This is a genomic window from Barnesiella propionica (genome assembly GCF_025567045.1).
Taxonomy (GTDB): domain Bacteria; phylum Bacteroidota; class Bacteroidia; order Bacteroidales; family Barnesiellaceae; genus Barnesiella_B; species Barnesiella_B propionica.
Genome location: NZ_JAOQJK010000004.1, coordinates 115,343 through 173,013 on the forward strand (window position 1 = coordinate 115,343; position 57,671 = coordinate 173,013).

The following is a 57,671-nucleotide window of genomic DNA, read 5'->3' on the forward strand; positions in this document are numbered from 1 at the left end:
TTATTTCCTTTATGCACAGAGATTACTAAAATGTAGTAAATCATAATGGGACATACCATGATTTTGGTGATGTCTAGATTTTATTTGATTTTATTTATATAACCTTTTCCATTACATGCAGGACATTTGTCATGGCTGTGGGAGGCTGGAACGGTTCTGTCGCACTCGTGACATATGTATGATCCGGTTCCATAATTTGGAGTGCTACATCCTGCAATCCATCCTTTTCCTTTACACATAGAACAGGCTTGTTTATAGGTTGAAAAATTATTTGTTGTATTATCAGAATTGCTATCTATATAATATGGAGGAGGGGTCGAAGAGGATAAGTCAAATATATAAAGAAGGGAAGCTCCATCTAAATAAAGACAGAAACTATAATTTTTTTTAGATAAAAATATTGCATTTTTTTCTCCTGGATTTTGGTATAAGATTAGATCATTGCCATAATTGGGATTTTCTAGTTTAAAATTTAGTATACTACCCATCACATTTAATGAAATACCATTTTCAATAAACGATAATGTAGACATAGCTCCTGTTGCTCTTTCTTTGTACAAGTAGTTTTGGGCGGACAATAAATTCTGAGAAATATAATAAATTAAAAAAAAGAATAAAAATAAAGATTTTTTCATGTGAAAATTATAATTATGTATTTTATATTTACTTTTTATTTAAATATATATAATTAGTTTCATGCCTTCATAGACCTTTATGGATGATAGTTTATTCCATCTTAAAATGTCTAAGATTGTTGTTTTATAAAGTGCAGCAATTTTTGCCATAGTTTCTCCTTGTTCTACCGTGTGTTCGACTCTCATTGTTGACTCTTTTTTAGAAGATTGCTTTTGGGGAATAGATCGTTCTTGCTGATAATTTACAGCAAATTCTGAAGCTGTTTCAGGCTGTTGAATGTTTGTGCTTTCCATTTCATTATGTAAAAAATGTCTATTTTCTAAATGTTTACATTCTGAATTAATAAATAGAGGGGTTCCTTCTACTATGTATTTGTTTTGTCCAAAGAGATAACACGACCAGCTTTTATTATAAATCACTCCGTCTGTTAATGCTATAGCTCCGGGGTATTGTTCTATTGCATTATCAATTGCTTCTTTCATGTCTGGAATACCTGGAATAAATAGTACAGACCATTTTGAGTCTACTCCTTTTACTCTTTTTGTAGCTTTTTGAAAATTACCACCTTGATTCGTAATAGGTACATTTTTTGATGAGATAATGGTAAAGTCAATGATTCTTCGAGAACAACTTGATAGTATTATAATACTAATAAATAATACTCCTTGTAATAAATGCCTTTTCATTGCAGTTTTGATTTAATGTATAATTGAATATAAATATGTGTACTGTAATTTTGTTTTTAAAGCTCTTAATTCAAAGTTTTATTTGATTATTTAGACTATATTGTCTTTTACGTTTTTTAAAAGTTTAATGGAATTTTCCTATATAATCTGATTCAATAGTTGAAAGAACTAGTCATTGTGCTAAATATATGCTTGGTTTTGATAGTTATAATTTTATTTTTTAAATAATAAATTTTCTTTGTTTTTGGAATGAACGTACGTGATCAAGAATGTTTTTAATTGTTAAAAATTTAATATTATTGTTTGTGTATAATTCTTTGTATGTGTAAGTACCATCACTTGACCAACTAGATATAAAGTCTGTAATATCTAATATTTGAATAGAAGCTTGATTTAAGCTAATATTTTTGCTATAATGTTTATTGGCATTCTGATATAGGATATCCCTTCTAATTAATTTTAGTCTCTGTGATTAAATTGACGGAGCTCCATTCTGTTGACCATTCATTGCCTGTATCTGATTCATTGTTTTTGTTGCATGAGAAATAAGAGTGGATAGTATATGCTTGAAATAAAAAAATATATTGAAAGCTTTCATATTAAAGTGTTTTGTTTTATATATTTTTTGCTGTAAAATTCGTCAAAAGTATGGAATTTGTTAATGAAAAGATGTTGTAATATATTCTACAATATTGTAGAATTTTTTTCACATTCGTTGTATTCTTCGAGATAGTATTTAAAAAAATTATATTTTAGAATAATTGATATTCTTAACAGTTGTTCTGTGTCAATGCTTTGTCGTTTGAAAATAGAGTATACATTAGTCCTGTCGCAGTATAACTTATTTGCGAACCAAGTAACCGAGCGTTCTTGGTTGTGAAGTTCAGTTTCTATTAATTGACCAATGTGTATCATAGCAAAAAAGGCGGAACCCTTCGTGTCTTATTCTGTTCTGAGGTACCGCCAAGCACCGTAACGCGAATAAGCACGAATAGTTCACGCCCTATAGGACATGAACTCTCAGAAACTTATTCTCGCGTTTCTTCAATTTTGGCGGTTTTCAGAACAGAGAATAAGAGCTGAAAGCTCTAATATTTTTTAAATAAGTATGAGAATGGAATCGCTATTCCTAAAAATATTGTATTAAATAAAAATAGGAGAGGAGGACTAGAAGTCCACTCTCCTTTTATATAAGTAACATAAGTTACTTGCTTAAAGCTTGAGCAACGTCTACGGCGATAGCAACGGTAGCACCTACCATAGGATTGTTACCAATTCCCAGGAATCCCATCATTTCCACGTGAGCAGGAACTGAGGATGAACCTGCGAACTGAGCGTCACTGTGCATACGGCCCATAGTATCGGTCATACCGTAAGAGGCAGGGCCCGCTGCCATGTTATCGGGGTGCAGCGTACGTCCTGTACCACCGCCCGAAGCAACAGAGAAATATTTCTTACCTTGTTCGAGGCATTCTTTTTTATAAGTACCTGCAACCGGGTGTTGGAAGCGGGTAGGGTTGGTAGAGTTACCCGTAATAGATACGTCTACACCTTCTTTATGCATGATGGCTACACCTTCGCGTACGTCATCGGCACCGTAACATTTTACTTTTGCACGGGGACCGTTAGAATATGCTATTTCACGTACGACTTTGAGTTCGCTGGTGAAATAATCGAATTCAGTTTGAACGTATGTAAATCCATTGATACGGGAAATGATTTGAGCAGCGTCTTTACCCAGACCGTTGAGGATACAACGGAGGGGTTCTTTACGTACTTTGTCCGCTTTGGCAGCGATTTTGATCGCTCCTTCTGCAGCAGCGAACGATTCGTGGCCGGCCAGGAATGCGAAACATTTGGTCTCTTCACGGAGCAGACGGGCTGCGAGGTTACCATGTCCTAAACCTACTTTACGGTCTTCGGCAACAGAACCGGGGATGCAGAAAGCCTGTAAGCCGATACCGATAGCTTCGGCAGCGTCAGCGGCGTTTTTGCAACCCTTCTTGATAGCGATGGCTGCACCTACAACATAGGCCCATTTTGCGTTTTCGAAACATATTGGCTGAGTTTCTTCACACGTTTTATAAGGATCGATACCAATACTGTCGCAAATCGCTTTTGCTTCATCGATGTCTTTGATTCCGTTAGCGTTCAGAGCTGCATTGATCTTGTCGATACGACGATCATAACTTTCAAATAATGCCATATTGTTTTCCTCCTTATTTTTATTCGTGACGTGGATCAATGTGTTTTACTGCACCGGTTTCTTTGGTAAAGCGACCATAAGTACCGGTTACTTTTTTCAGCGCTTCGTTCGCGTCGGTTCCCTTTTTGATTTCGTCCATGAATTTACCCATGTGAACGAATTCATATCCGCATATCTCGTCGTTTTCATCGAGAGCGATAGTTTTGATATAGCCTTCGGCCATTTCAAGGTAACGGGGACCTTTAGCCAAGGTACCATAGAGAGTACCTACCTGGCTGCGGAGACCTTTTCCCAGATCTTCAAGACCAGCGCCGATAGGAAGACCGCCTTCAGAGAAAGCCGATTGAGTACGTCCGTAAACGATTTGCAGGAATAATTCGCGCATAGCGGTGTTGATGGCGTCGCATACCAAGTCGGTATTCAGCGCTTCGAGGATGGTTTTCCCCGGGAGTATTTCCGATGCCATTGCTGCCGAGTGAGTCATACCGGAGCAACCGATAGTCTCGACAAGAGCTTCCTGAATTACACCGTCTTTAACGTTGAGTGTCAATTTGCAGGCTCCCTGCTGTGGGGCGCACCAACCGATACCGTGAGTCAAGCCTGAAATATCAATCACTTCTTTGGCCTTTACCCATTTTCCCTCTTCGGGAATGGGAGCCGGACCGTGGTTCGGTCCTTTTTTTACAACACACATGTGTTCTACTTCGTGTGAATAAATCATAATTCGCTCTTTTTATTTTAGTGAATATTTAAGTCTTAAATAAGCGGGACAAAGGTATGATTTTTTCTCGGTTTTATCAATATATTTTTTAAGTGAAAAAAGCAGAAAAACGGTATATAATGCTTTGCGCCTGTACTCTTCGAATGAATTTTGTGTGTTTTGCAATGCGGATGTATCAAATTTAGGTTTTTCCTTTTAAAAAGATATGAATCTTCTTAATATTCAAGGGGATATTTTAACGGAGGTGTATCATGGTTTTTTTGCGTTACCTTTTTGAAGTCTGAAAAAAAATAACGAAATTTGCCAGCCTGAAAAATGACGATTAATAAAATAACCAAAAGTATTTACGATGAAGAAAAGTGCTTTGCAGACAGCTCGTGCTGCTTATCTTCCTAAACTTCCTGAGGCTATCAAAGCCGGGGTAAAGGTAGTGGAAGGTGCTCCCACTCAATCGGTTGCCGATCAAGCCGAAATTAAAGAATTGTTCCCCAATACCTATGGAATGCCTGTGCTTACTTTCGCAAAGAGCGATGAGAAGAAAAATTATCCTGCTATCAATGTAGGTGTTATACTTTCGGGGGGACAGGCTCCCGGCGGACATAATGTTATTTCGGGGCTTTTCGATGGAATTAAAGCTATGAATAAAGACAGCCGCTTGTTCGGTTTTCTTTTAGGTCCCGGCGGTCTTATCGATCATAAATATATAGAGCTTACCGCTGATATTATTGATGAATATCGTAATACGGGCGGTTTCGACATCATAGGTTCGGGCCGTACTAAACTTGAGAAAGAAGATCAGTTCGATAAAGGTCTCGAGATTATTAAAGAACTGGGAATTAAGGCAGTTGTTATTATCGGAGGTGACGACTCAAATACAAATGCTTGTGTGCTGGCTGAATATTACAAACAGAAGAACACAGGTGTACAGGTGATAGGTTGTCCTAAAACGATAGACGGTGACCTGAAGAATGAAATGATAGAATCTTCTTTCGGATTCGATACGGCTTGTAAAGTTTATTCCGAAGTAATCGGAAATATACAACGTGACTGTAATTCGGCTCAGAAATACTGGCACTTTATAAAGCTGATGGGACGTTCTGCCTCTCACATCGCTTTGGAATGTGCATTGCAGACACAACCGAATATTTGTCTTATCTCTGAAGAGATTGAAGAAAAACAGATGACTTTGGATGATGTTGTGAATTATATTGCCAATATCGTGGCTGCACGTGCCGAACAGGGTAATAATTTCGGTACGGTGCTAATACCCGAAGGTCTTATCGAGTTCATTCCTGCTATGAAAAGACTGATTGCCGAACTGAATGATTTCTTGGCTGAGAACGGTGCTGAATTTGCAATGATAAAGAAATCGGAGCAAATCAACTATATCATTAAACATCTTTCTCCTGAGAACTCTGCTATCTATGCAAGTCTTCCGGAAGGTGTTGCACGTCAGCTTACTTTGGACCGTGACCCTCATGGAAATGTTCAGGTTTCGCTTATCGAGACGGAAAAATTGCTGGGAGAAATGGTAGCCCGTCGTTTGGCTACTATGAAGGATGAAGGTAAATATGCAGGTAAATTTGCTACCCAGTACCACTTCTTCGGTTATGAGGGACGCTGTGCCGCGCCTTCCAACTTTGATGCCGATTATTGTTATTCATTGGGCTATACAGCTTCTCTGCTTATTGCCGAAGGTAAAACAGGCTATATGTCATCGGTACGTAACACGACGAAACCGGCCAGCCAGTGGGTTGCCGGAGGGGTACCTGTAACTATGATGATGAATATGGAACGTCGTCACGGTGAAATGAAACCGGTTATTCAGAAAGCATTGGTTCGCCTCGATGGAAAGCCTTTTAATTATTTTGTTTCTCAACGTGAGGAATGGGCTATGAATACCTGCTACGTATATCCGGGTCCTATCCAGTACTTTGGTCCTACTGAAGTTTGCGACCAGCCTACTATGACCTTGCAATTGGAACAGGAAGGTAAATAAAGTGACGTGTTCGTTCAAAAAATAGGAAAACGCCTTATCCGGAAGAGATAAGGCGTTTTTTCGTTCTAAAGGAATTATTGTGATAAGAAAAAACTCCTCTTGATAATATTTTTCGAGAGGAGTTTTTATGTTGTCCGAGACCGGTTAATCTACATTATGCAATTCATGTCCCATGCGCTCTTTTTTAGTATGCATGTAGAACTCGTTATACGGATTCGGTGCTATTTCGATGGGAATATTCTCTACGATCTGAATACCGTACCCTTCCAGCCCTATACGTTTTATGGGATTATTTGTCATAAGCCGTATTTTCCGGGCGCCTATTTCACGAAGAATACTGGCTCCTACACCGTAATCCCGTTCATCTGCCTTGAATCCCAAATGCAGGTTTGCGTCTACTGTATCTAATCCTCCTTCCTGGAGTTTATAGGCTTTCATTTTATTCATAAGTCCTATACCGCGTCCTTCCTGGTTCATATATACGATAGCTCCCTTACCTTCTTTTTCGATAGCTTTCATGGCTTCGTGCAACTGTTCACCGCATTCGCATCTCATGGAACCGAAGATGTCCCCGGTCATACAGGAAGAATGCACGCGTACCAGTACCGGTTCGTCCGGTTCCCATTCTCCTTTAATGAGGGCAATGTGTTCCAGCCCGTTGGATATTTGCCGGAAAGGGATGAGTTTAAAATGTCCGTACTGAGTAGGCATATCCACTTCGGGACCTCGTTCTACTACCGACTCTAGTTCCAGACGGTAGGCGATAAGGTCTTTTATTGTTATGATGCGTATTCCGAATTTTTCGGCGATTTCTTCCAATTGAGGCATGCGTGCCATGGTTCCGTCTTCGTTTATGATTTCTATGAGGGCTGCGGCTGGATATAAACCGGCCAGGCGTGCCAGGTCTACAGCAGCTTCGGTATGTCCCGAGCGCGCCAGTACGCCCCGGGAACGTGCACGAAGCGGATTGATATGTCCTGGTCTTCCAAAATCTTCGGGAGTCATGGATGTGTCCGCCAGAGACTTTATGGTTACAGCCCTGTCATGCATCGATACACCTGTCGTACAACCAGCTCCGAGGCGGTCTATCGTAATGGTAAAGGGAGTTTCATGAATAGAAGTGTTGGCTGCAACCTGCATATCCAGGTCCAGTTCTTTACAGCGTTCTTCGGTAATGGGGGCACAAAGGACACCACGCCCGTATTTAAGCATGAAGTTTACTTTTTCCGTCGTGATCTTTTCGGCGGCAATAATAAAATCTCCTTCATTCTCACGGTCTTCATCGTCGACAACTATTACGAATTTTCCTTCGCGGAAATCTTCGATCGCTTCTTCTATGGTCTTTAAAACACTGTTATCCATATTGTCGTAGTTTAATTATTGTATATCTTCTTTTTCTCCGGTTTGCTCTTTTTCTTCCTTTTCCAAAAGCAGCATTATTTCTTTACCGGTATGTAATATTACGCTTATCTCATGCCGCAAATGCTTCTGCTGGTAATTACCGACCAAATATACGGGTATGGCGACGGGAAACAATAGGAATGCGAATATATATCCCAGCCAGCGAATGTGGGTCGGACGATACAACAAGAGGTTCCGGAGTATCGGAAAATCCATTAGTTTGGATATGATCAACTGGTTTGTAGAGTTTTGCATATATGTTACGGCATCTTCCAACCGGTCGCTTATGCGGTGTAATAATTCCCTGTCATAACCTTTTGTCCAGTAAGAGAGATAATTCTGGTGTTTGTTTCCGTATAATTTTGTGAATTGCAAACATTCTTCGGAAAGATTATTTATTTTCTCCATCGCGACGGATGGTATCATGTCGTCTATCACCACTTCTTTAAGAACAATATTCCGGGTTTCTTGTTTACCGATGATTTTCTTGAAAAAATTTATGTAGGCGTCGGCATTAAATACGGCCGAGTCTTTTACCGCTTTGGATGTGAGGAATATTCCTAACGGCAGAAGTACCGCCGAACTTAGCCACATTCCTTCCCATACCTCCCAACGTCCGTCACGTGCCATTTTGTAACCGGTATTGTCTATAATATAATAGAAGATAAACATAAAAACCGAGACGACTACCGGCATACCCAGCCCTCCTTTTCTGATTATAGCTCCTAATGGTGCTCCGATGAAAAAGAAGATGAGGCAGGCGAAAGACAATGTGAATTTTTTATACATTTCTATTTCATGCCTGCGTATGACTTTAAGTTCGTCTTTAAGAGTATAACTACGATATTCATAATTCTGTTTGTAATTTTCGGCTTTGCTGATAGCCCGGTCGAGATACATTTGCCTGCGTTGATTTCCTGAAGACATGAACAGGGAATCCAGATTTATTTCGCTGGCCTGTCGGGTTATAACCTGTTTTTCCTCTTCTGTTGTCATTATCTGGGTATTGTTGCTTCCGTATAATGAAAAATACCCCGAATTTCTTAACAGGTTACCGTAAGAAATGCCTATGCTATCTACTTCGTACGACATGGAATCTATACTGGCCCGTAATGCATTCAGGTCTTTTCCTATGTATTGGTTTTGCATAAAACCGTCGTCCATCCGGTTGAAATTCGCATCGAAAGCGATCAGTATTTCTTTTAGCTGGAACGTTTCTCGCCGGTAAGGAACATTTCCTTGTGCAGTACGCTGGTTTTTCAGGTTCTCGAATGATTCTCCATTGTAAAGCGTGAGAAAAAGATGTTCTTTGTCGTCGGTAAGTTTTAATTTTCCGGAATCTGCCAATATGATCATGGCGTTGTCAAAACCTTCGGAAACATCATATATCATGACATCTCGCAGCATTCCTGTTTTATGGTCTTTCTGTTTTACGTATAAGTTATATCCGCTTATCTGGTCATAGAAAGCGCCTTCGGGTATATCCAGTTCGGGAGATTTTTGTCTCATGGAATAGAGCAGAGTCCACATTTTTACTTGTGCTTTCGGTAAAACATTGTTCTGGAAGAAAAAAGCTCCGATGGCAATGAACGCAATGACTACTGCAAGGGGGCGCATAATCTGTATAAGAGAAACTCCGGCTGCCTTGATGGCGAGGAGCTCCAACCTTTCACCAAGATTGCCGAATGTCATGAGGGATGCCAGTAATACCGCTAGCGGCAGAGCCATAGGGACCATTGTGACCGCTGCATAAAAGAAAAGTTCGGCCAGGACCGATAATTCTAATCCTTTTCCTACCATCTCGTCCACGTACTTCCACAGAAATTGCATAAGTACGATAAAAAGACAGATAAAAAAGGTCATCAGGAAAAGAGGCAGAAAACTCTTGAGTATAAACCTGTATAATCTTTTTACATAAAACATGCTGCTGCTTTTAGCTTGCAAAAGTAAAGTAAAAAAATGAAAATAGGGAATGCTTTGCCGATAATATTGTTTAAGCGGGCTGGAACAGTCAAACCGGTTTTATACACCTAATTTGCGCCGCAAAGAATCGACTTGATGGTCCCACAATTCTTTACTGTCTGAAATATCTTCGGCGGCGGCAAAATCGGTGATAGAAAGAACGGTATCGTTTGTAAGTTCGGATGCTGCGATACGTAGTTCGAAAAAAGTTTTTTCATTAGGATCATCTTCCATCCACCGGAACCTGATATAATTACCTGCCCGAATCGCCGTTTGCTGTGCTTGTTGGGGTGTTTTATTCCAGTAGAACGTGAATATTTTGCCATCGCTTTTTACATCGTCGGCAAACCAGTCCGCTAGTCCGTTTACCGTACCTATATAGGTCCATAAAAGAGGAAGTGATACGCTCTTCAAATTATATTCCACAACAAATTTTTCCTTTTTCATAGCTCCAAGATTTTTTACGTCCGGCAATGTTTTCTTTATGTTTTTTAAGGCTGTCGTAGCCTTTTCCGGATACGTCTTTCAGGAGACTAATATATGTATATTATTCCGACTGCCGGACGTATTTTAATTTATTTTTTGTTTTTCTTTATTTTAAGAAAATATTTACCTTAAATTGCTATCCCGATATTGCAATTTTTTGTAATTTTGCATTGTCATCTTAAAAGGACGACCTCGCAAATAATAAATTTTCTTGAAACATGGAGTTAATAAATGAACTTATAGCGCGTGCAAAAGCTAATAAACAGCGCATTGTTCTTCCTGAAGGTACAGAAGAACGTACGCTCAAGGCCGCGGACCGTTTGCTGGCCGATGAAGTGGCCGATCTTATCCTTATAGGCAATCCGGATGAGATTAAAGCATTGGCGAATGAATATGGTTTGAAACATATTAAAAAGGCCTGCATAGTAGATCCTAAAAATAATGAGAAGAAAGATACTTATGCTACTCTAATGTATGAGCTGCGTAAGAATAAAGGCGTGACTCTGGAAAAAGCTTATGAATTTGTTGAAGATCCTTTATTTCTGGGCTGCCTTATGATAAAGAACGGTGATGCGGACGGAGAGGTGGCCGGCGCGAGAAATACGACGGGTAATGTGCTGCGTTCGGCTTTTCAGATTGTTAAGACCGCTCCTGGCGTGAGTGTGGTTTCCGGAGCATTTTTGATGTTCCTGCCCAAGAAAGAATACGGGGATGACGGATTGATGATTTTTGCCGATTGTGCAGTGTTGCCTAATCCAAATGCACAGGAATTGGCACAGATAGCCGTGTCTACAGCCAAGACTGCGCGTGATATAGCCGGAATAGAACCTCGTATAGCGATGTTAAGTTTTTCGACTAAGGGAAGTGCCTCTCATGAAATGGTGGATAAGGTAAGAGAAGCTACCCGTATAGCAAAGGAGATGGAACCGGATTTGAAGATTGACGGTGAGATGCAGACCGATGCGGCTATTGTTCCTTTGGTCGGAGCCAGTAAAGCACCCGGAAGCGAGATAGCGGGACACGCCAATGTTTTGGTATTTCCGTCTTTGGAAGTTGGTAATATCGCTTATAAACTGGTACAAAGGCTGGCAGGTGCCGATGCCGTGGGGCCTATCTTACAAGGTATTGCAGCTCCTGTGAACGATTTGTCCCGTGGCTGCAGTGTTGATGATATTTATAAAATGGTTGCGATCACCTGTAACCAGTCAATCAGCCTTAAAAAATAATTATAACTAAGAAAATATAGACTAAATGAAAGTGCTTGTATTGAACTGCGGTTCATCTTCAATTAAATATAAACTTTTCGATACGGATACAAAAGCCGTTCTGGCGCAAGGTGGTATTGAAAAAATAGGATTGCAGGGTTCTTTTCTTAAAATTACTTTGCCTAACGGGGAAAAGGTGATATTGGAAAAGAATATACCGGAGCATACTGTAGGTATCCAGTTTATTTTGGAAACTTTAACAGGAAAAGAATATGGTTGTCTTACTTCGCTCAACGAGATAGATGCCGTAGGTCACAGGGTAGTGCACGGAGGCGAGAAATTTAATAGTTCCGTGCTTATTACGAAAGAGGTGAAAGATATGATTATAGAATGTTACGATATCGCGCCTTTGCATAATCCTGCTAATATGAAGGGAATTGAAGCTGTAGAAGCTATTCTTCCGGATATTCCTCAGGTAGGTGTTTTCGATACGGCTTTTCATCAGACAATGCCTAAGCATGCTTATATGTACGGTCTTCCTTATGAACTGTATGAGAAATATGCGATACGTCGTTACGGATTCCATGGAACCAGCCACCGTTATGTTTCCCGCAGGGCTTGTGAATTTTTAGGTTTACCTTATGAAAAACAACGTATTATTACTTGCCATATAGGTAACGGAGGTTCTATCACGGCGATAAAGGACGGTGTTTCGATCGATACGTCTATGGGACTGACTCCGGTCGAAGGATTGCTTATGGGTACGCGTTCGGGTGACGTAGATGCCGGTGCTCTTACATTTATTATGGAGAAGGAGGGCCTTAATGCTGAAGAGCTTTCTGTTATGTTAAACAAGAAAAGCGGCGTGTTGGGTGTTTCGGGTGTTTCGAGCGATATGCGAGAAATAGAATCTGCTGTTAAGTCTGGAAACGAACGGGCTAAAATGGCATTATCTATGTATAACTATCGTATTCTTAAATATGTGGGGGCTTATATCGCTGCACTCGGAGGCGTTGATATTGTCGTGTTTACGGGAGGTGTAGGAGAAAATCAGGCCGGTACACGTTCTTATGTTTGTGACGGCTTGTCCTATATGGGTGTCAAAATAGACCATGAGCTTAATGATAAAATACGTGGAGAAGAAGCCGAATTATCCACTCCCGAATCTAAAGTTCGAATTGTCGTTATTCCCACCGATGAAGAATTTATGATCGCCTCTGATACTGAGACTGTATTGATGGATCGTAAATAAGGAGCAGAATTTATTTATATTATTAGCCCTGTGAGATTTCGCAGGGCTATTTTTTAATTGGATAGGGGCTGACATTCCGGACAATAGTAAATACTTCCTCCCATATAATTTTCTTTGCGGATGTGCTCTCCGCAATTTTTGCAGGATGTTCCTGCTGTATCTTTTGAGAGAAAGGGTATATATTTTCCCTTTTGTCCGAATATGTCGGTTTCACAATTTCTTCCATTGGATATATAAATATCCTGTAATATTTTTTTAATGCAGAAGAACAGATATTTTTTTTGATCTTCGCCGAGTTCTTTTATTTTAGTTTTGGGATGTATACGGGCAATGTAAAGAATATCTTGCAATACTCCGTTCCCTAAGCCCGGTATGGTTTGTTCTGTTGCCAGAAATGCTTTCGCCGTTTTATTTTGGGCGCGGTCTTCGTTGATAAGTTTTAAAAAGTAGGATAAATCGAATGTTTCGGACATAACTTGAGGTTTAGCCCGTGCTGCCAGGTAATAGTTACTGAAATTACCTTCTAATTTGTTTCCTGTAAAACAGAACAATCCGCCATACATACGGACGGATACGATCAAGCAGCTTTCGTCGGAAAATCCGATGAGAAGCTGGTGCTTGCCGGGCAGTATTTCTCCCGGGGAATAATATCTCAGATTGGCTCCGTCGCAGAACAATAAAGTAGTATCGGGAGAAATATTTATTTCTACCATTCCACCGAATGCGGTACAGTTCCCTACAATCTTTCCTGTTAGTTTATCCGGATAACTTTCAGGACTGTCATGATACCAGGTGAATTTGTGCGGTGTTTGTGCAGCAATTACGTAGTTAATGGTTTTACCTCGGACGGTCTCATTTAATTGCATAGCTAAAATAAGGGCTTCAGGTGCTTCTATCATGATCGTATTTTATTATCGTTTCAGTAACCAATAGATATAACCTATGTATAATAAAATGAACAGAATTCCTTCTATCCGGTCTATCTGACGTTTTTTAAATGTGAATGCGGTTATAAAGAGTAATAATGAAGCTCCTATAAGTACCAGCATATCACTGGGTAAGATATTTCCCAGAGATAGCGGAGTGATAGATGCACTTATTCCCAGTATCAAGAATATATTAGCTATATTGGAACCTATGACATTTCCCAGGGCCATTTGCGGTTTCCCTCTTAAGGCGGCTACTATACAGGAGACCAGTTCGGGGAGTGAGGTTCCTCCTGCCATCAGGGTAATGGCGATGACCGATTCGCTTACTCCGAGTGTACGGGCTAGCATAGCAGCATGTTTTAAGAAAAGTTCGCCTCCGAATATCAATCCGGTCAGACCTCCGGCAATCATGGCGATGTTTAGCCATAAAGGTTTTTCTTTTTTTTTATCCGGAGAGGGTTCCGGACCGGGCTGGCCGGTTTTGGCAGATAGGATGGTATAAGCCATGAATATGCCGAAAAAGCAGAGAAGTAACCAACCTTCACTATGACTTATTACTCCATCGGCGCCGGATTCGAAAAGCATGTCGCAGGCACAAATTCCTAAGACTACGGCGGATAGCAGCCCGAAAGGAATATCTTTCTTTAATGTATTACTTTCTACGTTTAAGGGCATTATGAGTGAAGTGACCCCCAGTATGATAAGAATATTGAATAAATTAGATCCTAAAATATTGCCTATGGCAACATCTCCTTGCCCTTCAATTGCGGATAGTACGCTGACGATAAGTTCGGGTGCGGAGGTTCCCAGAGCTACAATAGTCAGACCTATCACGAATTCGGACAAGTGAAATCGCTTGGCGACAGCGGAGGCCCCGTCGGTAAGTATGTTTGCTCCGAATAACAGCAGAGCCAGGCCAATTATGATAAAGGTAATATTTAAGATCATCAGTTATCGGTTATTTACGGGTAAAGATAATATATTTTATATGAAATGCCCGTGTTTGCAAGGTGAAACAGTTGGCTTGCAGGGAATGTTTTATTAAAGTATCGAATTAACGGCAAAAGAAAAAGGGCTTTTCTTTTGTAAAAAATGATAGCCGTGTGTCGTAAATCTGTTTAACTTAATTTGGTTATTTTGTCTCTTGAATTAACAATTCTGTTTATCCTTTATTTGTATATTTGTCCGTTGTAAAATAGTAAGATATGGGAATTTATATTATATTTATTGCATTTGCTATCCTAAGCTTTGTTGTTCAAAAGATGCTTCAAAGCAAGTTTGAACATTATTCTCAAGTGGCTATTCCTTACGGTATGACAGGAAAGGATGTTGCTGAAAAAATGCTTCGTGATAACGGTATCAATAACGTACAGGTAACTCAGGTCGAGGGACATCTTACCGATCATTATAATCCGGCTAACCATACGGTAAATTTAAGTAAAGAGGTCTATTACGGTAATAATGTGGCTGCGGCTGCTGTAGCCGCCCATGAATGCGGCCATGCCGTGCAGCATGCAAAAGCTTATGCTTTTTTGAAGATGCGTTCTAATCTGGTTCCGGTAGTGAGTTTTGCATCGCACTGGATGCAGTGGATATTACTTATAGGTATTTTTACTGTACAGAGTTATCCCCAAATATTATTAGTCGGTATAGTTCTTTTCGCCTTGACGACATTATTCAGTTTTGTGACTTTGCCGGTCGAGATAAATGCCAGCAGCCGGGCTTTGGCGTGGCTGAGCCATGCAGGGATTACCGATGTGAATACGTACGGCAAAGCAAAAGATGCTCTTAAATGGGCTGCTTATACTTACGTGGTGGCTGCATTGAGTTCGCTGGCTACTCTGGTGTATTATATCCTGATATTTTTAGGGGGAAGAAGAAACGACTAAACTTTATATATTTTCTTTGAATAAAAGACAGCGGATTTTCAGTTTCGAAAATCCGCTTCTTTTTTATTTCATATAAACTCCGGGGGTGGGATAGCTTAGTTTTGATAGGGAGATTGCCAGAAGTAAGAAGGGTTGCTGGTTTGATATTGTCCCCGTAGTTTCTTGTCAGGAACAAAACCGGACGGGACAAGATCGATGTATATGCGTGCTTTTTTTCCTTCGTAGTTTGTTTCCGCATTATATTCGCTCGTTGTTATGCAACTAACATAATAGAGGTTTTTTGCCATATAAGAATCGAGATAAGATTCTTTTGTCTGTTTCTCTTTATTGTTCCAGTTAGCGTCTTCGTTCAGAACCAGAGGCAGATTCTTGCGTAAACGTTCCCGTACTTCTGCTATTCCCAGTAAATTACCGTTTTCGTCCATGACATAGGCGTTGTTTGTAGGATCCATCCATAGCCATTTATCGAGAGTATTGGAATAAACCGCATTTATTACGTGGCAATCATTTATATAAACTTTGGGGTTGCAAGTAACGTAACGGGACTTGAATCCCATAGCCAGATAACATTCATTTAGCATCTGGGCCAGCATGCGGCAGTTTACTCCTCTGTTTTCTGCTTTGCATAAGTTTACAATGGCTATCGTGTTCTTTTCTTTCGGGTTATATGAATTCCCGTCATGCGGTACAATATTGTGTACCCATAACAGAAGGTTCTTTATTTTTGATATTTCATCTCCGCATCCGGCAATACTGTCCAGGTTGAAGTATTCTCTTATACGTACCAGATTACTGTCGTTCGGATTCATATAGGTGAAAGCCGGAAGGGAGTCTGTGTTTTCTGAAGTATATTTCCCGGATTGTGACAATATATATGGATAGTCGTACATTTCCTTTAGTGACTGGATGAGCGACTGGAATTCTTTATTTTGTCTCATATTATCGAAATCGCTGTCTTTAAGTATCCAGTTGTAACCGGAACAGCCGTTGTAACCGGACCAGCCGGAATCAATCGCTTTACGTAATGTGGTGATGGCTTCTTTGTCTTTATTCAGCAGGGAATGAAGACAAGCCAGATTATAATATATATTGGCTTCGGTCCATTTATATTTGTTCTTTATGTCTTCGGGCAAGGAATTGTATTTTTTCAAAAGCCGGAACCATAGTTTTTCACCTTGTTTGTAGTTGCCTTGCTTTCGTGCATCGGCGACTTCTTTAAATGTTTGTTTGAACAGAACCGGGATGTCTTCTGATTTATTTTGTGCTATTCCGGAAATAAATAAAGAGACCAGGCAGATGATGATAAGTAGTCGTTTCATGTTTAATTGTTTTTGGGTATTTATATAATAGACGTTTCAAATCGAAAATTGTAACATAAAATCATTTTTTTATATTCCTAACGTACAGACGGGAGAGGATGAATGAACTTCAATTTATTTTTCTATAATCAAGAATTTCATGTAACTTTGCAATCTCAAAAAATATACGATATGGCAACAAAACCGGGCATACCCAAAGGTACGCGGGACTTTTCCCCTGTGGAGATGGCTAAGCGCAACTACATCTTTAATACGATAAGCGATGTTTTCCGTTTGTATGGATTTCAGCAGATAGAGACTCCAGCTATGGAAAATCTTTCTACATTGATGGGGAAATATGGTGATGAAGGAGATAAATTACTTTTCAAGGTATTGAATTCCGGAGATTGTATGTCTGGTATAAGCGATGCGGATTTGAAAGAGTGTACTCCTAACCAATTTGCTGCAAAGTTATGTGAAAAGGGGCTGCGTTATGACCTGACGGTTCCTTTCGCCCGTTTTGTAGTGATGCACCGTAATGAAATAAATTTTCCGTTTAAACGTTATCAGATCCAGCCTGTATGGAGAGCCGACCGGCCTCAGAAAGGACGTTACCGGGAGTTTTATCAATGTGACGCCGATGTAGTAGGTTCCGATTCATTGTTAAACGAAGTGGAATTGCTGCAGCTTATCGATGAAGTTTTCTCCCGTTTGAAAGTACGCGTCAGCATTAGACTGAATAATCGTAAGATATTAAGCGGAATAGCCGAAATTATAGGAGCTCCTGAAAAGATCGTGGATATAACAGTTGCTATAGATAAACTGGATAAGATAGGACTGGAAAATGTAAATGAGGAGTTGCGGTCAAAAGAGATACCGGAGGTTGCGATTGAAGCTTTGCAGCCTATCATTATGCTGCAGGGAAGTAATGAGGAGAAAATTGAAACATTACGGAAAGTCCTGTCTGCATCCGAAATAGGTATGAAAGGGGTAGACGAGCTGAGTTTTATTCTTGATAAATTGAAAAGAAATCCTTTGCGTTCGGAGTTGGAACTTGATCTTACTTTGGCACGGGGACTGAATTATTATACCGGAGCTATTATGGAAGTGAAAGCTCTGGATGTGCCTATGGGCAGTATCACGGGTGGAGGACGTTATGATAATCTCACCGGAGTGTTCGGCATGCCGGGTGTATCTGGAGTCGGAATATCCTTTGGCGCTGACCGAATTTTCGATGTTTTGAATCAGTTGGAACTATATCCGGCAGATTCTTTACTGACGACTCAGGTCATGTTTGTTAATTTTGGAGAGACCGAGAGCGATTGTTGCCTGGAATATTTGTCTCGTTTACGTTCTGCCGGAATACGTGCCGAGTTATATCCTGAGGCTGCTAAAATGAAAAAACAGATGGGATATGCGGATAGTAAGGGAATTGCTTATGTTGCCCTGGTAGGTGAAACAGAGATGGCCGAAGGTAAGATCAATTTGAAAAATATGCATACGGGCGAACAAGTGTTACTTACGCCTGAAGAAGTTATCGCCCATATCAAGTGAAAATGGAAGCGAGAAAGGCCGGCTTGCCAGATATACCTTTAATCCATAGATTGGCGGGCATCGTTTTTTATGATACATATAAGGATATATTATCTTGTGAACAGCTTGATTATATGTATGATATGATGTACTCTTCTGAATCTCTCCTCCGGCAAATGGAGGAGGAACACCATATCTATTTTATTGCTTATCATGAAGGTGAGCCCTGCGGTTATGTTTCGGTAGAAAGACAAGGAGAATCCCTTTTTCATTTACAAAAGATTTATGTTATGCCGGCGTCTCAGGGAAAAGGAGCCGGACGCTTTCTTATGGAACGGGCGTTTGCTTACATAAAAGAGATCATGAAAGGTCGTCTTTGCACTGTAGAACTGAATGTGAACCGTGAGAACAAAGCTCGTTTTTTTTATGAGAAACTCGGCTACCGGATTGTGCGTAGCGGTGATTTTCCAATAGGTGGCGGTTTTTATATGAACGATTATGTTATGGCTATCGAGTTATAATTGTTTGTAACTTTTTATATCGGCGAATTTTCTGATTATAGATTTAAAAGCAATCTTATGACGGAAGTATTTGTTTCTTAAAAGCCCTGATCAAACCTTTTCTGAAATAAGGGGCCCGGATGTCTTCCTGAGCTTTGAAAAATATCATAACCCCCTGCGACGGAGTTATGGTATATCCGGACGCCGTGAGATGGTTTGAGAGTTCCCGGAAATCATCCGGTTTATGGTAAGTACATACGGCTATTCTGGGGTGTAACGATTTTATGGTATATTCCATTCCTTTCAGGACTTTCAGTTCGGCTCCTTCAACATCTATTTTAATAAAATGGGGAGTATAAGAATATCGGGAGATAAAAGAATCTATTTTTATATTTTCCGCATTGTCTTCGTCGGAGACATAACGGGATATGATTTCGACTTTTTCTTTCCAAGGCCTGAAAGTTGCTTCCAGGGCTTCGGTCCATTCCAGATCTCTTTCGAACAAAACGGCTTTTTTAATTTCCTCAATATGGCTTAAAGGAAAAATACCTTCTGCAGAACCGATATCGAACAAGATATCGTTTGTCTGAATACGAAACGCCTCATCGGTATAGCAATGAGGAGATTCTTTATCCTGTTCCGCCAGCAGTCCGCTATATAGGTATTGGATGGTGCGAATATTATAAGAACGTTTGAAATATAACCTTTTGTTTTTGTGAAACACATATCTCAGTCCGTTAGATTCATCGGTAAATACCTCTATATCCTGATAATTATATTTGTGTGCAAAGTTACCGGGTAATATGGTAAGAGGGTGTGTTTTCAAATACTCTACGGCATTCTCTATATCTTTTTCTCCGCAGAGATTCTGGCTGTAATAATTTAAAATTTCTTTGCGGATGCGTTCTGCTCTTTTTCGGAAAGACCTTGCGTTTTTTTTCGATTTAAGTTTATATAATATAGTATCGATCAGGGCCCGGATTTTCATACGATATGAGTCGTTTGTGTTTTTTATAATTGGTTTCCATTGGGATTCTGTTGCAAACTTACATTATTTTACAGGATATTCAATAGTAAATATACCGGATTTTCCAGATAATAGTTATATGGGAATGAACTGTAAATGATAAACCATATCATATATATTCTTTTGGAGGAAAATTAAATATAGCTGTTCTTGATAATAATAAAAATAATATTTGTTTCGATATATTTTCTTTTATGCTGTATTTTCTTGTTTTTTATATTTCGTTTTCTTACTTTTGTTGCATAATGAAGATCGTATTCATGGAGAAGAACTATTTTCAAAATATAACGAAACCTTATGATGTCATCGTGATAGGGGGGGGCGCTACCGGGGCAGGAGTTGCCCGGGATTGTGCTTGTAGAGGATTGAGTACAGTATTACTAGAACGTAGCGATATTGCTACCGGAGCAACGGGACGCAACCATGGTTTGCTACATAGCGGAGCCAGGTATGCCGTGACGGATAAGGAGTCGGCTGAAGAATGTATTAAAGAGAACCGTATTCTCAAAAATATAGCCAGGCATTGTGTGGAACAGACAGAAGGTTTGTTTGTTAGTTTGCCGGATGATGATCTTGATTTTCAGAAAAAATTTGTTGAATGCTGTATGGCTGCCGGAATCGAGACGGAGATTCTGGACCCGAAAGAGGCTTTGAATATGGAACCTTCTGTAAATCCTGACATAGTGGGAGCTGTAAAGGTTCCCGACGGTGCGGTTGATCCGTTTCGGCTCACTATGGCAAATATGATGGATGCCCGGGAACATGGAGCTAAAATATTCACATATCATGAAGTTACCGGATTGATCCGGGAACAGGATAGAATTGTGGGGGTGAATGTTTTTGATTATAAGACAAAACAAAAGAAACAATTATATGCCCATATTATTGTAAATGCCGGTGGAATTTGGGGACAGCATATTTCGGAATATGCCGATTTGAAAGTAAATATGTTCCCGGCGAAAGGTTCTCTTTTGATTTATGGTCATCGTATTAACCGGATGGTACTGAATCGTTGCCGTAAACCTGCCGATGCGGACATTTTAGTTCCCGGCGATACGATTTGTTTGATAGGTACTACTTCTACGCGTGTTCCTTATGACGAGATAGATAATATGAAAGTTACTCCTCAAGAAGTAGATATTTTATTGAGAGGAGGGGAGGAACTGGCGCCTTCGTTGGCTTATACACGTATTTTGCGTGCTTATGCCGGGGTCCGGCCTTTGGTCGCTTCGGATGATGATCCGTCCGGCCGTAAGGTGAGCCGTGGAATCGTTCTTTTGGATCATGAAGAACGAGACGGTCTGAGTGGATTCATAACCATTACAGGCGGTAAGTTAATGACTTACCGCCTGATGGCGGAGCAAGCTACGGACCTGGTATGTAAAAAGCTTCATATAAGTGCGGAATGTACGACAGCGACTGCTGAACTTCCCGGATCCAGAGAAGATACGTGTGGAATAACAAAAAAACTGGTCTCTTTCCCGACGGCTATCAGGGAATCCCTGATTCACAGACATGGCGACAGAGCCGGGTTTATAGCGAATAAAGATAATGCGGATAATGGTTTGGTTTGTGAGTGTGAAGAAGTCTCGGTAAAAGAAGTCCAGTATGCTATAGAAGAATTGGGGGTGACGAATCTTGTCGACCTTCGGCGCCGAACCAGAATAGGGATGGGAACCTGCCAGGGAGAACTTTGCGCTTGCCGGGCTGCCGGTATCATGGATAGCCATAATGGTTCTTGTTCTCAAAGACAGAAAGAAGATCTGGCTGATTTCCTGAATGAAAGATGGAAAGGCATATATCCTGTCGCCTGGGGGAATAGCTTAAGGGAAAGCGAATATACTTCGTGGGTTTATGAAGGTATTTGCGGATTGGATAAATATCAAATAAAGGGGAAAGATAAATGAAATTCGATACAGTTATAATAGGGGGAGGTCTGAGCGGTTTGATGTGTGGAATAAAGCTGTCGGAAAAAGGGAAAAAGTGTGCTATTGTATCTTCCGGACAAAGTGCTTTGCATTTTTTTTCAGGTTCGTTTGATCTTCTTAATGCGACTCCGGAAGAGAATATCGTCCTTCATCCGTTGGATTCTATTTCCCGGCTGGTAAAATTGAACCCCCGGCATCCCTATTCGAAAATAGGTCCGGACTTATGCGCATCTTTGGCAAAAGAAGCATATTCTTTTTTAGAAAAAGCCGGTGTGAAACTGACGGGTGGTAATGAAACGAATCATTATAGACTTACTCCCCTCGGAGTATTGAAACCTACGTGGCTGTCTGTCCGAGGCTTTGTTACCAGTGATAACGGAGAGACTTTCCCCTGGAAAAGAATCTCTGTTTTTAATATTGCAGGTTTTCTGGATTTCTATCCTAAGTTCATAGCGGATAAGCTGGAAAAGGACGGAATAAAAGTTCGGATGCATACTATATCTCTTCCGGCTCTGAGAACGCAACGACATAATCCTAGCGAGATGAGGTCCGTTAATATTGCCCGCATACTGGATAGAAAAGATGTGCGGGAGGAACTGGCGGAAGTATTGAAGGAGGGCAGTCTGGATAGTGATATTGTTATTCTTCCTGCATGTATCGGATTGGATTCTGCTTCGGTACAAGACAAATTATCTGTAATGATAGGAAAACCGGTTTATCTGGTATCGTCTTTTGGTCCTTCTGTGGCAGGCATACGAACGCAACAATTGTTGTGTAATCATTTCAGGAAATTAGGGGGGGTATATATGCTGGGCGATAGTGTGGAAAAGGTCTGTTTTGAAAATAAAGGGGTAAAGGTATTTACTGTTAATCACGGGAATATTCCGTTGGAGTGTGAATTTGCCGTATTGGCCACAGGCAGCTTTTTCAGTCAGGGGCTGTCAGCTACCCGGGAACGTATTTTTGAGCCAGTCTTAAATTTGGATGTGGATTATGAAACGGGGCGCGAGAACTGGTTTTGTGCCGATTTTTATGAAACTCAAGCCTATCAAAGTTACGGAGTAAGAACTACAGATTCTTTTCAAGCCATGAAGGATGGAAAAGTGATAGATAATCTATACGTAACCGGTGCTATCCTTAGCGGATTTAACCCGATAAAGGAAGGATCAGGAGGAGGCGTTTCATTGTTAAGTGCCTTGTATGTTGCAGACCGGATATTGAACCGTGAATTATGAATGGAATGGATATTAGCAATAATAATTTTGAGCAGTGTATAAAGTGTACGGTTTGTACCGTATATTGCCCGGTTCTGGAAGTTAATCCCGATTTCCCCGGGCCTAAACAGGGTGGCCCGGATGAAGAACGGTTACGGTTGAAGAATCCTGGTTATTATGACGAAGCACTTAAGTATTGTCTGAATTGCAAACGTTGTGAGGTTGCTTGTCCTTCAAATGTGCGTATAGGAGATATTATACAACTGGCCCGTATTAAACACGACAAGAAAAAAACAAAGTTACGTGATTATATGCTTGCTAATACGGACCTGATGGGAACGCTGGCTGTATCTCCGTTTTCTCCTGTTGTAAATGCTGTATTAAAGTCGAAGCCGGCTAAATTAGTGCTGGATAATGTTTTGGGGGTGGATCATAGGCGTATTTTTCCGCAGTATGCCGTAGCTACATTCGAAAGCTGGATGAAGAAACAAAAAGAAAAGCAAAACCTTTTTCCCAGGAAAGTGGCTTATTTTCACGGTTGTTATGTCAATTACAATAATCCGCAACTAGGGAGAGATTTGGTGAAAGTGATGAATGCACTCTCGATAGGTGTACAACTGCTGGATGAAGAAAAGTGTTGCGGAGTAGCTCTGATTTCGAACGGACTTATAGAACAGGCTAAAAGACAAGCACGGACAAACATGCGGTCGATTAGAAGGGCTATTATCGATAATCAGCTTTCTGTTATTGCGACATCGTCAACTTGTGTTTTTACTATACGGGACGAGTATCCGCATTTGCTGGATATTGGAAATTCGGATGTCCGGGATAGAATAGAACTTGCGTCGCGTTATATTTACCGTTTACTGATGGAGCCCGATATCAGGAAAAAATTAAAATTCAATGATAAAAAAATAAGGGTGGCGTATCATACTCCTTGTCATATGGAGAAATTAGGCTGGTCTTATTATTCTATCGAACTGCTTAAACTAATTCCTAATCTGGAGCTTACCGTGCTCGATTCCCGGTGCTGCGGAATTGCAGGGACTTATGGGTTTAAAAAAGAAAATTATGAAACATCCCAGGCAATAGGTTCTTTTTTATTCCGGCAAATAGAAGCTTGCGATATAGAATATGTCGTGACCGATTGTGAAACTTGCAAATGGCAGATAGAAATGTCTACTTTGATAAGATGTGAACATCCTGTTTCGATCTTGGCTATGGCATTGGAAACTGAGGAGGGATAATTAAAATAAAAAAGCCGTATTGACAAAGACATTCCGATACGGCTTTCTTATTTTTTAAATTAATGTACTGTGAATGAGTTTTCCAGGGTGAACTCTTTTTCTCCTACTTTGAGTGTAAGATGATAAGTTCCGGGTTGTATATTGGAATGTATTGCAGTTATTTTATGATAAGAAGAAGATGTTGTGTGTATTTTCTTATTGCCTATGTATATTCTGTTTCTATCATTATTTTCGGAGAAATAATAACCGTTAATAGTTATAGTTCCACTTTCGTTTCCGCTTACAGGTGATATATTGTCTATAACGGGTTTTTTATAATTTGTAGGGACAAAATAAGTAGTTGAACCATAATATGTAAATGTTTGTGTTTTGATATAAGGCGTTATACTACATCTCCGAATAAAAGTTAACTACTTGCAAAGATAATGTTTTTTTAATTAAATGGTATTTTTTTTAGAAAATCAATTCTGTGAATTATCTATTTGAGATAATAAAAAACTCTGCCGAAACAAAAGATGGATGCATTGTTCCAGCAGAGTCATATTTGTTTAAGAAAACAAATATTTCAAGTAAGTAAAATAAATTTTAATGCTGTAGGACTGATAAATGAGTGCTCATCTTTGATGAACCTCTAAAAAAACAGACAAAAAGTAATTATTAATTAAAGCCCTACTCGCCAAATGCCATTAACTTTTGTAACAGGCATATCATCTGTTTCTGTTTGGGATTCCTGTCCTTGCTTCTGTATGGTGGTTACTTCGACTTTTACATGAGCGTTCTCACCGTCCTCTGAAATTTCTTCAGAAAGAATTTTAAAATCTTTTATTTCAAATCCGCCTTTTTTTAATTCATTCAGACCACTAACAACCATTTGTATATCTTTTTCATCTTCTAATAGACTATAAGATAATGCTTTCTCAAAATTTCCGTCTTTCATGGCATTATAATAGGCTTCAGCTGCTGCCGACGGAGTGTCGGCTTTGCTATTGCTGCAGGAAACGAATAATACTGCAGAGAAAATTACGGATAGAATTAATGATATTTTTTTCATGATCGGAGTATTTATTTTGTTTTTATTATTCTGTTTTTATCCATTCGATAGGAATGTCACGGACTTCAAAACCTTTTAATTGGGAATTTTGTGCTTCTAATGTAAATTTTAGTGCACTTATATTTTTGGAGCCTTCGGGCACTGCAATGGGCTGAAAAGTATATTCGCTGTAGGTATTAGGTTCCAAGTCGTTGTAAAGAGGTGATTCGGAAAGATCTCGTGTCATAAATTTGCTGGTTTCTTTCCAAAACTTGCCTTCGGGTAAAACATTTTTTTTCTCGTCTATAACTTCTGTCAATTTCAGAAATGCAGACCCTTGTTTTGCTAACGGCATTATTTTGATTTTGACTGAAACAACGCCTGTTTCAGGATCACCGATTGCACTGACAAACTGCATTTTCCATTCTCCTATGGTAGGATATACGAACAAGGTTTCTTTAGATACATCTAAGCCCGTGGTTGACTCTACTCCTTTTTTAACTTTACTCCAAAATCCTCCCTTCTTTTTGGATTCATTTTGGGCAAATGCACTTCCCATGACTAGTAGTAAGGTCATGGCCATACAAATAATTTTTTTCATAACATTGATTTAATTAATTTGTGTATTTATTATATTTTTCACCGTGTGACAAATATAAGCTGAAGAGATTATCGGCAGGCTCCTTTAAAACAAAAGAAAGCGTCATTCTTACAAATTCGGCCTCTAAATCGTTGTTATTTCACATTTTTTGCGGTATTTCAAGGGAGTGCAACCGTATGTTTTGACAAATGCACGGCGGAAAGTAGACGCAGAATTGAATCCGCATTTCTGAGCGAGTTCTTCAATCGTACAGTTTATATATTCTTGGCTATGGAACATTTCTTCGACTTCTTTCAGGCGAAAAGAATTAATATAATCGTAAAATGTGGTATGTAACTCGTTATTTAAACAGGAAGAAAGATAGGTTCGGTTTGTTCCTAATTCTTTTGCCGTATCCTGTAACGTCAATCGGGGATTGTGATATAGTTTTTTATCGGAAAGCGTTTCCTCTAATTTTAAAATTAATGAATTTACGTTGTTTTGTTTGGCTTCGTTATTGCATTGGTTGTTTTGCTCGTATGAATTGTCCGGTTCATCAAAGAACTCCCGGGATGCTATTTCCTGATGTTTTGTCCGGAACGAGATAAATCCCCAGATGTAGCAACAGAAAAAATAATAGCATGTGTCACCCCAGTCTGTCACATAAAAGGATGTAATTGTCCATGCGAACATACAAGCTACCAGTAAAATGGAAGTGGTGGTTAACCATCGGACGTTGACATTATCGGTATTGGAGTAGTTTTCTTTCAGTACTATGTTGTATAATTTCATTTTCTTTAAAACGAAATATACGATCGTCAGTCCGTAAGCCAGACCGAATAACAGAATAAAATAATATAGTCCGGTATCTTCGGTAAGCGCATACAACAATATTAATAATAAAAAGGGAAGCTCATGTGTCCATATAGTTTTCCAGGTTACAGTATAAGGTTTCAATAATTCGAATAGGAAAAATGTTCCGGTAGGAAGTGCCAGAAGGTCGATAGAGAGTAATAAGCGGACAGAATATTCATCTGTTCTTATGGCATGTTTTAAGAAGAACAAATCTTTTACCAGTAAAAGGAACCATATTAGTAAGATATAGCCCAGTAATTGTTTCAATCTGCTTCGCTCTCCCCGTAGAAAGTAAACGCTCAACATTAAAAAGAACATACTGCAGATGCCGTGTGCGAAATAAAAAAGATTTGTGAATTCCATATTTAAGGCTTGGCTTGTTTTTGAAAGTTTGAAATAAAAGGGGTGTTTCTTTTTTTGAAATGATAATGATTAAATTAGTAATCGGATATATGATATTTGTGTTTTATATGAGTTTCTTCAAAAGAAAGTAGCAAGGTATTAAAAAAATATTGATTTTATGGGAGAAAAATTAAAATTATATGTAGGAAATGATAATAAAATATATATTATCAATAGTTTGTAAGGGAAATTTCTATGTTGAAAATGATTGGGGAATGTCTTGTTATATCTTTGTGATTAAGGGTAATGATGGGTCTGGCCGATATAAAAAAAGCAGTTGTCATAATCAAAACAACTGCCTAAAGAGAGTAGCGAGACCGGGGCATGATCCCGGGACCTCATGATTATGAATCATGCGCTCTAACCAACTGAGCTATCTCGCCAACATTTCAAAGTACATTTTATTCAAATGCGGTGCAAAGATAGGATGATTTTTTTTACTATGCAATAGTTTAGTTGAGAATAGTTCTTTTTTTTATTTTTTAAGATAAAAGTAACCGTTTGATATAATCTTTTTGGGGGTATGACCGTTTAAATTAATATTATTCACATAAAAATAGAATGAATATGAAAAAGTATGTATGCACAGTATGCGATTGGATTTATGATCCTGCTGTTGGAGATCCCGATGGCGGCATTGCTCCCGGTGTAGCTTTTGAAGATCTTCCCGATGATTGGGTATGTCCGGAATGTGGTGTAGGAAAAGAGGATTTCGAACCTGTCGAAGAATAATAGGCAGTAGTCATTGCGATACGGAACGCATTAAAAAAGATTTTGGAGAGCCGGGTATGTAATACGTATCCGGCCATTTTTTATAATTAAGAGTATATGATTCTGGTTTTTATTTTGTTTCTTTGCAGGCGAATTATTTAAGCAGATATAAGACATCAAAATGAAACAAGAGGCAAGTATTGGCCTGTTCAATGACAGTTATCCTCCCGTGATGGACGGGGTAACACTAACGGTACAAAATTATGTGTATTGGTTGCGCCGGATGTCGGAGAATGTAAGTGTAATTACGCCTGGTTATTTCGGACAAAAAGATAGAGAGCCTTATCCTGTCTATCGTTATGCTTCATTACCTATACGCAGCAGATATCCTTATCGTTACGGCATTCCCGAGATAGATTTCAGAATATATTACCGTCTGGGACGTATTCCTTTTTCGCTGGTACATGCTCATTGTCCTTTTTCTTCCGGGCGTTTGGCCCGTTATGTTGCCCGTAAGCAACATATACCTTTTATTGCCACTTTTCATTCCAAATATAAGTCGGATCTCACCCATTCTATTTCCTGCCGGCCTATAGTCGATTATCTGGTAAGAAATATCGTAAAGTTTTATGAATCGGCCGATGAGGTATGGATCCCTCAAGCTTCGGTGGAAGATACCATCCGTGAATACGGATATAAGGGAAAAGTGACCGTAGTGGAAAACGGAAATGACTTTTCGGGAAAGGAATCTCCCGGTCTCCTCAGGGAGCAGGCCCGAAAGGATATGGGAATCGCTGACGAAGAACTGGTTTTCCTGTTCGTGGGGCAGCATATATGGGAAAAAGGAGTGGGGCTCATTATAGATGCTTTGGCCCTGCTAAAGGATATCCGTTTCAAAATGTTTTTTATAGGTAACGGCTATGCTTGCGGAGAAATGAAAGAGAAGATTGAACAATATGGCCTGTCCGACCGTATTAAATTAATGGGAGTATTGCTCGATCGTTCCGATATTAAACGGTATTATGCCGCGGCCGATTTGTTTTTGTTTCCTTCGATGTATGATAATGCTCCGTTGGTTTTACGAGAAGCCGCCGCAATGCATACGCCAGCTATTTTGCTGAATGGTGCAACTGCTTCGGAAGTTATCGTAGATGGGGAGAACGGTTTTCTGACGGAAAATACAGTTTCGGGACTTGCCCGGAAGATATCTTTTCTGGCAGAATCGCCTCAGATAATACGTCTTGCCGGTGAAGCGGCTTCTCATACGATAGCCCGTTCATGGGAAGATGTAGTACATGAAGTCGTGGACCGATATAGGGTTATACAGAAAAAAATAAAATGAGCACCAATAAGGATAAAAAAACGGTCCGGTCAAAACCTTTCAGTTCCTGGCAAATATGGATACCTGTATTGCTGGGACTCACGGTCGTAGGTTATATGTTCTGGAAGGATTTTAATCCTGAGGTATGGGCCAGCATCCGTTTGTCCGAATACAGCGTGTTTGCTATTATTGCAGGGGTACTTCTTATGATAGGACGAGATGTAGGCATGAGCTGGCGTTTCCGGATCATTACGGATAAAGAGTTATCCTGGCTGCAATCGCTTAAAGTGTGTATGCTTTGTGAGTTTACTTCCTGTATAACACCGTCGGCTGTAGGTGGCTCCAGTCTTGCTGTTGTATTCCTTAACCGGGAAGGCATTAATATGGGACGCAGTACGGCTCTAATGATGACGACTCTGTTTTTGGATGAGTTGTTTTTCGTAGTTTCTTGCCCCATTATATTTTTATTAACTCCGGAGGCTGCTCTTTTCGGACCTGTGAGCGGTTTCTCCGTAGGAATGAAATACACGTTCTGGATTGTATATATCGTAGTGTTCTTATGGACGGTACTTTTATTCGTCGGATTGCTGGTAAAGCCGCATTGGGTGCAACATTTGTTGCTTTTTGTTTTCAGACTCCCGTTATTGCGGAGGTGGAAACTTCATATAGGGGAACTGGGTAAGAATCTGGTGTGTTCGTCAGCAGAATTGAAGAGTAAATCTTTAAGTTTTTGGATTAAAGCTTTCGGAGCCACAGCTATGTCCTGGACATCCCGTTATTTGGTGGTAAACGCTTTGTTTCTGGCTTTTGTGGCTCATGCCGACCAGTGGTTGGTCTTTGCACGCCAGTTGGTCGTCTGGCTGGTTTTGATGATAAGCCCGACTCCCGGGGGAAGCGGTTTAAGCGAATATATATTTACTGAGTATTATAGTGATCTGGTTCCTTTTGCAGGTGTAGCATTAGTGATTGCTTTCTTTTGGCGGATCATCAGTTATTATGTTTATCTTATTATCGGTGCGTTCATTGTTCCGGGTTGGTTGAAAGACTGGAATAAAAATGTCCCGTCTGTTTAAAATTATTGTTTATGAAACGAGTAGTCTGTCCTAAATGCGATAATAAAATTACATTTAATGAAACCCGGTATGATAACGGTGGTGCCATTTCTTTTGTATGCCCTCATTGCGGAAAACGGTTCAATAAAACGTTGGCCGAGATTGTAGATGACGAGAACGATACGGAAGGTGCTCCTTATGGTTATATCGTAGTATTGGAAAATGCTTTCGGATATAAACAGGAATTTCCTTTACGACCGGGAGATAATACCATAGGACGTAAATGTAAGGGGACCGAAATAGAATGTTCTATCGAAAGCGGAGATATGAGTATGGACCGCCGGCATTGTATTATCCGGGTCAAACAGGATAAAAAAGGAAAACTAACTTATACGCTTCGTGATTTTCCCAGTATTACCGGAACATTCCTCCGGAATGAAATATTGGGAGACAAAGACCGTGTACGATTGAATAACGGTGATGTGATTACAATAGGAGCTACTACATTTATTATTTATTTTCCGGAAACAGATGAAGAAGTGAACGAAGACTTATCTATATACTTGTGATATATTATGTTATAAAAACGCCGGATACTTTTTTGATATCCGGCGTTTTTACAGTTTAAATAAAAATTAATCGTCCATTCCTACGAAATTGAATTGCTTGTTGTAATATAATTCCAGTCCGTTGGATAATTTTACTTCATAACCGCGTTTGTCCTTTTCTATTTTTTTGACAGTGGTATTAGGGTGGTTTTCGGTAATATGTTTTTGGATAAGTGCGGGTATAACACTGGCCGGAACTTGATTGAACTTGCAATTTATTTCTTTCCATTCTCCTTTTTTATTAAACTCCACTTTGTCACCATTGGCAAGAATTACATCATAGGTTTTATCCATAAATTCCGATTCTTCTTTAACATAAGATACTTTAGTGCTCGTGAAGTTCTTTTGAATGAATTGCTGAGCCATTTGGGGCAATTGATTGAACTGAATGGCTTTGTCATTGTCAGCTTTGGCAATGAATGGAAGGGTAGCGACACAAAGGAATAATACAAATAACTTTTTCATAACAGTTTGTTTTTTAGAGTTCATATTTGTTTTTATTTTATTTGTATGACAAAGATGAGAGACAAAACTGAAAAGAATTTGAAATTTATTCCTGATGGAAAAATTTATTTTTTTATTTCAAAGCAATGCTCTCCTTTTTCATAGTAATACCGGATATGAAGACCGTATAACCTGCATATAGATTCGGCAATAGCCAGTCCCAAACCTGTAGAGCCCTCTTTTTTCTTTCCCTGATAGAATCTTTCGAAAATATGCTCTTTGTCCAGCTCCTTATCTGCTCCTGTATTACAAATAGTAAGAGACTTGGAATATAAGTATATATGTATACGTCCTTTGTCATTATTGTGTACGTATGCATTTTTCAGAAGATTCGTAATCAGAACAACCGCCAGGGACTCATTCATGGATACAGTCATGACATCTTTTTCTTCTATGTGGATATCAATTCTTTTATATTCATATATTTCCCGGTAATCATCTATATAACGCTTTATAATTTCATTTAGTTCTATCTGCCGGATATCTGTAAATTGTCTGTTCTCTATTTTTGTAAGCAATAACAGTGATTTATTCAGTCGGGAAATATATTCCAGGGTTTGAAGTGTTTTTATAATTTCTCCCAAATTTTTTTCGGACAAAGAATTATCTTCGGCCAACATTTCCAGTCTGTTTCTGCAGACAGCCAAGGGTGTCTGTATCTCGTGTGAAGCATTTCCTATGAATTGCTTTTGTTGTTCGAATTGTTCTTCTGCCCGTCGTGCATTACGCAAGGCTGCATCGTTTAGTTTTCTGAATTCGGTTATACGGGTATTGTTTATTAAAGGAATATTTTTTTGTCCTATTTTGTAACTATCCAGCCATCGTAACAGTACGTATAACGGACTCATGCTTTTATAGAATACCCATATATTTATAATGATGATAATAATCAATAACGCTAAATACAGGAATATTATCCAGTAAAGAATGGATTGCTGTATATCTTTTTTTTCAATAGAAGGAGTCGCTACGATAAGTTCGAAGTATGTGTCGTCCTTGTCTTTAAAAATAGTAGTCAATATACGGGCCGGCTCCGTTTCTTCTTTTTCTTTTAAATATATAGTAGAGTCGTTATAACTTATTTGGGGACGTATACGGGCTTCTTCGGCTGTAATTTCTTTCAGGTAATAAAAATTATTAGAGCCGTTACTTTCGGATGGAAGCTTCTGCCCAGTGAGCGCCCGGATTATGACGGATTCGGAATAATCTTCCAGCGAGTCGTCTACTTCGTCATGTATTTCCTCCATCATCGCAAAGTAGAAAAATACAGCCCAGCAGGAAAGAATGAATAATAGAGCCAAAGAAAGACGTATGGTGATACGATATAATAATTTCATATTTTATTTTTATGAAAAAGATATGTGAAAATTATTCCAGAACAAATTTATAGCCAAAGCCATAAACCGCTTTGATTTCGGGTACGGCCCCGGCATCTTTCATTTTTTTTCGGAGATTTTTAATCTGGGCATATATGAAGTCGAAATTATCTACCTGGTCAATATGGTCTCCCCAGACCGATTCGGCCAAAGTATTCTTATTTATAAGCCGCTCCGGACGATTAATAAAATATAAAAGGATATCATATTCTTTCCGGTTAAGTTCCACTTCTTTCCGGTCGATCAATACTTTGAACTTTTCGGGGAAAATGCAGATGTTTCCGTATTCGATTTTTATTTCTCCGTTGAGTTGTTTCCGCCTGATAACACTTTTGATGCGTGCATGCAGTTCTGCCAGATGAAAAGGTTTTGCCAGATAATCATCTGCACCCAGGTCAAGTCCTGTCACTTTATCTTCACAAGAATCTTTTGCCGATATAATGATTACATTCTCTTTTTTTCCCATTTCTTTCAATTCCTGTAACAGGGTAAGTCCGTTTCCGTCAGGCAGCATAATGTCCAGGAGTATGCAGTCATAGTCGTAATCCTCGATTTTGCGCAAAGCAGTCCTATAGTTTTCTGCTGTTTCTGTTACGTAACGTTCTTTTTCCAGAGAGCAGGAGATAAGCTCTCTTAGTGCCGGATCATCTTCTATAATCAGTATTTTCATAATATCTAAGTTTCTGACAAAGAAAGCAGATATTTCTGAAATAAATCTGAAATTTTCGGTTTTCCGTGTTTATTTTCATTGTTTTAGTTCCCGGAGTGCGGTTTTTCAGTAGAGTCAGGTTCTATAATTATCGGTACTTTGTCATCAAGATATTCTTTCTTGAATATGTTGAGACAGAGCAGGAATATGGATATTAATAAAGGTCCGAAAATGACACCCATAAAACCGAAAAGCGATAAGCCTATTACGACGCCGAAAATGGTTATCAATGGGTGTATGTCGGCAATTTTCTTCTGTAATATGAAGCGGGCCAGATTATCTACGTTCGTTATGACTATCAGTGCAAAAGCGGCCAGTATCATGGCGTTTACCCAGTGATGAACGATCATAAGGTATATAACGAGAGGAAACCATATCAAAGCAGTCCCGAATATAGGTATTATGGTGGCAAAACAGGTGAGTACGCCGAAGAAAACGGGATTGGGGACACCTGTGAAATAATATCCTATCATGGCTACGATTCCTTGAATGATAGCGAGAAAAGGTATTCCAATGGCATTCGAGGTAACGATAACGTTAATTTCTTCCAGAACGCTTTTTTTATTTTCTTCGTTAAACGGCAATATTTCATAAATATAAGTTTCCATTTTACGGCCGCCGATAAGCATAAAATAGAGAACGAAAACCAAAACGAAGAGATTGATGGTGAAGCTGGTGATGTTTCCCATAAGAGACTGCCCTATGTAGGGAATGGTAGATACTACCGATCTGAGATTCTCTTTTTGCAGGAGATTGTATCCTGTACGTTGCGATATCAGGTCTGCTAAGTGTTCGACTTCTTTTATTATCAAATTGGGATCGAGGTTTACATTCTGTATGGTATTGATTACCAGCCATACTACTAGAGAAAGAGGTATAAGGAAACATAAAATGGTCTCGCCGATAAGTAATGTCGCCATAAGGCTGCGGCGCATTTTCTTTTTATCCGTAAAATATATCATTTGTTTACGTAATAATATATATATGGTCAATGCTCCTAATATGCCGCTGAAAAAAGGAATAAATTCGATGAATAGAATAACGCCTAATCCTAATATCATAGCGATTAGCGAATATTTCCAGAATTGTTCTTTCATGCTCGTAAGAAATGATTATTAATTTTCAACAAAATCATAGTAAAAAGGTTCTTTTTCTGTCCTTTTCTTTCTGTATATTTTTAATGATCTCATAGTGAAAAGTGAAAAACTATTTATAAGCCGGCGTGTTATTGAAAACAGAGAATGCGCTTATGTAGATCAGATGTTTATTATTGGCGGGATATTGTAAAATGTATAACGTGTGTATCGGCTACCATTGGTATATTTATAATGCGTATGATGTGTTTTCCGCACCATTTAAAACAGAGTGTGGAATTATTCCGCACCAGCCACACATATTTCTACAAGTATGTGTAACGGCTGTTTTGTATTAATGCTTTGGTTTATAGATATATAATAGGGTTTTATCTATTTGTGGCATTATCTTTGAATTAAATGTTACAGATAGAAGGTATATCACTTAAATGTTACAATTGATCATGGTAAAAGTAAAACGCCCAAATGTAAAGCTAGACAGAAAGAAAATAATCTCTGCGGTAATTATCCTACTGTTATTTTCAGTGATTTTGTTTATTTGGCTGAGGCCCGAAGTGAAGCCGGAGGAGTATCCTACCGTAGAAGTTACACCTGTGGGCCGGGCCGATGTGGAGGTGTATGGAGAATATGTGGGACGTGTAAGAGCTCAGCAGTTCGTTGAGGTGCGTGCCCGTGTCGAAGGCTATTTAGAGAAAATGTTGTTTGAAGAGGGTACATCCGTCCAGAAAAACCAGGTTTTATTTGTCATTAACCAGGAACAATACAAAGCCAAGCTGAATAAGGCTATGGCCCAGTTGAAAAAAGATGAAGCTTTGGCGTTAAAGGCAGAGCGGGACCTGAATCGTATCAAACCGCTTTATGAGCAAAATGCCGCCAGCCAGCTCGATCTGGATAATGCTATCGCTACATATGAAAGCGCTACAGCTTCTGTTTCGATGAGTGAAGCCGATGTGACACAAGCTGAAATGGAACTTGGATATACGACTGTACGTTCCCCGCTTTCAGGGCGCATCAGCGAACGTCATGTTGATTTGGGTACTTTGGTGGGCCCCGGGGGAAAGTCATTATTGGCTACGATTGTGAAAAGTGACACGGTATTGGTCGATTTCAGTATGACGGCATTGGATTATTTGAGGAGTAAAGAGAGGAATGTAAATCTGGGGCAACGTGATACGAGCCGTACCTGGGATCCTTATGTTACTATTACTTTGGCCGATAATTCGGTCTATCCTCAGAGAGGTCTTGTTGATTTTGCCGAACCCCAGGTAGATCCCCAGACCGGAACATTTTCAGTGCGTGCGGAAATGCCGAATCCCGGCCAGATTTTGCTTCCGGGGCAGTTCACTAAAGTTCGTTTACTCCTCGATGTAAGGGAAGATGCCATAGCTGTTCCGTCCAAAGCTATTGTTATAGAAAAAGGCGGAGCTTATATTTTCGTGGTACGTAAAGATAATACGGTAGAGAAACGTTTTATTGAATTGGGACCCGAAATTGAAAATAAGTTTGTAGTGGAAAGAGGCTTGGCTGTTGGTGAAAATATTGTAGTAGAGGGTTTTCATAAGCTGGCTCCCGGGATGAAAGTGAAAGTGACCGTACCTGTGAAACCTTCAGGGGAATCTAAAACAGAGTAGAAGATGAATGTGAATTTTTTTATTGACCGTCCGGTTTTTTCGGCTGTCATATCAATAGTTATCGTTATAATAGGAATGATAGGACTTGCGTTTTTACCTATCGATCAATATCCGCAAATTACACCGCCTGTGGTAAAGATCAGTGCCTCATATCCGGGTGCCAGTGCCCAAACAGTTTCCCAGGCTGTAGCTACTCCTATAGAACAGGAACTGAACGGAACTCCGGGGATGCTTTATATGGAGTCCAGCAGTACTAATTCGGGTGGTTTCTCCGCAACGGTAACGTTCGATATCGAAACTGATCCGGACCTGGCTGCCGTTGAGATCCAGAATCGTATAAAACTTGCTGAATCCCGTCTTCCTGCCGAGGTTATACAAAATGGTCTGTCGGTGGAAAAACAAGCGGCCAGCCAATTGCTGACGATTACTCTTACTTCTTCTGACCCGAAGTTCGACGAGATATATTTGAGTAATTTTGCTACCATCAATGTCCTGGATATGTTGAGACGTATTCCCGGGGTGGGGCGTGTATCCAATATAGGTAGCCGTTACTATGCCATGCAAATATGGGTTCAACCCGACCGTCTCGCCAGTTTCGGACTTACGGTACAAGATTTGCAGAATGCACTTAAAGATCAGAACCGGGAATCGGCGGCGGGTGTATTGGGACAACAACCGGTAACGGGGCTGGATGTTACTATTCCCATCACTACCCGAGGGCGTTTATCTTCTGTTACGGAGTTCGAAGAGATTGTGATACGTGCCAATCCCGATGGTTCGCTTATACGTCTGAGAGATGTAGCCCGTATATCTCTGGAAGCTTCTTCTTATAGTACGGAAAGCGGTATTAACGGAGAGAATGCTGCTGTATTGAGTATCAATATGTTGCCGGGTGCTAATGCGATGGAGGTGGCTAATCGCGTTAAAGAAGCCATGAAAGAAATAAGCGAAGACTTTCCCGAAGGTCTCGGCTATGAGATTCCGTTCGATATGACTACTTATATATCACAGTCTATACACGAAGTATATAAGACGTTGTTCGAAGCATTATTCCTCGTTATACTGGTTGTGTTTTTTTCACTGCAAAGTTGGCGAGCGACAGTGATACCTATTGTTGCAGTACCTATTTCATTGATCGGGACGTTCGGATTCATGCTTATTTTCGGATTTTCATTGAATATGCTTACTCTCTTAGGCCTTATTCTTGCTATCGGTATCGTTGTAGATGATGCGATTGTCGTTGTGGAGAATGTGGAACGTATCATGACGGAAGAAAAGCTGAATCCATACGAGGCAACCAAAAAGGCCATGAAAGGATTAAGCAGCGCGCTTATTGCGACATCTTTGGTTTTGTGTGCCGTATTCGTTCCTGTGAGTTTCCTGAGCGGTATCGTGGGACAGCTCTACCGGCAGTTTACTGTAACGATTGTCGTTTCGGTACTTATATCTACTATTGTAGCCCTTACATTAAGTCCTGTTATGTGCTCTCTGATTCTTAAGCCGTCCAGTGGGAAGAAAAAGAACATAGTATTCCGTTATATTAATTATTGGTTGACAAAAGGCAATCGTAAATATACCCGGTTTATATTAAGTGCCATGAATCACCGCAAAAGAGTTATGGCTGGTTTCGGGCTGACACTTATATTTATCTTTATTCTGAATGCCCGTATTCCGACAAGTTTTATGCCGCAGGAAGATCAGGGATATTTTAAGGTCGAATTGGAGTTACCGGAAGGGGCTACGTTGGAGCGAACCCGGGCGGTGACAGATAGGGCTATAAAATTTTTAAAGGAGAATCCTTATGTACAATATGTACAAAATGTGACCGGAAGCAGTCCGCGTGTGGGAAGTAATCAGGCAAGAAGCGAACTGACCGTTATTCTGAAACCCTGGAAGGAACGGGAAGATGTGACTTTGGATGAAATTATGGAAGCAGTCCGTGAAGAATTAAGTCAGTATCCAGAAAGCAAAGTATTTTTGAGTACACCTCCTGTTATTCCGGGGCTGGGCACTTCCGGTGGTTTTGAAATGGAGCTGGAAGCACGTGGTAACGCTACGCTTACCGATCTGGAACGGGCTACCGATACACTTCTTTATTATGCTTCGAAACGGAAAGAGCTTTCGGGCGTATCTTCTTCTCTGCAGTCGGAGATCCCGCAGTTGTATTTCGATGTGGACCGGGATAAGGTTAAAATGCAGGGGGTGCCGTTGTCCGATGTCTTTTCTACGATGAAAGCCTATACGGGATCGGTATATGTTAACGATTTCAATATGTTCAACCGCATTTATAAAGTATATATTCAGGCCGAAGCTCCTTACCGTGTGCATAAGGATAATATCAATTTGTTCTTTGTAAAGGGCAGTAAAGGAGCTATGATTCCTCTGACTTCGCTGGGGACGGCCACTTATACGACCGGTCCCGGTAATATAAAACGGTTCAATATGTTCAATACCTCTATTATAAGAGGGGTGGCTTCTCAGGGATACAGTACCGGACAGGCCATGGAAATACTGGAACAGATAGCTGACGAACATTTGCCATCCAATATAGGAGTGGAATGGAGCGGTCTTTCTTACCAGGAGAAACAAGCCGACGGTAAAACGGCTGTAGTAATGGCATTGGTATTTCTTTTTGTCTTTTTGTTCCTGGCAGCGCAATATGAAAGCTGGACCGTCCCTATCGCCGTATTATTATCGCTTCCTATTGCCGTACTGGGTTGCTATTTGGGAGTATGGATATGCGGACAGGAGAATAATGTATATTTTCAGATAGGAATGGTGATGCTTGTGGGACTGGCTGCCAAGAATGCTATTCTTATCGTAGAATTTGCCAAAGTACAGGTAGACAAAGGTGATAATATTGTCCGTTCGGCTATACATGCGGCTCAGTTACGTTTCCGGCCTATTTTGATGACATCCCTTGCATTTATTTTGGGAATGTTACCACTGGTACTTGCCAGCGGTCCCGGTTCGGCCAGCCGTCAGGCGATAGGTACCGGAGTCTTTTTCGGAATGCTATTTTCCATTACTATAGGTATTGTGCTGGTTCCTTTCTTCTTTGTTGCTATTTATAAAGTGAAGGCGAAAATTAAAACGAAGTTATCATGAATATGAAATCCGATGTGAAATTTTTTGTTCTGCCTCTGGCGGTTTTGTTGCTGCTGTTTTCTTCCTGTAAAATAGGGAGGAAATATGTGAGACCGGATCTTCATTTGCCGGAAACCATCGTTCCGGGTGAGCAGGACTCTGCCGTGTATGCCGATTTGAAATGGTGGGAAGTATATACCGATACGGTTCTTCAGTCTCTGATTAATAAAACATTGGCTTATAATAAAGATATGCTCATTGCTACTTCCCGTATTAAAGAAATGGCGATATTAAAACGTATCGATCTGGCGAACCTGCTTCCTTCCGTGGGCGGTAAAATCTCTGCAGAACGGGAATTTGAGAATGACGGTGGGAATAATAAGGATATAACCAATACATTCGAAGGAAAATTATTATTTTCCTGGGAACTGGATCTGTGGGGTAATCTTCGTTGGGGACGTGAAAAGGGGATCGCAGAGTATTTGCAATCGGTTGAAGCGCAGCGTGCCTTGCAGATGACGTTGGTAGCTACGGTTGCCGAGGCTTATTTCGAGCTTATTGCACTGGATAACGAATTATCTATCGTGCGTCGTACATTGGCTACCCGGGAAGAGGGAGTCCGGCAGGCAAAACTGCGTTTTGAAGGTGGACTTACCTCCGAGACATCTTATCAGCAGGCACAAGTGGAGCTTGCCCGTACTGCAACTCTTGTTCCTGAACTTGAAAGACAGATTGTCAATAAAGAGAACGATATCGCTTTTCTGGCGGGTGAATATCCTAATGCAGTGAAGCGAGGCATAATGAAACAAGAGATAACATTACCAGAATATTTACCGGTGGGATTGCCATCAGATTTGTTGAAACGTCGTCCGGATATGCGTGAGGCGGAACAAAAACTTATAGCGGCTAATGCCCAGGTGGGAATAGCATTTACCGATATGTTTCCCCGGATTGCGCTGACCGGACAATATGGTCTGGAGAGTTCTGTTTTATCCGATTTTTTGAAATCGCCTTATGGGTTACTCGGTGCTAATTTGCTGACCCCTATTTTCAATTCGGGCAAAAATATTGCTAAATATAAAGCACAGAAAGCAGTTTACGAGCAGGCTTGTTATGGATATGAGAAAAGCGTTCTGAATGCGTTTAAAGAAGTAAACAATGCAATCGTGAATTTTAATAAAATGAAAGAGGCATACGAATCCAAACGGAAATTGGAGCAAGCTTCGAAGAGTTATGTGGAACTGGCCCAATTACAGTATTTCAACGGCATTATTAATTATCTGGATGTACTGGACGCCCAAAGGGGATATTTCGATGCACAGATAGGCTTAAGCAATGCTATCCGGGACGAACAGATCGCTATTGTGCGTTTGTACAAGGCTCTCGGTGGCGGTTGGGATACTAATGTATATTGATATTGCGATCGGGCCAACGGCGGGAGGGGATAATATTATCCCCTCCCGCCGTTGCTATGGATAATTATTATTTCTGTGCGTTTGTTTCTCTATTTATAATTTCCGAAGGATGTCGGTAAATGTTCCACATATAGGCCATAAACAGGACAGACGGAATATAGATAGGCATGGCATACCTCCATGTCGTATTGGGGCTGGCAAGCGCCGATACGACTATATATATGGTAATAAAGGCCAGTAAGATTCCTGCTGCCTGCCGGTCCTTTTCTTTAAAACGATATTTCTGAAATGTGAAAAAATAGTAGATAATACTTCCTCCCAAAAGGAACCAGTATATGTAATGGAATATATGTCTTACGGGATTCAGGTCTGAAAAAAAGGAATGCTTATGTTTGTAGCTATCTGTCTCTATCCCGTAATATTGATGGAAGTATCTTTGGTTTTTGAACTCGATCTGGTCTTCGGTAATTTTTCTGAATTCAAAGAAACTGAGGAAAGACGGTATAGCGTAATCGGTCAGGAAAGACAGCGGGAAGGTAAAGATTAACTGACGTGCATATTTTGAATATAATGCTCCGGTTTCGGCCCAGGCAGTTTCGTATTTGTGCCGGGTTGTTCTTCCATAATAGATCATGAATTTTTTGAAAGGGGAGGCTTTGTCCCACATTAAACCGGTTGTTAAAGCCTTTTGAGTAGTAAATAAAGAATCGGGACAAGTTTTTAGAAATTGATGATAAACTTGTTCCAGTTGTGTATCGAATTTTGTTTCGGGCAAGGACTTTGCCTTGGGAATAAGTACTGAAGCGTTGTTCATGAGTTGCCATCCCTCGAATCCTGAAGCCATATTCACTCCGCTGATTCTTTTATATTCGTGTTTAGCTGAACTTTGTAAAAATAATGATAAGATAACCGGAACGCAGGATAGAGCCAGACGCCATATCATTCTATTCCGTTGCGCCGATATGAATAAAGCGATCATGGAAATGGGAACGTAGAACATACCTGTGTACCTGGTCTTATATAATAAAGCCAGGCAACAGAGATGTAAAAGAATTATCCAGATATTAGATGTGTATATCAGCCACAAAGCAGTCGCTATAAAAACTATCGTAAGGGTATTGAATATCCCGTCGCTCATAATGAAGTTTGTGCTGAATAATATAGTGGGAGAGAGAAATACGCATGCACATAAAGTGTAGAACAAGTATCTGTTTCTGATGTTCGACAGATATTTAAATGAATACAGCAGGAATAGTGAAGCTATACTGTTCAGTGCGTATGAAGCGATAAACACAAAGGATATGTGTCCGTTTATGCTGTGTAATATCTGTAAATAATTGGAATATCCCATGGGACGATATACATTTTGTATATTGTCATTAGCTGCGGCAATGTAAGCTCCGGAGTCAGGAAATACGAACGGGAACGGATACAGGTAGTAAAAAATAGATCCCAGTATACAGATTATTCCAGACAGAACACAAAATTCCCACTTTTGTTCTTTTTCTGACATATATCTGAGAAAGTTCCGGAAATTTTTCATAGTACTAGAATTTAATTGATAAAACGATATTTTATAAGGGTCCATATAGCTTCCAGACCATCTGTCCATCGTATTTTCTTTCCGTCATCGATGGAGCGCGGATAATAGTGTATAGGAACTTCTTTTATTTTAATGCCTTTTTTGGCTGTTTTCGCCGTGACCTCCGGACAGAACTCGAATCTTGTGCATTTCAACGGAATCGCTTTTAAAAATGTAGCTTCGAAAGCTTTATAACAAGTCGGTTCATCTGTCAGGTTCTGGGCATACAGGATATTGGTAATAGCAGAGACCAACAGGCCTCCATAATAGAATCTTTTATAGGAATGTTTATTTTCTTTAATAAGAAAACGTGAGCCGTAAACGACTTTGGCCTGGTTGTGAATGAGCTCTTTCAATAAAATATTATAATCAGCAGGATCATATTCCAGATCGGCATCTTGTATAATGATGTAATCTCCCGTGGCAAAAGAGAGCCCGGTACGTATGGCGGCTCCTTTTCCCCGGTTCTTTGTGTGTTTTTTATAGAGTATATTTTCGGATGTATGTTCATAGATAAAGCTATCTACCGTGGCTTTTGTCGAATCTGTCGAGTAGTCGTCGACGACGATCAATTCCTTTTTTACCCCGTCCATTAGTTTTACCTGGCATATTTTGTCGAGTATCTGCCGGATCGTTTTATCTTCGTTATAAGCAGGTATGATTATGGATAGCGTATAATGAGGCATACTTATTTGATTTTGGGTGTAAAACCGGTTCTTCCGGTATGTTTTTGAGCAAAGTTAATAACATTTATTATATTTGCTTGAAGCTCCGTTAAATAAAGTAACGAATTATGTCTCAAAAATATATTTATTTATCCAATGATGAAAGCGTTAATCCTGTAATTATTTTAAAAAATATTTATATGGTAGGAGTGCATTAGTTGGAAATGAATATGAATTATAACCTTTTAAAATGGTTTATCCGATAAAACGATTTTATTAAGGTTCTATAAACAGCATTAGCATAAAATATATTTGTTAACTTTGCAGTCTGTATGAAAGAAAAGTGCGTAAAATTTTTCCGATATTTTTTTCCGATATTCTTTTTGATATATTTCGGGAATATTACTCTTTTTACGCATAGTCATATTATGAATGGTGTGACGATCGTCCATTCACACCCTTTCAAAAAAGATAATGCCGACCAGCCAGCACATCAGCATACCCCGGCTCAATTCCAACTGATCCATCAATTATCCTCATTTGGAAGTGAGGATATCCCGGCGGTTTGTACGTCGTCGGTAATTTTTCTTGTGGTACTTGCTGTGCTGGTTATTCGTCTTACCAATCCGGATGTAGGGAATATCGGTAAGAAGGTAATCTCTTTACGTGCCCCTCCTTTTTATACTTGTCTTACATAGAGGGTAAAATTTCATATTAATTTATTATTAAGCTTTTTACAATGAAAAGATATATATTTTTCGTTGTATGTTTCTGCTGTGTGTTTATCTGGGCAGGAACTGCAGCGACCTATGCCGAAGATTCGGATGCGAATGTATTCGGGCATATACTGAATAAAAAAACAAAAGAACATATACCTTATGTCAGTGTGGCGTTAAAAGGTACTACTCTGGGTACGACAACAGATGCGTCGGGGCATTATTTTCTTAAAAATCTTCCGGAAGGTAAGTTTTGTGTGATTATAAGGGCTATGGGGTATAAAACTACAGAAAAAGATATTGTTCTGGAAAAGAATGTGTCAAGCGAATTAAATTTTGAAATAGAAGAAGAGCTGGTTTCTTTGGATGAAATAGTAGTGTCGGCAAACAGGAGCGAAACTACACGCCGGCTGGCTCCTACACTGATAAACGTGTTGGATACCAAATTATTTGAGACCGCGCAGGCGGCTTGCCTGGCTCAGGGGTTGAATTATCAACCCGGAGTGAGGGTGGAGTCCAGTTGCCAGAATTGTGGCTCCCAGCAGGTACGCATCAACGGGCTCGATGGTCCGTATACACAGATACTGATAGACTCCCGTCCTATTTTCAGTGCTTTGTCGGGTGTCTATGGTCTGGAACAGATCCCTGCCAATATGATAGAAAGAGTTGAGGTAATGAGGGGAGGAGGATCGGCTTTATTCGGTTCTTCCGCTATCGCAGGTACGATTAATATAATAACGAAAGAACCGTTGCGCAATTCGGCACAATTATCTCATTCTTTTATGGGTATAGGCGGCAGCAGTGCACTGGATAATAACACGACCATGAATGCATCGTTGGTTACGGATACCCGGAAAGCCGGCATCTATGTATTCGGACAAAATCATCACCGTTCGTCATTCGATTACGATAAAGACGGTTTTTCCGAATTGCCTAAGCTGAAAAATCAGACTGTGGGTTTCCGTGCCTATGTGAAAACAGGTATTTATTCAAAACTCACTTTTGAATATCACCATATGGAGGAATATCGCCGAGGAGGAAATCTGCTGGATAGGCCGCCTCATGAAGCGGATATTACCGAACAGACGGAACATTCTATTGATGGTGGAGGCTTGAAGTTCGATTATTATTCTCCTGATTATAAACAGAAGGTAAGTGTGTATGCATCGGCACAGAATACGAACAGGAACAGTTATTATGGTACGGATAAGAATCCCGATGCTTACGGATATACTACGGACCTTACAGCGATGGTGGGTAGCCAGTATACTTATAGTTTCGGTAAATTCCTGTTCATGCCTTCTGACCTTACCGCAGGGCTGGAATATAATTATGACAGGCTGAAAGATGAGATGTTGGGCTACAATCGCTCTTCGGAACAGCAAGTACATATCGAAAGCGCGTTTTTGCAGAATGAGTGGAAAAATAAGAAATGGGGCTTTCTTATCGGCGCGCGATTGGACAAACATAATATGATAGACGGAGTGGTAATAAGTCCCCGTGCCAATGTTCGTTTTAATCCTACTGAAGATATGAACATCAGAGCCAGTTATTCAAGCGGTTTCAGAGCTCCCCAAACCTTCGACGAAGACCTGCATGTCGCAGCAGTAGGCGGAGATGTGGCCTTAATAAGGCGTTCGAAAGATTTGAAAGAAGAAAAGTCTCAGAGTTTCAGTGCATCCGCAGATTTTTATCACCGTTTCGGAGACACACAAGTAAATTTTCTGTTAGAGGGATTTTATACCGATTTAAAAGATGTGTTCGTATTGGAGGACGTAGGCAAAGACGAGCAGGGGAATCTTATAAAAGAGCGCAGAAACGGTTCGGGGGCGCGTATTATAGGACTTACGATGGAAGGGAAGGTCGCTTTCCCTGAGTGGGTACAGTTACAAGCGGGTTTTACTTTCCAGCGGAGCCGGTATAAAAAGGAGGAAAAATGGAGTGAAGACGAATCGGTTCCTGCGACCCGGAATATGTTCAGGACTCCCGACCGTTATGGTTACCTTACGACTACGGTCACTCCGCTAAAATCATTAGTTGTTTCATTTTCGGGTACTTATACAGGTAGTATGCTGGTGCAGCATCTTAAAGGATTTATCGATAACGATGTTGCTGTGAGTACTCCCGATTTTTTTGATCTGAACACAAAAGTATCTTATGATTTCTCTTTATACAAGGAACTTACCTTACAATTATATACAGGAGTACAAAATATTTTCAATGCTTATCAGAAAGATTTGGATAAAGGAGCAAAACGGGATGCCTCTTATGTTTACGGTCCGACGTTGCCCCGAAGTTATTTTGCCGGTGTGAAACTCAGTTTTTAAGATAATATAAGAAAAAGAAAACGTCCTGTAATTTTACAGGACGTTTTCTTTGTACCCGAAGGGGGACTTGAACCCCCACAGCTGCAATAGCCAAAGGATTTTAAGTCCTTCGTGTCTACCATTCCACCATTCGGGCAGCATGGAGCGAAAGACGGGACTCGAACCCGCGACCCTAACCTTGGCAAGGTTATGCTCTACCAACTGAGCTACTTTCGCAATTGCGAGTGCAAATATAGGACGCTTTTTTTGTTCTTCCAAAAAATGAACCGAAAATTTGTTCGTGAAAATGCCATATAAATAAGATATCCCTGATTCTCAGAAGAAAAATCAGGGATATTCATGTATGATTATGATAGTGTATTTTTATCTGAGGATTATATAAGCTCCCGTTTGGGGGTTATTTACTACCTGATAGGATTGCAAATAATAGCGTCTTTCCTGGGCTATTCCGCTTAAAGGAGCTCCAATGCCTCCGTATGTGCTGAATATATCGTAGGTAGAGCCGCATTTTTTGCAGACACCTTTCAATTCTTTTTCATCCACACTGATGCGTACTTTTTGATTGGCTTCAACAGGGCAGGCGAGGTCGTATGCCAGCAACTGGCTTTCGGCACCTTCAACCAGCAGGACACCTCCAAATCCGGTATAAGAGGATATATTGTAGCTGAAATCTTTGGGTATTTTTTCCTCTTTAATGAATATACGGTATTGGAAAGGCGCGTTTACACCATAGATCGTCCATTCGCCTGCATTTTTAAAATCGATGCGGACAGATGCGGACGGTATGCGGTAGTGATCGCTTTTTTCGCAGGAAGTACCGAACAGGAGCGTAATAACCAGAGAATACAACAATTTTTTCATTCACGTATAATTTGTTCTATGTTAGCGAGTTCTTGGGTATCGAAATGATAATTACTTATAGACCTGAGATTTTCTTGCAATTGCTCTATTGTGCGTGCGCCGATTATTACAGATGTAACCTCCGGCCGGGCTATAAGCCATGAAAGTGCCATTTGGGAAATACTTTGTTCCCGTTGCTGGGCTATTTTTCTGAAACACCTTACTTTATCTATGATCTCGGAAGTGATCATTTCGCTTTTCAAATATCCTTCCGGCCGGGCAGCCCGGGATCCTTCCGGAATTCCATGCAGATATTTATCTGTCAGCATTCCCTGGGCGAGAGGAGAGAATGCAACTACACCGGTTCCGTTGGCTGCTGCCGCCTTTAGCTGATAATTCTCGATATGTCTGTCAATGAGGTTATACCTGTCCTGATATACCAGACAGGGTGTTCCTGCATTTTTCAGGAATTCGAAAGCATATAATAATTTGTCGATAGGATATTTTGATAATCCTACATATAAAGCCTTTCCTCGTTTTACTATATCCACGAGGGCTTGTAATGTTTCGTCCAGCGGAGTTTCGGCATCGTACCTGTGACTGTAAAATATATCCACATATTCGAGGTTCATACGTTTCAGGCTATGGTCGATACTTGCCATTAAGTTTTTACGGGAACCGCCGTCCCCGTACGGACCATTCCACATATGATGTCCGGCTTTCGTGGTTATGATCATTTCATCCCTGTAAGCCCTGAAATGGTCTTTCATCATTTTTCCGAAATTTTCTTCGGCACTTCCGAATGGTGGCCCGTAATTATTTGCCAGATCGAAATGGGTAATACCGTGATCGAAGGCATATTTTACAATATTCAGTCCGTTCTCATAACTGTCCACGCCCCCGAAATTGTGCCAAAAGCCCAGAGATATAAGAGGCAGTTTAATTCCGCTATTACCACATTTACGGTAATCCATACCCTGGGTGTAGCGGTCGATGTGAGGCAGGTAATCCATAATTCCTGTTTTTAATGATAATACAATTCTGGATGTATAACGGATTTATTTTCCTAATAGTTTGTTAATAGCTGTTTCTATTTTATCAAAAGCAAAATCATGTACAATTTTCCGCATCAGGTTTTCTATTTCCCCGTTGCAGGGGTTTCCTATACTTCCTTCGTGCGTATGATGCACTTCTTTTCTCGGTTCGAAGAGTCCGGCTTCTATTTCCAGTCCTACTTGTCTATATGCATCGCGGAAAGGAATTCCTTCCCGGGTAAGCCTGTTCACTTCTTCGACGCTGAATATATATTTGTAGCGGTCATCGTTGAGAATATGTTCGTTAACCTCTATCCGTTCCATCATGAGCGTTGTCATTCTTAAGCAATCTTTAAGTTCATCGAAAGAAGGGAGAAAAGCTTCTTTGATGATTTGCAGGTCACGGAAATACCCTGACGGCAGGTTGTTGGATATTAGAGTTATTTGATACGGTAACGATTGCAGTTTGTTGCACTTTGCCCGTGTAAGTTCAAATACGTCGGGATTTTTCTTGTGAGGCATAATGCTGGAGCCGGTGGTAAACTCCGCAGGAAGCTTTATGAATCCGAAGTTTTGTGAATTGAACATGCATGCGTCAAAAGCGAGTTTAGAGAGAGTTGAAGCAATAGATGCCAGTGCCGATGCTACAATTTTTTCGGTCTTTCCCCGTCCCATTTGCGCATAAATAACGTTATAGTCCATAGAATCGAAACCTAATAATGTTGTAGTCAGGCTACGGTTCAGAGGGAAGGAGGAACCATATCCGGCTGCCGATCCCAGCGGATTGCGGTTACTTACGCGGTAAGCTGCTTGCAATACCGTGAGGTCGTCTGTCAAGCTTTCGGCATAAGCTCCGAACCATAAACCGAAAGAGGACGGCATCGCTATTTGCAGATGGGTGTACCCCGGCATCAGTATATGTTTATAACGTTCACTTTGAGAAATAAGGACATTAAAGAGGTTGTTAACAAGACCTACAACACTTTTTATCTCATCGCGAATAAATAGTTTCAGATCTACCAGTACCTGATCGTTCCGGGAACGTCCGCTGTGGATTTTCTTTCCCATGTCTCCCAGTTTACGGGTGAGCATTAATTCTACCTGGGAATGAACGTCTTCCACTCCTTCTTCTATTTCGAATGCTCCGGTTTCAATAGACCGGTATATATTGCGTAATTCGTTGGTAAGCGTGTCCAACTCTTCCCCAGTGAGTAGACCGATGGATTGTAACATAGTGATATGAGCTATCGAACCCAGAACGTCAAAAGGGGCCAGATACATATCCATTTCCCTGTCTTTGCCTACTGTATATTTTTCTATTTCGTGGTCTACCTGAATGTTTTTTTCCCAAAGTTTTTGCGCCATAGTTTTTATTATTTAGCACGAAGGAGGATGGATACGGAAAGGGGGCTTCCCCTCTGCGTTTCCGCCCTCCTTGGAGTATTCTTGTTATAATCGGAGAATACCTTTTTATCAGTAAGGTATTACAGTGAGCATCTGAGCCATCTTATTCAAACCGTCTTGTAACGGTTTCGATACCATTGGCTTGATAAACGGATTCAATTCTGCCTTAACCGTAATTTTTGTTTTTGTTTCGTTTTCGTTCAAACTTACCAATTGTATCCACATATTGAGGGGGATAGGTGAATTATCGGCAACGAATTTAATGGTCTTTTGCGGTTCTCTTTCGATTATCCGCAAAGTGATTTTCCCTATAGGGTTAACATCGAAAGTACAGGAGTCCGTATCGAAAGACATGCTTTTTATCTGAGTTATTTTGTCAGCGGGTATCATCTCTTTCAGACGCTGAAGGTTATTCAGGTCGGACAGGGTTTCAAATATTTTTCCTATATTGTGAGGTATGACCGTTATTTCACTTTCGAATGTTGACATGATCAGGCCTCCTCGTATTTAGTAGGAATCCAGTTGGCCGGATCTTTTCTCCATTCTTGTAATGTGGCTATATCTCTTTCCTGGATGTAGTTGGTTTCGAGAGCTACTTCCAATACGGAATTATAATTACTTAATGCAATAAGTTCTACTTTGGCTGCTTTGAATTTTTTTATGGCAACAGGGAAACCGTAAGTGAAAATAGCAGCCATTCCTATTACTTCGCATCCTACATTGCGAATGGCTTCTACTGCTTTCAAACTGCTGCCGCCTGTAGAAATAAGGTCTTCTATTACTACAACTTTCTGTCCCGGATTAAGATTTCCTTCGATAAGGTTTTCCAATCCATGGTCTTTAGGCGCGGAACGCACATATACATACGGAAGCCCTAATATATCGGCGACTAAAGCTCCTTGTGCGATAGCTCCGGTGGCAACTCCTGCAATAGCGTCTACTTTACCGAAATTTTCCATAATAAGACGGCTGAGTTCTACTTTTATAAAACTGCGTAAAGCCGGATATGACAAAGTGCGACGGTTATCGGTATAAATAGGGGAATTCCAGCCCGAAGCCCATACGAACGGGTTTGCCGGTTGTAACTTTACTGCGCTTATTTCCAGTAATTTTTCCGCAAGTAATCTTTCAATTGTTTTCATAATAGGTATTGTATATGGACGTTATCTCATTTCTCCTGCAAAGGTACGAAAAAATAGCAGTGATTAAAAAGCGATATTATCTTTTTTCTGACATTTTTTTATAGTTTGGCAATTGCCAGGGTCAGCATACTTATTTTGATATTCGGGACGGTTAATAGCGTTTCCGCACAAGCGAGCAGAGTGGCTCCTGTTGTTACTACATCGTCGATCAGCAGTATATGCATGCCTGAAATATTTTTATCATTTACCAGTTCGAAAGAGTCATGGGTATTTTCCCATCTTTTGTATATGGATTTATCGGTCTGGGAACTGCTTTTACGGGTATGTATGATGATATCCGTACGTAATTCTATACCCGTTATTTTTTCTATTCCTCTGGCTATCCATTCACTTTGATTGTACCCTCGTTTTCTCAATTTGCTTTTATGAAGAGGAACAGGGACGATTATATCGACCGAATCAAAGAATCCCGTTCCCTTTAATTCTTCGGCGTATAATGCACCCAGAGTGAAACCGCATATTTTCTCATTGTGGTATTTGATGTCGTGTATAAGTTTACGGTAAGGACTTTCTTTTGTAAAATAAAAATAGGAGGAACAGCGTTCTACGGGTATTTTTCCTGCAAATAATTGTTCCATCGGGTTAAAAGGTAGTTCATGGTACTGTGTGCGCGGCATGTCCTGCAGGCAATGTGTGCACAGGTATTGTTCTCCATATATAAGCGGTCTCCGGCATATGAGACATAAAGAAGGATATAAAAGATTAAGCAGGTCTCCGGCAAGTTTCCTCATGGGAACAGTTGTTTCAGGCATTGATGGATAAATTCGGTTTCGAATCCTCTGGAAGCGGCAAAACGGAAAAGTTTGCTTTTTCTGTCGTATTCGTTGTCCGATTTTATCGTTTTATTTTTAGAAATTAACAAAGAATGGAGCATGTCACTGTATTCGTTCTCCGGTATTTCCTGCAGTGCTGTCCGGATATTGTCTGTTTTCAGCCCTTTCATTTTCAGATTATAATTTATTTTTATCCGTCCCCAGCCCGAGAATCTGAATTTATCTTTTACAAAGGCTGTGCAGTAACGTGCTTCATCAATGAATTTTTCGGAAATAAGTCTGTTTATGATACTGTTTTTATCTTTATCGGAGATATTCCAGCGGGTTAGTTTCTCGCGGATATCGTAAATACAGCATTCTTTGGCGGAACAAAGTGCTGCAGCTTTGTGTAATGCTTCGTCTGGTGACATCTCTTTAGGCATGCGGATACTATTTTCTAATGGTGTACTATTGGTTATACCGGGCTGCAATCATGCGCTCTTTTCCGAAAATATCGTGTTTGAACCGGATATCATGGAAGTTCATGTCGGCGAGAAGTTCCTGACATTCCTTGCCGAACCGCTCGTTTATTTCAAAAAATAACTCTCCTTCATGATGTAGCAAGGATCGGGATATTTCCGCTATTTTTCTGTAAAACAGTAGAGGATCATCGTCGGGGACAAATAAGGCAGTGTGAGGTTCGTATTCCAGTACATTTGCATCCATGTCCTGTTTTTCCTGTTCGCATACGTAAGGAGGGTTACTTACAATGATATCAAAACGGAGATCATTTTCCCGGGGAATAAAATTCAGTATGTCGTTTTTTATCCATTTTGTACCGGCCTTTAATCTTGTACCGTTTGCTGCAGCGATTTGTAAAGCTGCATCGGAGATGTCCCATCCTTCGGTATAGGCCAGAGGGAATGCAAGGGCCAGAGATATGGCAATGCAACCGCTGCCGGTTCCCAGATCGGCGAGATTTCCCTCGAATTGCGGATTTTCTTCTATTATCCAGGAGACAAGCTCTTCAGTTTCGGGTCTTGGGATCAGGACATCGGGCGAGACCTGGAAGTTATATCCGTAGAAATCGGTATATCCAAGAGCGTATTGAATAGGTACTTTTTGTATTAGTTTTTCTGTGATGTCTTCGATTTGCCGGCGCATATCATCCGATAAAATATTATCTTTGTGCAAAATGAAATCCGTCACAGAATAACCACATAATTGAGAGAAGATAAGTTTGATAAAACTTTCTGTTTCTCGTTGAGGGTAAAGTCCGGATAAATTTTCCCGGATAAATCGGATACTTTTCTGCATGATTGGTAATTATATGGCAAAGTTAATAAAAGAATAGATATATATGTACGAACCGGAGAACTTAGATATCTTATATATGCGGCGTTGTATGCAACTGGCGGCAAAAGGTGCTGGACATGTCTCTCCTAATCCGATGGTAGGGGCTGTAATCGTGTACCGGAATAAAATCATAGGAGAAGGTTATCATCGTTGTTGGGGAGAGCCTCATGCCGAAGTAAATGCCATAGGTTCGGTAAAAGATGAATCGTTGCTGAAAGACTCGACGTTATATGTTTCCCTTGAGCCCTGTTCTCATTATGGAAAAACGCCTCCTTGCAGCCGGTTGATCATAGATAAACAGATTCCCCGGGTTGTCGTAGGTTGCCTCGATCCTTTCCCCAGCGTATCGGGGAGAGGGGTGAAAATGTTGAGGGATGCCGGGGTATCGGTAATAACGGGAGTTCTGGAAAAAGAATGCCAGGCTCTCAATAGGTTTTTTATTACTTCGCAAATTTACGGCCGACCTTATATTTTGCTTAAATGGGCCCGGAGTGCGGACGGTTTTATGGATCGCATACGTTGCGAGAATGACTTGCCTACCCGCATTTCGGATGATGTGACCACCGCTCTGGTACATCGTCTGCGTTCGGTATATGATGCTGTGCTGGTAGGCACGGGAACAGCTTTGGCCGATGATCCGTCTTTAACTGTACGCTGTTGGTGCGGAAAGAATCCTTTGAGGGTATTGATTGACCGGGAACTGAAAGTGGCTCCGGATTCTCATTTGTTAAACGACGGGATAAAGACCCTTGTATTTACGGAACGGAAAGCGGATGATACTGATTATACGGAGTATATAACTTTGCCTTTCGGAGAATCGGTACTTCCGGTTTTATTATCGGAATTGCATGTCCGTCAGATACGAAGTTTACTTGTAGAAGGGGGGGCTCGTTTATTAGAAAGTTTTATCGGTTCGGATCTTTGGGATGAGGCGAGAATTGAAACCGGAAAAGAAATTTTCGGAGCGGGAATTTTGTCTCCCGAGATAGGAGGTGTGTTCGAAAGATGTGAATATCATGGTGATTCATGTATCGAATATCGGATCAATCGGGAAAACTGGAATATTGAACGATAGAATATGGCGGGTTATCGGTTGAATAAAGATTTTAAGATAATAATCTTTACTTTTGGTTCTGATTGATGATGTTGAAACAAGCTATATTTATCCCTAAATTATTATAATTATGAATGATTGTATGGCCCAAAGCGAAAAATGTTTCTAAATTTGCGGTTTGTAACAATTAATATGTTAATGTTTTTATAATGAAGAAGCAAAAAATATATCTGTTCTTCCTGTTATTTGGTTTGATTTTTGTGGGATTTTCTTGTAATTCATCCGATGACAATTATAATGAATATGTAGCTTCACAGAGTGTTCAGGTATCCGGTTTCAGACTGGCGTCTAACGATTCGGTACTGGCTAATCTTGATTCTGTGTTTTTTTCGATAGATCTTGACAGAGGGCTTATTTATAATGCCGATTCTTTGCCTGTGGGGACAAATGTTTCGGCATTGATCGCCAATATCAATTTCGGAGGGACAATGAGCGAAGTAAAGATATTTATGGACCGGGGGAGTGCCGAGAAAAACGATACGATAGATTATCTGGAATCTCAGACCGATTCTATCGACTTTACCAGTAAGGTAACGATGAAGGTGGTAGGAGAGAATACGGCTGCGGTGAAATATTACAGTCTTAAAGTAAATGTGCATACCGTGGTTCCGGATTCTATGTATTGGTCTGAATTATTATCCAATAAATTACCCGGTGCAGGACGTTTGATCGCACAGAAAACTGTATCGTCGAACGGATTTATATATTGCCTTGTACAGAGGGAAAACGGTTATATACTCGCAACAGGAGATAGTCCTCTTTCTTTTGAGGAGAGGTCTGTAACATTTCCGTTTACACCGGATATAAAGAGTTTGCAAGTTGCAGGGAATACATTATATATGTTAAGTGAAACAGGAGAATTGTTTGTTTCTACCGACGGAAATAGCTGGGCTGCCACCGGGACTGAATTTTATTCGCTTCAAGGTGTGTGGAATGAGTTCTTAGTCGGTGTTATAAACGATAATGGTGTGTATAAACATGACTTATATCCCCGAAACAGCTTTGTGCCTGTAAAGGTAGAAAATGATTTTCCTGTTACGGGTTCTTCTAATATGGTGACATACCGGAACGAATGGAGCGGAAATGCGAGTCAGTCTATTATGGTCGGAGGGCGTATGGCGGATGGAAACTTAACGGGAGCTACCTGGGGATTTGACGGTAAAAGCTGGGCTAAGTTCAATAATGATAATGCAGTTACTCCACGCGAAGGTGCTATTTTGTTCCCGTATTTTACTTTTTATGTAAATAATGCCTGGATAACGACAAAAGAGACCACTTGGTTTCTGATAGGAGGCCGGACCAATTCCGGTGTTTCCAAGGAGGTCAGTTTATCCTCCAGTAGTGGTATAGTATGGAGAAGCGCGAGTTCGTTACTTTCCATGCCTTCGTCTTTTCTTCCTCGTTACGATGCTTCAGTCGTGATTGTGAATGAGATGAATTCTGCTGCAATGCCTTCTTCCTGGAAAAAAATGGATGTTCCTGCGATACCGCGGAATATGGCTCGGGTAAAAAGCGTTACCGAGTGGGAAGTTCCGTATGTATATATGTTAGGAGGAACCGGTATTTCAGGGGATGTGTATGATCAAGTGTATAGGGGGGTGATTAACCGGCTTACATTTGTTCCTATACCTTGATTTGAATTAAAAAATATATAAGTCAATAATTTTAATCGTTAGCCGGCGTTTTTATAATAAGTGCACACAAAAATGAGGTGAGATGAAAAAGCTGCTTTCGGTTATATTAATTTCAATAATGGCTTTCATAGAGATGGAAGCACAAGATTATAAATATGAAATAGGCGTTGCTGCCGGAATAGGTACTTATATGGGGGATGCTAACCAATCATCGGTATTGCATAAGCCCGGAGCTGCGTTTAGCGGGATATTCCGGTATGTGCCGAATTATCGCTGGGCGATAAAAGTAAATCTGGCAACGGCTTCATTAAGAGGAGATACACGTGATTTCAGTAATGTTTTTCCAGAAGAAAAACATTATGATTTTAAACGTCAGTTATTTGATTTGGGGGCTCAGGCCGAATTTAATTTTTTTAATTACGGTATGGGGTATTCCTATCAGGAAACGAGCCGTATATCTCCCTATTTACTGGCTGGTTTGGGAGTTAGTTTTGCTCCGGCTTCCGGTGATAATTTTTTTAGTGTCAATATCCCTTTGGGGGTCGGCGTAAAATATAAGATAGCCCCTCGTTGGAATATTGCGCTGGAGTTTACCGTAAGGAAAACATTGGGCGATAATCTCGATGGAAAAGACCTGAAAGATCCTTACCGGATTGAAAGTTCTGCATTCAAAAATACGGATTGGTATTCCATGACGTTATTCAGCATAACTTATGAATTCGGATATAGGAGAAAACCTTGTAATAATTAATAAACTGGATTTGTCAAATGACATTTGCTGATCAGATAGATAAAAAACGGATGCCGAAGCACATCGCTATCATCATGGATGGTAACGGGCGCTGGGCTAAAGAACGGGGACATGAGCGTTCTTACGGACATGCGCAAGGAGTGGATGTGGTGCGTAAGATAACCGATGCCTCTTCCCGTTTAGGAATACAATATCTTACGCTCTATGCTTTTTCGACGGAGAACTGGAATCGTCCTCAGGAGGAGGTAAATATTCTGATGTCGCTTATCGTGTCGGCAATAGAGCGTGAGACGCCCGACCTGATAAAGAATAACGTGAGATTATCAACCATAGGAGATTTTCAGCGAATGCCGGCAGATGTGCAAGAGAGACTTGCTAAATGTATAAGAGATACTTCCGCCGGTACGGGATTGACGTTGAATTTGGCATTAAGTTATTCTTCCCGGTGGGAATTAGTGGATGTCGTTAAGAAAATAGCCAAGCAGGTACAACAGGGGGATATAGAAGTAGATGAAATAACGGAAAGCACGATAACCGATGCGCTTTCGACTGCGTCGATGCCAGATCCCGACTTGCTTATCCGTACAGGAGGGGAAGTGCGTATCAGCAATTTCCTTTTATGGCAGCTATCATATGCGGAATTGTATTTTACTGCAGAATATTGGCCCGATTTTAATGAAGAAAGTTTATATAAGGCTATTTATGATTATCAATCCCGTGAAAGGCGTTTCGGGAAAATAAGCGAACAATTATAATACAAAGATAACGAACTCATGCAATACAAGATGCATACAAAATTGCTTTTTATACTCTCTGTAATTTTAGCCGCAGGCTTTTTTACTTCTGCAGCTCAGACACAGGAACAACCTTTGGACACTATTTATAATCCTACTGTTATATATTCGGCGATCCCTAAGAAATATGAGATTGCGGGAATATCGGTAAAAGGAGGAACAAACTACGAAGATTTTGTATTGATCGGTTATTCGGGTTTAACCGTAGGAGAAACAATCGAAATACCCGGTAGTGAAATTACCGATGCGATGAAGCGATTCTGGAGACAAGGTCTTTTCTCTGACGTATCTATCGTTCTGACGAAAATTTATGGGAATAAAGCCTGGCTGGAAATCCGCTTGAAACAACAACCTCGTATTTCTCAAATTAATTATCACGGAATTAAGAAGAGCGAACGGGAAGAACTCGAAACCCGTTTGGGTCTTGTCAAGGGGAACCAGATAACTCCGAATATCGTGGACAGGGCTGTTAAGTTGATTAAGCAGCATTTCGATGAAAAAGGTTTTAAAAATGCCGTGGTGCAGATTAAGCAGAAAGATGATTTGGCCCATGAGAATGAAGTAATTGTAGATATAGATATAGATAAAAAAGAAAAGGTAAAAGTACATAAGATATATATCGACGGTAATCATGTACTTTCCGACAATAAGATACAACGGGTAATGAAGAAAACCAATGAAAAAGGAAAACTTATCAACCTGTTCAGGACTAAAAAATTTGTAGAAGATAATTATAAAGCCGATAAAGAACGTATTATAGATAAATATAATGAATTGGGTTATCGTGATGCAATAATCGTAAGTGATAGCGTAGTTCGTTATAACGATAAGACGGTAGACGTTTATATTAAAATTGACGAAGGCCGTAAATATTATTTACGGGATATAAGCTGGGTAGGAAATACAGTGTATCCTACCGAAGTATTGTCGGCTGTGTTGGGTATGCATCCGGGTGAAGTCTATAATCAGAAATTATTGAGGAAACGTACTTTGGAGGATGAGGATG

The 57,671-nt window shown here is 40.2% G+C and carries 53 protein-coding genes and 3 tRNA genes (1 of these 56 cut by a window edge); 23 read left to right on the forward strand and 33 right to left on the reverse strand.

The annotated features are described in order from the left end of the window. Positions 1–80: 80 nt before the first annotated feature. The 5 genes from OCV73_RS06890 to OCV73_RS06910 all read right to left on the reverse strand — a co-directional run bounded on the left by OCV73_RS06890 (position 81) and on the right by OCV73_RS06910 (position 4,249). Positions 81–635 carry a J domain-containing protein gene (locus OCV73_RS06890; protein ID WP_147550710.1) on the reverse strand — a complete coding sequence of 185 codons (555 nt, stop codon included), beginning with the start codon at positions 633–635 and terminating at the stop codon, positions 81–83. Positions 636–674: 39 nt separating this feature from the next. Further along, positions 675–1,322, reverse strand: a complete 648-nt coding sequence (locus OCV73_RS06895) for a LysM peptidoglycan-binding domain-containing protein (RefSeq protein ID WP_147550712.1) — start codon at positions 1,320–1,322, stop codon at positions 675–677. 684 nt (positions 1,323–2,006) lie between these two features. Continuing rightward, positions 2,007–2,237: an XRE family transcriptional regulator gene (locus tag OCV73_RS06900; protein WP_147550714.1), complete on the reverse strand. Its 231-nt coding sequence runs from the start codon at positions 2,235–2,237 to the stop codon at positions 2,007–2,009. Between the two features lie 289 nt (positions 2,238–2,526). Continuing rightward, positions 2,527–3,528 (reverse strand): GGGtGRT protein, encoded by a 1,002-nt coding sequence (locus tag OCV73_RS06905; RefSeq protein WP_147550716.1) that lies wholly within the window; start codon positions 3,526–3,528, stop codon positions 2,527–2,529. A 19-nt stretch (positions 3,529–3,547) separates the two neighbouring features. Continuing rightward, on the reverse strand, positions 3,548–4,249 hold the full coding sequence (locus OCV73_RS06910; protein WP_147550718.1) for an iron-sulfur cluster assembly scaffold protein: 702 nt from the start codon (positions 4,247–4,249) through the stop codon (positions 3,548–3,550). Positions 4,250–4,598: 349 nt separating this feature from the next. Between OCV73_RS06910 and OCV73_RS06915 the strand changes: the two genes are divergently transcribed. Further along, positions 4,599–6,248: a diphosphate--fructose-6-phosphate 1-phosphotransferase gene (locus OCV73_RS06915; RefSeq protein ID WP_147550720.1), complete on the forward strand. Its 1,650-nt coding sequence runs from the start codon at positions 4,599–4,601 to the stop codon at positions 6,246–6,248. Positions 6,249–6,392: 144 nt separating this feature from the next. On the opposite strand, the gene OCV73_RS06920 is transcribed toward OCV73_RS06915, so the two are convergent. The 3 genes from OCV73_RS06920 to OCV73_RS06930 form a co-directional block, all read right to left on the reverse strand. Further along, the gene (locus OCV73_RS06920) at positions 6,393–7,610 is read right to left on the reverse strand and encodes a bifunctional 3,4-dihydroxy-2-butanone-4-phosphate synthase/GTP cyclohydrolase II (protein WP_147550722.1); all 1,218 of its coding nucleotides are present in this window, start codon (positions 7,608–7,610) and stop codon (positions 6,393–6,395) included. 15 nt (positions 7,611–7,625) lie between these two features. Further along, on the reverse strand, positions 7,626–9,572 hold the full coding sequence (locus OCV73_RS06925; protein ID WP_147550724.1) for an LptF/LptG family permease: 1,947 nt from the start codon (positions 9,570–9,572) through the stop codon (positions 7,626–7,628). Between the two features lie 99 nt (positions 9,573–9,671). Continuing rightward, positions 9,672–10,058, reverse strand: coding sequence for an START-like domain-containing protein (locus OCV73_RS06930; protein WP_147550727.1), 387 nt, complete (start codon positions 10,056–10,058; stop codon positions 9,672–9,674). A 257-nt stretch (positions 10,059–10,315) separates the two neighbouring features. Here OCV73_RS06930 and pta point away from each other — a divergent pair, with 257 nt between their 5' ends. Both pta and OCV73_RS06940 read left to right on the forward strand, forming a co-directional pair. Continuing rightward, positions 10,316–11,323, forward strand: a complete 1,008-nt coding sequence (gene pta / locus OCV73_RS06935; RefSeq protein WP_147550728.1) for a phosphate acetyltransferase — start codon at positions 10,316–10,318, stop codon at positions 11,321–11,323. A gap of 25 nt (positions 11,324–11,348) precedes the next feature. Next, the gene (locus OCV73_RS06940; RefSeq protein ID WP_147550730.1) at positions 11,349–12,554 is read left to right on the forward strand and encodes an acetate kinase; all 1,206 of its coding nucleotides are present in this window, start codon (positions 11,349–11,351) and stop codon (positions 12,552–12,554) included. Between the two features lie 53 nt (positions 12,555–12,607). Here OCV73_RS06940 and OCV73_RS06945 read toward each other — a convergent pair whose 3' ends face one another. Next, complete coding sequence (locus tag OCV73_RS06945; RefSeq protein ID WP_147550732.1) at positions 12,608–13,453, reverse strand: endonuclease VIII; 846 nt, start codon at positions 13,451–13,453, stop codon at positions 12,608–12,610. 12 nt (positions 13,454–13,465) lie between these two features. Further along, the gene (locus tag OCV73_RS06950) at positions 13,466–14,428 is read right to left on the reverse strand and encodes a calcium/sodium antiporter (protein WP_262512917.1); all 963 of its coding nucleotides are present in this window, start codon (positions 14,426–14,428) and stop codon (positions 13,466–13,468) included. A gap of 260 nt (positions 14,429–14,688) precedes the next feature. On the opposite strand from OCV73_RS06950, the gene OCV73_RS06955 reads away from it, so the two are divergent. After that, positions 14,689–15,372 (forward strand): zinc metallopeptidase, encoded by a 684-nt coding sequence (locus OCV73_RS06955; protein ID WP_147550736.1) that lies wholly within the window; start codon positions 14,689–14,691, stop codon positions 15,370–15,372. A 95-nt stretch (positions 15,373–15,467) separates the two neighbouring features. Here the strand turns inward: OCV73_RS06955 and OCV73_RS06960 are convergent, their stop codons facing one another. Then, positions 15,468–16,691 (reverse strand): TPR end-of-group domain-containing protein, encoded by a 1,224-nt coding sequence (locus OCV73_RS06960; RefSeq protein WP_147550738.1) that lies wholly within the window; start codon positions 16,689–16,691, stop codon positions 15,468–15,470. 171 nt (positions 16,692–16,862) lie between these two features. On the opposite strand from OCV73_RS06960, the gene hisS reads away from it, so the two are divergent. Together hisS and OCV73_RS06970 are read left to right on the forward strand one after the other, a co-directional pair. Further along, positions 16,863–18,224, forward strand: coding sequence for a histidine--tRNA ligase (hisS, locus tag OCV73_RS06965; RefSeq protein WP_147550740.1), 1,362 nt, complete (start codon positions 16,863–16,865; stop codon positions 18,222–18,224). 2 nt (positions 18,225–18,226) lie between these two features. Continuing rightward, positions 18,227–18,724: a GNAT family N-acetyltransferase gene (locus tag OCV73_RS06970; RefSeq protein ID WP_147550742.1), complete on the forward strand. Its 498-nt coding sequence runs from the start codon at positions 18,227–18,229 to the stop codon at positions 18,722–18,724. Positions 18,725–18,779: 55 nt separating this feature from the next. Here OCV73_RS06970 and OCV73_RS06975 read toward each other — a convergent pair whose 3' ends face one another. Further along, complete coding sequence (locus OCV73_RS06975) at positions 18,780–19,691, reverse strand: FkbM family methyltransferase (protein ID WP_147550744.1); 912 nt, start codon at positions 19,689–19,691, stop codon at positions 18,780–18,782. A gap of 299 nt (positions 19,692–19,990) precedes the next feature. Here OCV73_RS06975 and glpA point away from each other — a divergent pair, with 299 nt between their 5' ends. From glpA to glpC, 3 genes are read left to right on the forward strand one after another with little or no spacing between them, the layout of a single operon-like run. Further along, positions 19,991–21,637: an anaerobic glycerol-3-phosphate dehydrogenase subunit A gene (gene glpA / locus OCV73_RS06980; RefSeq protein WP_147550746.1), complete on the forward strand. Its 1,647-nt coding sequence runs from the start codon at positions 19,991–19,993 to the stop codon at positions 21,635–21,637. After that, positions 21,634–22,893, forward strand: coding sequence for a glycerol-3-phosphate dehydrogenase subunit GlpB (glpB, locus tag OCV73_RS06985; RefSeq protein WP_147550748.1), 1,260 nt, complete (start codon positions 21,634–21,636; stop codon positions 22,891–22,893). Before glpA ends, glpB begins: the two co-directional genes overlap by 4 nt. Then, positions 22,890–24,119 carry an anaerobic glycerol-3-phosphate dehydrogenase subunit GlpC gene (gene glpC, locus OCV73_RS06990; RefSeq protein ID WP_147550750.1) on the forward strand — a complete coding sequence of 410 codons (1,230 nt, stop codon included), beginning with the start codon at positions 22,890–22,892 and terminating at the stop codon, positions 24,117–24,119. Before glpB ends, glpC begins: the two co-directional genes overlap by 4 nt. Positions 24,120–24,178: 59 nt before the next feature. Here the strand turns inward: glpC and OCV73_RS14570 are convergent, their stop codons facing one another. The 5 genes from OCV73_RS14570 to OCV73_RS07010 all read right to left on the reverse strand — a co-directional run bounded on the left by OCV73_RS14570 (position 24,179) and on the right by OCV73_RS07010 (position 27,369). Further along, positions 24,179–24,520 carry an IPT/TIG domain-containing protein gene (locus tag OCV73_RS14570; RefSeq protein WP_147551061.1) on the reverse strand — a complete coding sequence of 114 codons (342 nt, stop codon included), beginning with the start codon at positions 24,518–24,520 and terminating at the stop codon, positions 24,179–24,181. A 260-nt stretch (positions 24,521–24,780) separates the two neighbouring features. Continuing rightward, positions 24,781–25,170: a nuclear transport factor 2 family protein gene (locus OCV73_RS06995; protein WP_147550752.1), complete on the reverse strand. Its 390-nt coding sequence runs from the start codon at positions 25,168–25,170 to the stop codon at positions 24,781–24,783. Between the two features lie 25 nt (positions 25,171–25,195). Further along, positions 25,196–25,750 carry a hypothetical protein gene (locus tag OCV73_RS07000; protein ID WP_147550754.1) on the reverse strand — a complete coding sequence of 185 codons (555 nt, stop codon included), beginning with the start codon at positions 25,748–25,750 and terminating at the stop codon, positions 25,196–25,198. Positions 25,751–25,873: 123 nt separating this feature from the next. After that, on the reverse strand, positions 25,874–26,947 hold the full coding sequence (locus tag OCV73_RS07005; RefSeq protein ID WP_147550756.1) for a helix-turn-helix domain-containing protein: 1,074 nt from the start codon (positions 26,945–26,947) through the stop codon (positions 25,874–25,876). A 348-nt stretch (positions 26,948–27,295) separates the two neighbouring features. Further along, positions 27,296–27,369, reverse strand: a tRNA-Met gene (locus tag OCV73_RS07010). Between the two features lie 184 nt (positions 27,370–27,553). On the opposite strand from OCV73_RS07010, the gene rd reads away from it, so the two are divergent. The 4 genes from rd (at position 27,554) to OCV73_RS07030 (ending at position 30,639) form a co-directional block, all read left to right on the forward strand. Beyond that, positions 27,554–27,718 (forward strand): rubredoxin, encoded by a 165-nt coding sequence (gene rd / locus OCV73_RS07015; RefSeq protein WP_147550758.1) that lies wholly within the window; start codon positions 27,554–27,556, stop codon positions 27,716–27,718. A 160-nt stretch (positions 27,719–27,878) separates the two neighbouring features. Next, on the forward strand, positions 27,879–29,039 hold the full coding sequence (locus tag OCV73_RS07020) for a glycosyltransferase (protein WP_262512905.1): 1,161 nt from the start codon (positions 27,879–27,881) through the stop codon (positions 29,037–29,039). Next, complete coding sequence (locus OCV73_RS07025; protein ID WP_147550760.1) at positions 29,036–30,091, forward strand: lysylphosphatidylglycerol synthase transmembrane domain-containing protein; 1,056 nt, start codon at positions 29,036–29,038, stop codon at positions 30,089–30,091. Before OCV73_RS07020 ends, OCV73_RS07025 begins: the two co-directional genes overlap by 4 nt. Before the next feature lie 11 nt (positions 30,092–30,102). After that, positions 30,103–30,639 carry an FHA domain-containing protein gene (locus OCV73_RS07030; RefSeq protein WP_147550762.1) on the forward strand — a complete coding sequence of 179 codons (537 nt, stop codon included), beginning with the start codon at positions 30,103–30,105 and terminating at the stop codon, positions 30,637–30,639. 66 nt (positions 30,640–30,705) lie between these two features. Here OCV73_RS07030 and OCV73_RS07035 read toward each other — a convergent pair whose 3' ends face one another. The 4 genes from OCV73_RS07035 to OCV73_RS07050 all read right to left on the reverse strand — a co-directional run bounded on the left by OCV73_RS07035 (position 30,706) and on the right by OCV73_RS07050 (position 34,364). Then, on the reverse strand, positions 30,706–31,143 hold the full coding sequence (locus OCV73_RS07035; protein ID WP_147550764.1) for a PepSY-like domain-containing protein: 438 nt from the start codon (positions 31,141–31,143) through the stop codon (positions 30,706–30,708). 104 nt (positions 31,144–31,247) lie between these two features. Beyond that, a complete protein-coding gene (locus tag OCV73_RS07040; protein WP_147550766.1) occupies positions 31,248–32,519 on the reverse strand; it encodes a sensor histidine kinase in 1,272 nt (423 codons plus the stop codon). A gap of 31 nt (positions 32,520–32,550) precedes the next feature. Then, the gene (locus tag OCV73_RS07045) at positions 32,551–33,228 is read right to left on the reverse strand and encodes a response regulator transcription factor (protein ID WP_147550768.1); all 678 of its coding nucleotides are present in this window, start codon (positions 33,226–33,228) and stop codon (positions 32,551–32,553) included. Between the two features lie 83 nt (positions 33,229–33,311). Next, positions 33,312–34,364, reverse strand: coding sequence for an AI-2E family transporter (locus OCV73_RS07050; RefSeq protein ID WP_147550770.1), 1,053 nt, complete (start codon positions 34,362–34,364; stop codon positions 33,312–33,314). 437 nt (positions 34,365–34,801) lie between these two features. Between OCV73_RS07050 and OCV73_RS07055 the strand changes: the two genes are divergently transcribed. The 3 genes from OCV73_RS07055 to OCV73_RS07065 are packed head-to-tail and all read left to right on the forward strand — an operon-like array spanning position 34,802 to position 40,494. After that, on the forward strand, positions 34,802–35,992 hold the full coding sequence (locus tag OCV73_RS07055) for an efflux RND transporter periplasmic adaptor subunit (RefSeq protein ID WP_394802952.1): 1,191 nt from the start codon (positions 34,802–34,804) through the stop codon (positions 35,990–35,992). 3 nt (positions 35,993–35,995) lie between these two features. Next, positions 35,996–39,100: an efflux RND transporter permease subunit gene (locus OCV73_RS07060; RefSeq protein WP_147550774.1), complete on the forward strand. Its 3,105-nt coding sequence runs from the start codon at positions 35,996–35,998 to the stop codon at positions 39,098–39,100. A gap of 2 nt (positions 39,101–39,102) precedes the next feature. Continuing rightward, positions 39,103–40,494, forward strand: a complete 1,392-nt coding sequence (locus OCV73_RS07065) for an efflux transporter outer membrane subunit (protein WP_147551065.1) — start codon at positions 39,103–39,105, stop codon at positions 40,492–40,494. Positions 40,495–40,561: 67 nt separating this feature from the next. Here OCV73_RS07065 and OCV73_RS07070 read toward each other — a convergent pair whose 3' ends face one another. Then, the gene (locus OCV73_RS07070; RefSeq protein WP_147550776.1) at positions 40,562–42,037 is read right to left on the reverse strand and encodes a hypothetical protein; all 1,476 of its coding nucleotides are present in this window, start codon (positions 42,035–42,037) and stop codon (positions 40,562–40,564) included. Between the two features lie 11 nt (positions 42,038–42,048). Beyond that, on the reverse strand, positions 42,049–42,762 hold the full coding sequence (locus tag OCV73_RS07075) for a glycosyltransferase family 2 protein (protein WP_147550778.1): 714 nt from the start codon (positions 42,760–42,762) through the stop codon (positions 42,049–42,051). Positions 42,763–43,169: 407 nt separating this feature from the next. Between OCV73_RS07075 and OCV73_RS07080 the strand changes: the two genes are divergently transcribed. Continuing rightward, positions 43,170–43,439: a hypothetical protein gene (locus OCV73_RS07080; RefSeq protein ID WP_147550780.1), complete on the forward strand. Its 270-nt coding sequence runs from the start codon at positions 43,170–43,172 to the stop codon at positions 43,437–43,439. 41 nt (positions 43,440–43,480) lie between these two features. Continuing rightward, positions 43,481–45,784 carry a TonB-dependent receptor gene (locus OCV73_RS07085; protein WP_147550782.1) on the forward strand — a complete coding sequence of 768 codons (2,304 nt, stop codon included), beginning with the start codon at positions 43,481–43,483 and terminating at the stop codon, positions 45,782–45,784. A 52-nt stretch (positions 45,785–45,836) separates the two neighbouring features. Here the strand turns inward: OCV73_RS07085 and OCV73_RS07090 are convergent. From OCV73_RS07090 to prmC, 10 genes are all read right to left on the reverse strand, one after another. Further along, positions 45,837–45,920: transfer RNA gene (locus tag OCV73_RS07090), tRNA-Leu, on the reverse strand. Between the two features lie 4 nt (positions 45,921–45,924). Beyond that, positions 45,925–46,000 (reverse strand) — tRNA-Gly (locus OCV73_RS07095). A gap of 147 nt (positions 46,001–46,147) precedes the next feature. Beyond that, positions 46,148–46,645 (reverse strand): hypothetical protein, encoded by a 498-nt coding sequence (locus OCV73_RS07100; RefSeq protein WP_147550784.1) that lies wholly within the window; start codon positions 46,643–46,645, stop codon positions 46,148–46,150. Continuing rightward, complete coding sequence (locus OCV73_RS07105) at positions 46,642–47,637, reverse strand: aldo/keto reductase (protein WP_147550786.1); 996 nt, start codon at positions 47,635–47,637, stop codon at positions 46,642–46,644. The genes OCV73_RS07100 and OCV73_RS07105 overlap by 4 nt, the downstream gene beginning before the upstream one ends. 45 nt (positions 47,638–47,682) lie before the next feature. Beyond that, positions 47,683–49,023, reverse strand: coding sequence for an argininosuccinate lyase (gene argH / locus OCV73_RS07110; RefSeq protein WP_147550788.1), 1,341 nt, complete (start codon positions 49,021–49,023; stop codon positions 47,683–47,685). Between the two features lie 108 nt (positions 49,024–49,131). Next, positions 49,132–49,551: an SRPBCC family protein gene (locus tag OCV73_RS07115; protein ID WP_147550790.1), complete on the reverse strand. Its 420-nt coding sequence runs from the start codon at positions 49,549–49,551 to the stop codon at positions 49,132–49,134. A 2-nt stretch (positions 49,552–49,553) separates the two neighbouring features. Next, positions 49,554–50,204, reverse strand: coding sequence for an orotate phosphoribosyltransferase (gene pyrE / locus OCV73_RS07120; RefSeq protein ID WP_147550792.1), 651 nt, complete (start codon positions 50,202–50,204; stop codon positions 49,554–49,556). Positions 50,205–50,302: 98 nt separating this feature from the next. Then, positions 50,303–51,016 (reverse strand): ComF family protein, encoded by a 714-nt coding sequence (locus tag OCV73_RS07125; protein WP_262512906.1) that lies wholly within the window; start codon positions 51,014–51,016, stop codon positions 50,303–50,305. After that, entirely contained in the window at positions 50,992–51,459 is a 468-nt protein-coding gene (locus OCV73_RS07130; RefSeq protein ID WP_147550795.1) for a regulatory protein RecX, read from the reverse strand. The genes OCV73_RS07125 and OCV73_RS07130 overlap by 25 nt, the downstream gene beginning before the upstream one ends. A gap of 25 nt (positions 51,460–51,484) precedes the next feature. Continuing rightward, on the reverse strand, positions 51,485–52,333 hold the full coding sequence (prmC, locus tag OCV73_RS07135) for a peptide chain release factor N(5)-glutamine methyltransferase (RefSeq protein WP_147550797.1): 849 nt from the start codon (positions 52,331–52,333) through the stop codon (positions 51,485–51,487). Between the two features lie 43 nt (positions 52,334–52,376). Between prmC and ribD the strand changes: the two genes are divergently transcribed. The 5 genes from ribD to bamA all read left to right on the forward strand — a co-directional run. Then, a complete protein-coding gene (ribD, locus tag OCV73_RS07140) occupies positions 52,377–53,447 on the forward strand; it encodes a bifunctional diaminohydroxyphosphoribosylaminopyrimidine deaminase/5-amino-6-(5-phosphoribosylamino)uracil reductase RibD (RefSeq protein WP_147550799.1) in 1,071 nt (356 codons plus the stop codon). Between the two features lie 188 nt (positions 53,448–53,635). Further along, positions 53,636–55,120: a DUF6242 domain-containing protein gene (locus OCV73_RS07145; protein ID WP_147550801.1), complete on the forward strand. Its 1,485-nt coding sequence runs from the start codon at positions 53,636–53,638 to the stop codon at positions 55,118–55,120. An 82-nt stretch (positions 55,121–55,202) separates the two neighbouring features. Further along, on the forward strand, positions 55,203–55,871 hold the full coding sequence (gene porG, locus OCV73_RS07150) for a type IX secretion system protein PorG (RefSeq protein WP_147550803.1): 669 nt from the start codon (positions 55,203–55,205) through the stop codon (positions 55,869–55,871). A 17-nt stretch (positions 55,872–55,888) separates the two neighbouring features. Beyond that, a complete protein-coding gene (locus OCV73_RS07155; RefSeq protein ID WP_147550806.1) occupies positions 55,889–56,626 on the forward strand; it encodes an isoprenyl transferase in 738 nt (245 codons plus the stop codon). Positions 56,627–56,656: 30 nt separating this feature from the next. Further along, positions 56,657–57,671, forward strand: partial view of an outer membrane protein assembly factor BamA gene (bamA, locus tag OCV73_RS07160; RefSeq protein WP_147550808.1) — the beginning only. 1,616 nt of this gene lie beyond the right edge of the window; 1,015 of the gene's 2,631 nt are visible here — the first part of the coding sequence; the start codon lies at positions 56,657–56,659; the stop codon falls past the right edge of the window.

Excerpts from the sequence above, each read along its gene's own strand:
- OCV73_RS07145 (WP_147550801.1), top strand. The coding sequence starts at position 53,636 with ATGAAGAAGCAAAAAATATATCTGTTCTTCCTGTTATTTGGTTTGATT.
- OCV73_RS06970 (WP_147550742.1), top strand. The coding sequence starts at position 18,227 with ATGGAAGCGAGAAAGGCCGGCTTGCCAGATATACCTTTAATCCATAGA.
- OCV73_RS06975 (WP_147550744.1), bottom strand. The coding sequence starts at position 19,691 with ATGAAAATCCGGGCCCTGATCGATACTATATTATATAAACTTAAATCG.
- OCV73_RS07075 (WP_147550778.1), bottom strand. The coding sequence starts at position 42,762 with ATGCCTCATTATACGCTATCCATAATCATACCTGCTTATAACGAAGAT.
- OCV73_RS07065 (WP_147551065.1), top strand. The coding sequence starts at position 39,103 with ATGAAATCCGATGTGAAATTTTTTGTTCTGCCTCTGGCGGTTTTGTTG.
- OCV73_RS06910 (WP_147550718.1), bottom strand. The coding sequence starts at position 4,249 with ATGATTTATTCACACGAAGTAGAACACATGTGTGTTGTAAAAAAAGGA.
- OCV73_RS06955 (WP_147550736.1), top strand. The coding sequence starts at position 14,689 with ATGGGAATTTATATTATATTTATTGCATTTGCTATCCTAAGCTTTGTT.
- OCV73_RS06900 (WP_147550714.1), bottom strand. The coding sequence starts at position 2,237 with ATGATACACATTGGTCAATTAATAGAAACTGAACTTCACAACCAAGAA.
- OCV73_RS07070 (WP_147550776.1), bottom strand. The coding sequence starts at position 42,037 with ATGAAAAATTTCCGGAACTTTCTCAGATATATGTCAGAAAAAGAACAA.
- OCV73_RS07040 (WP_147550766.1), bottom strand. The coding sequence starts at position 32,519 with ATGAAATTATTATATCGTATCACCATACGTCTTTCTTTGGCTCTATTA.
- OCV73_RS06925 (WP_147550724.1), bottom strand. The coding sequence starts at position 9,572 with ATGTTTTATGTAAAAAGATTATACAGGTTTATACTCAAGAGTTTTCTG.
- OCV73_RS07130 (WP_147550795.1), bottom strand. The coding sequence starts at position 51,459 with ATGCCTAAAGAGATGTCACCAGACGAAGCATTACACAAAGCTGCAGCA.
- OCV73_RS07000 (WP_147550754.1), bottom strand. The coding sequence starts at position 25,750 with ATGAAAAAAATTATTTGTATGGCCATGACCTTACTACTAGTCATGGGA.
- OCV73_RS07035 (WP_147550764.1), bottom strand. The coding sequence starts at position 31,143 with ATGAAAAAGTTATTTGTATTATTCCTTTGTGTCGCTACCCTTCCATTC.
- hisS (WP_147550740.1), top strand. The coding sequence starts at position 16,863 with ATGGCAACAAAACCGGGCATACCCAAAGGTACGCGGGACTTTTCCCCT.
- OCV73_RS06895 (WP_147550712.1), bottom strand. The coding sequence starts at position 1,322 with ATGAAAAGGCATTTATTACAAGGAGTATTATTTATTAGTATTATAATA.
- OCV73_RS07050 (WP_147550770.1), bottom strand. The coding sequence starts at position 34,364 with ATGAAAGAACAATTCTGGAAATATTCGCTAATCGCTATGATATTAGGA.
- OCV73_RS07115 (WP_147550790.1), bottom strand. The coding sequence starts at position 49,551 with ATGTCAACATTCGAAAGTGAAATAACGGTCATACCTCACAATATAGGA.
- OCV73_RS06945 (WP_147550732.1), bottom strand. The coding sequence starts at position 13,453 with ATGATAGAAGCACCTGAAGCCCTTATTTTAGCTATGCAATTAAATGAG.
- OCV73_RS07020 (WP_262512905.1), top strand. The coding sequence starts at position 27,879 with ATGAAACAAGAGGCAAGTATTGGCCTGTTCAATGACAGTTATCCTCCC.
- porG (WP_147550803.1), top strand. The coding sequence starts at position 55,203 with ATGAAAAAGCTGCTTTCGGTTATATTAATTTCAATAATGGCTTTCATA.
- glpA (WP_147550746.1), top strand. The coding sequence starts at position 19,991 with ATGGAGAAGAACTATTTTCAAAATATAACGAAACCTTATGATGTCATC.
- prmC (WP_147550797.1), bottom strand. The coding sequence starts at position 52,333 with ATGCAGAAAAGTATCCGATTTATCCGGGAAAATTTATCCGGACTTTAC.
- OCV73_RS06890 (WP_147550710.1), bottom strand. The coding sequence starts at position 635 with ATGAAAAAATCTTTATTTTTATTCTTTTTTTTAATTTATTATATTTCT.
- OCV73_RS07125 (WP_262512906.1), bottom strand. The coding sequence starts at position 51,016 with ATGCCTGAAACAACTGTTCCCATGAGGAAACTTGCCGGAGACCTGCTT.
- OCV73_RS07085 (WP_147550782.1), top strand. The coding sequence starts at position 43,481 with ATGAAAAGATATATATTTTTCGTTGTATGTTTCTGCTGTGTGTTTATC.
- OCV73_RS06915 (WP_147550720.1), top strand. The coding sequence starts at position 4,599 with ATGAAGAAAAGTGCTTTGCAGACAGCTCGTGCTGCTTATCTTCCTAAA.
- glpB (WP_147550748.1), top strand. The coding sequence starts at position 21,634 with ATGAAATTCGATACAGTTATAATAGGGGGAGGTCTGAGCGGTTTGATG.
- OCV73_RS06960 (WP_147550738.1), bottom strand. The coding sequence starts at position 16,691 with ATGAAACGACTACTTATCATCATCTGCCTGGTCTCTTTATTTATTTCC.
- OCV73_RS07030 (WP_147550762.1), top strand. The coding sequence starts at position 30,103 with ATGAAACGAGTAGTCTGTCCTAAATGCGATAATAAAATTACATTTAAT.
- pta (WP_147550728.1), top strand. The coding sequence starts at position 10,316 with ATGGAGTTAATAAATGAACTTATAGCGCGTGCAAAAGCTAATAAACAG.
- pyrE (WP_147550792.1), bottom strand. The coding sequence starts at position 50,204 with ATGAAAACAATTGAAAGATTACTTGCGGAAAAATTACTGGAAATAAGC.
- glpC (WP_147550750.1), top strand. The coding sequence starts at position 22,890 with ATGAATGGAATGGATATTAGCAATAATAATTTTGAGCAGTGTATAAAG.
- OCV73_RS07005 (WP_147550756.1), bottom strand. The coding sequence starts at position 26,947 with ATGGAATTCACAAATCTTTTTTATTTCGCACACGGCATCTGCAGTATG.
- OCV73_RS07080 (WP_147550780.1), top strand. The coding sequence starts at position 43,170 with ATGAATGGTGTGACGATCGTCCATTCACACCCTTTCAAAAAAGATAAT.
- OCV73_RS06940 (WP_147550730.1), top strand. The coding sequence starts at position 11,349 with ATGAAAGTGCTTGTATTGAACTGCGGTTCATCTTCAATTAAATATAAA.
- OCV73_RS07045 (WP_147550768.1), bottom strand. The coding sequence starts at position 33,228 with ATGAAAATACTGATTATAGAAGATGATCCGGCACTAAGAGAGCTTATC.
- OCV73_RS06905 (WP_147550716.1), bottom strand. The coding sequence starts at position 3,528 with ATGGCATTATTTGAAAGTTATGATCGTCGTATCGACAAGATCAATGCA.
- OCV73_RS06920 (WP_147550722.1), bottom strand. The coding sequence starts at position 7,610 with ATGGATAACAGTGTTTTAAAGACCATAGAAGAAGCGATCGAAGATTTC.
- OCV73_RS06995 (WP_147550752.1), bottom strand. The coding sequence starts at position 25,170 with ATGAAAAAAATATCATTAATTCTATCCGTAATTTTCTCTGCAGTATTA.
- OCV73_RS07105 (WP_147550786.1), bottom strand. The coding sequence starts at position 47,637 with ATGGATTACCTGCCTCACATCGACCGCTACACCCAGGGTATGGATTAC.
- rd (WP_147550758.1), top strand. The coding sequence starts at position 27,554 with ATGAAAAAGTATGTATGCACAGTATGCGATTGGATTTATGATCCTGCT.
- OCV73_RS07100 (WP_147550784.1), bottom strand. The coding sequence starts at position 46,645 with ATGAAAAAATTGTTGTATTCTCTGGTTATTACGCTCCTGTTCGGTACT.
- OCV73_RS07025 (WP_147550760.1), top strand. The coding sequence starts at position 29,036 with ATGAGCACCAATAAGGATAAAAAAACGGTCCGGTCAAAACCTTTCAGT.
- argH (WP_147550788.1), bottom strand. The coding sequence starts at position 49,023 with ATGGCGCAAAAACTTTGGGAAAAAAACATTCAGGTAGACCACGAAATA.
- OCV73_RS07060 (WP_147550774.1), top strand. The coding sequence starts at position 35,996 with ATGAATGTGAATTTTTTTATTGACCGTCCGGTTTTTTCGGCTGTCATA.
- ribD (WP_147550799.1), top strand. The coding sequence starts at position 52,377 with ATGTACGAACCGGAGAACTTAGATATCTTATATATGCGGCGTTGTATG.
- OCV73_RS07155 (WP_147550806.1), top strand. The coding sequence starts at position 55,889 with ATGACATTTGCTGATCAGATAGATAAAAAACGGATGCCGAAGCACATC.
- OCV73_RS06930 (WP_147550727.1), bottom strand. The coding sequence starts at position 10,058 with ATGAAAAAGGAAAAATTTGTTGTGGAATATAATTTGAAGAGCGTATCA.